General features: G+C 70.7%; 45 protein-coding genes (2 of these 45 running past the window's edge). 19 read left to right on the top strand and 26 right to left on the bottom strand.

Translation table 11 applies throughout. From position 1 onward, the window contains the following. A protein-coding gene (locus ABIA35_RS07705) for a hypothetical protein (protein ID WP_370357460.1) crosses the window boundary here: on the bottom strand, nt 1-372 show its start. Its footprint begins 1344 nt before the window's first position; only the first 372 of its 1716 coding nucleotides appear in the window; the start codon lies at nt 370-372; the stop codon falls past the left edge of the window. 104 nt (nt 373-476) lie between these two features. Between ABIA35_RS07705 and ABIA35_RS07710 the strand changes: the two genes are divergently transcribed. Then, nucleotides 477-1367, top strand: a complete 891-nt coding sequence (locus tag ABIA35_RS07710) for a glycosyltransferase family 2 protein (RefSeq protein ID WP_370357461.1) — start codon at nt 477-479, stop codon at nt 1365-1367. Nucleotides 1368-1417: 50 nt separating this feature from the next. On the opposite strand, the gene ABIA35_RS07715 is transcribed toward ABIA35_RS07710, so the two are convergent. The 3 genes from ABIA35_RS07715 to ABIA35_RS07725 form a co-directional block, all read right to left on the bottom strand. Then, entirely contained in the window at nt 1418-3226 is a 1809-nt protein-coding gene (locus tag ABIA35_RS07715; RefSeq protein WP_370357462.1) for a DUF2142 domain-containing protein, read from the bottom strand. A 111-nt stretch (nt 3227-3337) separates the two neighbouring features. Then, a complete protein-coding gene (locus ABIA35_RS07720) occupies nt 3338-4936 on the bottom strand; it encodes a DUF2142 domain-containing protein (RefSeq protein ID WP_370357463.1) in 1599 nt (532 codons plus the stop codon). Between the two features lie 89 nt (nt 4937-5025). Further along, on the bottom strand, nt 5026-6516 hold the full coding sequence (locus ABIA35_RS07725) for a hypothetical protein (protein WP_370357464.1): 1491 nt from the start codon (nt 6514-6516) through the stop codon (nt 5026-5028). A 153-nt stretch (nt 6517-6669) separates the two neighbouring features. Here ABIA35_RS07725 and ABIA35_RS07730 point away from each other — a divergent pair, with 153 nt between their 5' ends. Next, nucleotides 6670-7569 (top strand): glycosyltransferase, encoded by a 900-nt coding sequence (locus ABIA35_RS07730; protein ID WP_370357465.1) that lies wholly within the window; start codon nt 6670-6672, stop codon nt 7567-7569. Between the two features lie 123 nt (nt 7570-7692). Here ABIA35_RS07730 and ABIA35_RS07735 read toward each other — a convergent pair whose 3' ends face one another. From ABIA35_RS07735 to ABIA35_RS07775, 9 genes are all read right to left on the bottom strand, one after another. After that, nucleotides 7693-9423, bottom strand: a complete 1731-nt coding sequence (locus ABIA35_RS07735; protein WP_370357466.1) for a hypothetical protein — start codon at nt 9421-9423, stop codon at nt 7693-7695. A gap of 122 nt (nt 9424-9545) precedes the next feature. Further along, the gene (locus ABIA35_RS07740) at nt 9546-10319 is read right to left on the bottom strand and encodes a polyprenol monophosphomannose synthase (protein ID WP_370336452.1); all 774 of its coding nucleotides are present in this window, start codon (nt 10317-10319) and stop codon (nt 9546-9548) included. A gap of 1912 nt (nt 10320-12231) precedes the next feature. After that, nucleotides 12232-13557, bottom strand: a complete 1326-nt coding sequence (locus tag ABIA35_RS07745) for an acyltransferase family protein (protein WP_370357467.1) — start codon at nt 13555-13557, stop codon at nt 12232-12234. After that, the gene (galE, locus tag ABIA35_RS07750; protein ID WP_370357468.1) at nt 13554-14513 is read right to left on the bottom strand and encodes a UDP-glucose 4-epimerase GalE; all 960 of its coding nucleotides are present in this window, start codon (nt 14511-14513) and stop codon (nt 13554-13556) included. Before galE ends, ABIA35_RS07745 begins: the two co-directional genes overlap by 4 nt. Then, entirely contained in the window at nt 14510-14935 is a 426-nt protein-coding gene (locus ABIA35_RS07755; protein WP_370357469.1) for a DUF2304 domain-containing protein, read from the bottom strand. The genes galE and ABIA35_RS07755 overlap by 4 nt, the downstream gene beginning before the upstream one ends. Before the next feature lie 5 nt (nt 14936-14940). Beyond that, on the bottom strand, nt 14941-15627 hold the full coding sequence (locus ABIA35_RS07760) for a glycosyltransferase family 2 protein (protein WP_370357470.1): 687 nt from the start codon (nt 15625-15627) through the stop codon (nt 14941-14943). A gap of 219 nt (nt 15628-15846) precedes the next feature. Further along, nucleotides 15847-16881, bottom strand: a complete 1035-nt coding sequence (locus ABIA35_RS07765) for an NAD-dependent epimerase/dehydratase family protein (protein ID WP_370335457.1) — start codon at nt 16879-16881, stop codon at nt 15847-15849. A gap of 19 nt (nt 16882-16900) precedes the next feature. Beyond that, a complete protein-coding gene (locus tag ABIA35_RS07770; RefSeq protein ID WP_370335455.1) occupies nt 16901-17656 on the bottom strand; it encodes a glycosyltransferase family 2 protein in 756 nt (251 codons plus the stop codon). Beyond that, nucleotides 17653-18864, bottom strand: coding sequence for a nucleotide sugar dehydrogenase (locus ABIA35_RS07775; protein WP_370335453.1), 1212 nt, complete (start codon nt 18862-18864; stop codon nt 17653-17655). Before ABIA35_RS07775 ends, ABIA35_RS07770 begins: the two co-directional genes overlap by 4 nt. 762 nt (nt 18865-19626) lie before the next feature. On the opposite strand from ABIA35_RS07775, the gene ABIA35_RS07780 reads away from it, so the two are divergent. The 3 genes from ABIA35_RS07780 (at nt 19627) to ABIA35_RS07790 (ending at nt 23865) form a co-directional block, all read left to right on the top strand. Beyond that, a complete protein-coding gene (locus ABIA35_RS07780) occupies nt 19627-21258 on the top strand; it encodes a DUF2079 domain-containing protein (protein ID WP_370335451.1) in 1632 nt (543 codons plus the stop codon). Between the two features lie 106 nt (nt 21259-21364). After that, complete coding sequence (locus tag ABIA35_RS07785; RefSeq protein WP_370357471.1) at nt 21365-23188, top strand: hypothetical protein; 1824 nt, start codon at nt 21365-21367, stop codon at nt 23186-23188. A gap of 206 nt (nt 23189-23394) precedes the next feature. Beyond that, nucleotides 23395-23865, top strand: a complete 471-nt coding sequence (locus ABIA35_RS07790) for a hypothetical protein (protein WP_370357472.1) — start codon at nt 23395-23397, stop codon at nt 23863-23865. Nucleotides 23866-23934: 69 nt separating this feature from the next. Here ABIA35_RS07790 and ABIA35_RS07795 read toward each other — a convergent pair whose 3' ends face one another. Beyond that, entirely contained in the window at nt 23935-26088 is a 2154-nt protein-coding gene (locus ABIA35_RS07795) for a hypothetical protein (RefSeq protein ID WP_370335447.1), read from the bottom strand. Between the two features lie 400 nt (nt 26089-26488). Between ABIA35_RS07795 and ABIA35_RS07800 the strand changes: the two genes are divergently transcribed. The 8 genes from ABIA35_RS07800 (at nt 26489) to ABIA35_RS07835 (ending at nt 37332) form a co-directional block, all read left to right on the top strand. After that, nucleotides 26489-27583 (top strand): ABC transporter ATP-binding protein, encoded by a 1095-nt coding sequence (locus ABIA35_RS07800; RefSeq protein ID WP_370335445.1) that lies wholly within the window; start codon nt 26489-26491, stop codon nt 27581-27583. A 154-nt stretch (nt 27584-27737) separates the two neighbouring features. Then, nucleotides 27738-29714, top strand: coding sequence for a hypothetical protein (locus tag ABIA35_RS07805; protein WP_370357473.1), 1977 nt, complete (start codon nt 27738-27740; stop codon nt 29712-29714). A 210-nt stretch (nt 29715-29924) separates the two neighbouring features. After that, on the top strand, nt 29925-32213 hold the full coding sequence (locus tag ABIA35_RS07810) for an alpha-N-acetylglucosaminidase (protein ID WP_370357474.1): 2289 nt from the start codon (nt 29925-29927) through the stop codon (nt 32211-32213). 125 nt (nt 32214-32338) lie between these two features. After that, a complete protein-coding gene (locus tag ABIA35_RS07815) occupies nt 32339-33493 on the top strand; it encodes an LLM class flavin-dependent oxidoreductase (protein WP_370357475.1) in 1155 nt (384 codons plus the stop codon). Nucleotides 33494-33520: 27 nt separating this feature from the next. Then, nucleotides 33521-34324: an SDR family NAD(P)-dependent oxidoreductase gene (locus ABIA35_RS07820; protein WP_370335438.1), complete on the top strand. Its 804-nt coding sequence runs from the start codon at nt 33521-33523 to the stop codon at nt 34322-34324. 9 nt (nt 34325-34333) lie between these two features. Further along, complete coding sequence (locus tag ABIA35_RS07825) at nt 34334-35410, top strand: GDSL-type esterase/lipase family protein (protein WP_370335436.1); 1077 nt, start codon at nt 34334-34336, stop codon at nt 35408-35410. 13 nt (nt 35411-35423) lie between these two features. Beyond that, nucleotides 35424-36320, top strand: a complete 897-nt coding sequence (locus tag ABIA35_RS07830; RefSeq protein ID WP_370357476.1) for an IclR family transcriptional regulator — start codon at nt 35424-35426, stop codon at nt 36318-36320. Between the two features lie 76 nt (nt 36321-36396). Continuing rightward, nucleotides 36397-37332: an FG-GAP repeat domain-containing protein gene (locus tag ABIA35_RS07835; RefSeq protein ID WP_370357477.1), complete on the top strand. Its 936-nt coding sequence runs from the start codon at nt 36397-36399 to the stop codon at nt 37330-37332. Here ABIA35_RS07835 and ABIA35_RS07840 read toward each other — a convergent pair whose 3' ends face one another. After that, a complete protein-coding gene (locus ABIA35_RS07840; protein ID WP_370357478.1) occupies nt 37333-38445 on the bottom strand; it encodes a hypothetical protein in 1113 nt (370 codons plus the stop codon). 242 nt (nt 38446-38687) lie between these two features. Between ABIA35_RS07840 and ABIA35_RS07845 the strand changes: the two genes are divergently transcribed. Then, on the top strand, nt 38688-39530 hold the full coding sequence (locus ABIA35_RS07845) for an alpha/beta fold hydrolase (RefSeq protein ID WP_370357479.1): 843 nt from the start codon (nt 38688-38690) through the stop codon (nt 39528-39530). 73 nt (nt 39531-39603) lie between these two features. Here the strand turns inward: ABIA35_RS07845 and ABIA35_RS07850 are convergent, their stop codons facing one another. The 6 genes from ABIA35_RS07850 to cysS form a co-directional block, all read right to left on the bottom strand. Beyond that, complete coding sequence (locus tag ABIA35_RS07850; protein WP_370335426.1) at nt 39604-41322, bottom strand: flavin monoamine oxidase family protein; 1719 nt, start codon at nt 41320-41322, stop codon at nt 39604-39606. 19 nt (nt 41323-41341) lie between these two features. Next, a complete protein-coding gene (locus tag ABIA35_RS07855) occupies nt 41342-42166 on the bottom strand; it encodes a carbon-nitrogen hydrolase family protein (RefSeq protein ID WP_370357480.1) in 825 nt (274 codons plus the stop codon). Between the two features lie 95 nt (nt 42167-42261). After that, on the bottom strand, nt 42262-43101 hold the full coding sequence (locus tag ABIA35_RS07860; protein ID WP_370335422.1) for a PHP domain-containing protein: 840 nt from the start codon (nt 43099-43101) through the stop codon (nt 42262-42264). A gap of 29 nt (nt 43102-43130) precedes the next feature. Then, nucleotides 43131-44150, bottom strand: coding sequence for an agmatinase (gene speB / locus ABIA35_RS07865; protein WP_370357481.1), 1020 nt, complete (start codon nt 44148-44150; stop codon nt 43131-43133). A gap of 59 nt (nt 44151-44209) precedes the next feature. Further along, nucleotides 44210-45229: a 23S rRNA (guanosine(2251)-2'-O)-methyltransferase RlmB gene (gene rlmB / locus ABIA35_RS07870; RefSeq protein ID WP_370335418.1), complete on the bottom strand. Its 1020-nt coding sequence runs from the start codon at nt 45227-45229 to the stop codon at nt 44210-44212. A 120-nt stretch (nt 45230-45349) separates the two neighbouring features. Beyond that, nucleotides 45350-46759 carry a cysteine--tRNA ligase gene (gene cysS / locus ABIA35_RS07875; RefSeq protein WP_370335416.1) on the bottom strand — a complete coding sequence of 470 codons (1410 nt, stop codon included), beginning with the start codon at nt 46757-46759 and terminating at the stop codon, nt 45350-45352. A 65-nt stretch (nt 46760-46824) separates the two neighbouring features. Here cysS and ABIA35_RS07880 point away from each other — a divergent pair, with 65 nt between their 5' ends. Next, entirely contained in the window at nt 46825-48066 is a 1242-nt protein-coding gene (locus ABIA35_RS07880) for a multidrug effflux MFS transporter (RefSeq protein ID WP_370357482.1), read from the top strand. Nucleotides 48067-48073: 7 nt separating this feature from the next. Here ABIA35_RS07880 and ABIA35_RS07885 read toward each other — a convergent pair whose 3' ends face one another. After that, a complete protein-coding gene (locus tag ABIA35_RS07885; protein ID WP_370357483.1) occupies nt 48074-49321 on the bottom strand; it encodes a hypothetical protein in 1248 nt (415 codons plus the stop codon). 173 nt (nt 49322-49494) lie between these two features. Between ABIA35_RS07885 and ABIA35_RS07890 the strand changes: the two genes are divergently transcribed. Then, the gene (locus tag ABIA35_RS07890; RefSeq protein WP_370335411.1) at nt 49495-51102 is read left to right on the top strand and encodes a phytoene desaturase family protein; all 1608 of its coding nucleotides are present in this window, start codon (nt 49495-49497) and stop codon (nt 51100-51102) included. A gap of 113 nt (nt 51103-51215) precedes the next feature. Here the strand turns inward: ABIA35_RS07890 and ispF are convergent, their stop codons facing one another. From ispF to ABIA35_RS07905, 3 genes are all read right to left on the bottom strand, one after another. Continuing rightward, entirely contained in the window at nt 51216-51701 is a 486-nt protein-coding gene (ispF, locus tag ABIA35_RS07895; protein WP_370335409.1) for a 2-C-methyl-D-erythritol 2,4-cyclodiphosphate synthase, read from the bottom strand. Continuing rightward, the gene (gene ispD / locus ABIA35_RS07900; RefSeq protein WP_370335407.1) at nt 51698-52462 is read right to left on the bottom strand and encodes a 2-C-methyl-D-erythritol 4-phosphate cytidylyltransferase; all 765 of its coding nucleotides are present in this window, start codon (nt 52460-52462) and stop codon (nt 51698-51700) included. Before ispD ends, ispF begins: the two co-directional genes overlap by 4 nt. A 157-nt stretch (nt 52463-52619) precedes the next feature. After that, nucleotides 52620-53102: a CarD family transcriptional regulator gene (locus tag ABIA35_RS07905; protein ID WP_015796693.1), complete on the bottom strand. Its 483-nt coding sequence runs from the start codon at nt 53100-53102 to the stop codon at nt 52620-52622. A 333-nt stretch (nt 53103-53435) separates the two neighbouring features. Here ABIA35_RS07905 and ABIA35_RS07910 point away from each other — a divergent pair, with 333 nt between their 5' ends. Then, nucleotides 53436-53693, top strand: a complete 258-nt coding sequence (locus tag ABIA35_RS07910; RefSeq protein ID WP_370335405.1) for a hypothetical protein — start codon at nt 53436-53438, stop codon at nt 53691-53693. A 296-nt stretch (nt 53694-53989) separates the two neighbouring features. Further along, a complete protein-coding gene (locus ABIA35_RS07915) occupies nt 53990-54472 on the top strand; it encodes a hypothetical protein (protein ID WP_370335403.1) in 483 nt (160 codons plus the stop codon). 66 nt (nt 54473-54538) lie between these two features. Here the strand turns inward: ABIA35_RS07915 and ABIA35_RS07920 are convergent, their stop codons facing one another. Beyond that, nucleotides 54539-55267: an A24 family peptidase gene (locus tag ABIA35_RS07920; protein WP_370335402.1), complete on the bottom strand. Its 729-nt coding sequence runs from the start codon at nt 55265-55267 to the stop codon at nt 54539-54541. Between the two features lie 131 nt (nt 55268-55398). Between ABIA35_RS07920 and ABIA35_RS07925 the strand changes: the two genes are divergently transcribed. After that, a protein-coding gene (locus ABIA35_RS07925; protein WP_370357484.1) for an FtsK/SpoIIIE domain-containing protein crosses the window boundary here: on the top strand, nt 55399-57671 show its 5' portion. The gene runs 2116 nt beyond the window's last position; the window shows 2273 of its 4389 coding nt (coding positions 1-2273); the start codon lies at nt 55399-55401; its stop codon lies beyond the right edge, outside the window.

The following is a 57671-nucleotide window of genomic DNA, read 5'->3' on the forward strand; positions in this document are numbered from 1 at the left end:
CAGTACGTCGTAGCAGGCGAGCAGGCCGGCCACCGCCAGGACGGCGATGAACACCGACTGCGCGGCCAGCGAGGCCCCGACCGGCCAGGCCACGACCACCAGGCCGGCCAGGCCCATCATGTTCCAGTTGTACATCCGGACGTGTCCGGTGTGGACGAAGTCCTCCGCCGACCGCCCGAAGGCCCAGGTGTCGTTGTGCGGGATGCCCAGGTTGCCGCTGAGGGCCGCGTACACGAGGGGGATGAAGACGCCGAGCAGCAGGGCCGCGCCGAGCGGGACCATCCAGGGCAGGGAGCGCCGCGCGGAGCCGGTACCGCCGTGGTCCTCGGAGGGGGCCGGTGCGCGCGTCTCGTGCGCGACTCCTGTCGCCAAGGCCGCTGCCCCCGTTTCTCACCCTGCCGTAGATCGACGTGTATAGAAGTCCGAGGCTACCTCAGCGACCGTGGGCGATGCCGCGTGTCCACTACGATGAAACGATGCCGACGATCGCCGCGGTCGCCACCGCCTTCCATCCCGACGAGCGCCTCACGGCCGTCGTGGAGGCGGCGCTGAAGAGCTGCGAGCGGGTCGTCGTGGTGGACAACACCCCCGGCGACGGACCGTTCCTGACCGACGCGCTGCGTGACCGCGCCGGGGTGACCGTGCTGCGCGACGGCCGGAACCGCGGCCTGGCCGGGGCGCTCAACAGCGGCGTGGACACCCTGCTCGCCGTGGACGACGGCGAGCAGCCCGACCTGCTGCTGTTCCTCGACCAGGACTCGGTCCTGGGCGAGGACCTGGTGCTCGGCCTGGCCGAGCACCTGACCGATCCGGCAGTCGGCATCGCGGCCCCGGCGGCCTGGGACGAGCGGCAGGGGCGCTACTACGAGCCGGGCGCGGACAAGGGCCCGGACGTCGCCGACCGGGACACGGTCATCACCTCCGGCATGCTGGTCCGGCGCGACGTGCTCACCGAGGTGGGCCGGTTCCGCACCGAGTTCTTCGTGGACCACGTCGACAACGACTTCTGCCTGCGCGTACGCGCCGCCGGCTACCGCGTGCTGCGTGACAAGCGCCAGAAGCTGGCGCACAGCCTGGGGCAGCGCAACCAGCACAAGCTCCCCGGGGTATCGGTGTCCTCCTCGCGGCACCCCACCTGGCGCCTGTACTGGATCGCCCGCAACGGCACGGTCCTGATGCGCGAGCACCGCAAGGACGCGCCGGTGTGGACCCGCGGCACCGCGGCGTACCTGGTGTGGTGGTTCGGGCTGCGCACGGCGATCGAGGCCCCGCGCGGGCCGCGCGCCATGGCGATGCTGCGGGGGTTCCGGGACGGGTTCCGGGGAAAGACGTCCCGGCGCTATCTGCCGCCCGGAGCGGCGCTGTAGGAGCTGTTTGCGGCGCTGCCCGCCGCCCGGAGGCGAGCTGGAGAAGCCGCTCAGGAAGCTGAGGTGACCGCCGGGCCGCGGTCCTCCGCCGAGTCCGAGTCCGAGTCTGTGTCCGGGTTCGAGTCAGAGGCCGCGGTCCGGGCCGACGCGATGCTCTTGCGCGATCCGTTCGCCGAGCGCTGCCTGGCCTTGCCGTTGGTCCCGTTCGTGCTGTTCGCACCGTTCGTGCTGTGGCCGGTCCCGTTGACCCCCGCCGGAACGGGCACGGTGACGACGGTCCTGTCCGCCGCCGGGACACCCCCGCCGGAACCCGCGCTCACCTCGGCCGGGTACGGCGCCCGGCTCTTGAGCACCACCAGCGCGGCCAGACCGGCGCCCACCAGGTACAGCAGCACCACGCCGGCGATCGTGCCCGGCGGGCTCCATCCCGGGTGCAGCGGAAGCAGTGTGCCGGTCGCGCCGACGGCGTAGCGGCGCAGCGTCGTATAGAACATCAGGAAGCCGAGGACCAGCGTCGAGGCCGTCACCGCCAGCGGCAGCCGGGCCACGGCGCCGCGCACCCGCGCCCACCGGGGCTCGCGCTTGGCCAGTATCGCCGCGGCCAGCAGCGGCAGGCCGACGGCCACCGCCAGCAGGTAGCGGCCCTGCCAGATGTAGTCCAGGCTGGCCGCCTGGCGGCCCTGGGCCAGCACCGGGATGAAGATCACCGAGCCGGCCAGCACCGCCAGCGCCGCGATCTCGCGCAGCCGCCCCGAGGCCACCGCGCCCGCGATCAGCGCCAGGACCGGGAGGAACCACAGCTCGGCCAGGTTGTACGGCGCGCGCACGTCCAGCCAGCCGAAGAAGCCGACCATCTGCCGCAGGTACTCCACGCTCAGCCCGAAGGTGTGCTCGGCCGCGACCCGGAAGGTCAGCTCCGGGTGGGCCGCCGCGGTGCCGGTGCCCAGGACGTTGAACTTGGCGGTCCAGGCGATCGAGCCCAGGCCCACCACCCCGACCACGGCCGTCCACAGCCACACCGCGGGCCGCCGCAGCACGGCGCGCAGCGCGCCGCGGTGGCCGGCCAGCGCCGCGCAGACGATGATCACCAGGGCCCACGCCGGACCCAGTTGCCGGACCGACACCAGCGCGATGGTCGCCAGGCCGGCCCGGGTGAGCAGCCGGGGCACCAGCTCGGGCCGGGGGTCCGTCAGCAGGCTGAGGACGGCGGTCCACAGCAGCAGGGCCGAGCTGGCCTCCAGCGAGTTCGGGTTCACCGAACCGTTGAGGAACAGCACCATCGGGGTCGCGGCGGCCAGCACCGCGGCCATCGGGTAGCGCCGGCGCCGGCTCCACCCGAAGGCGGTGACCACCGCGCTGGCCAGCATCGCCGAGCTCAGCGCGGCCGAGACCAGGCGCATGCCGTACATCCCCAGCGGGCCCCCGGACAGCAGGCTCGGCCAGCCGACCGCGAGGTAGTACAGGGGGTTGTTGGACCCGGCGGTGGTGCCGGCCAGGGCGGTGCCGGGCAGCGCGCCCAGATGCCGGGAGCAGGCGGCGGTGACATGGGGGTTGTTGAAGTAGCACTCGTGCAGGTTCGTCAGGAACGAGTACGCGGTCGGCAGGCGGTAGCCGGTCATCGGGACTTCGTTGGTGACGCGGCCGTTGTGCGTGGTGACCGTGATCGGCGTGCCGTGCAGCTGGCCGCGGACCGTGGCGGCCGCCTTGACCATGTGCCAGGGCTCGTCGGGGACGGAGGTCAGCGGGGAGGCCAGGGCCCAGGCGGCGGCCAGGGCGAGGAAGGCGAGGAACGCGGTGATCCAGACGCGGCGCGGGGTCCAGGTGTCGGGGGCGATGCCCGCGACCAACCGATGCCGCATCCGTCGTACTCCTTCGTCCGAGTCCCGCCCCGCAACGAAACCGGCCGCTCCCCCGCTGGCCCTGGGCGTCCATCCATGCTAGCTACCTGTCCACGAAACGGACGTCGGCGCTTAGGAAATCCTTATATACCGTTCACGGATTGTGACCGTTTCGACGTCCGATATCGGCCCGGAGCGGGCCGCCCGCAGTACGAGGGTGAGCAAGGCCACGATTCCGGCCACCCCGAGCAGCACCGCCGGGACCCCGGAGCCCGGCGGCGTCCACGCCCCGGAGAACGGGTTCACCGACGAGGTCTGGTCGAACAGGAAGAACAGGTTCGGGTGCCGGCCGTGGAAGGCGTGCTGGAACCGGATCATGGTGATCCACAGCGCGACGCCCTGCGTCGGGATGAGGATCCACGCCGCCCAGCGCATCTGCGCGGCCTGGCGCGGGACCGCCACCAGACCCCGGTCGGCGAGCACGAAGGCGGCCAGGATCGGCGCGCCGACCAGCATCGGCAGCGCGTAGCGGCCCTGCGAGAACCACCAGCCGCCAGCCGCGGCCTGCAGGTCGGCGGCGACCAGGAACAGGTAGCCGCCGGCCACGATCGCGGCCAGTTGCAGCAGCGCCCGCCAGCCGGCCCGGCGTGCGGCCGCGATGAGCAGCGCGCCGACGGCGGCGAACCAGATCAGTATCAGCGGCAGCGGGACCGCGACGTCCCCGAAGGAGGTCAGCCCGACCAGGCCGCTGGTGTACATCGGGACCCGGTGGGTCAGCTCCTTCACGATCAGGCTCATGCCATGGGGGATCGCGTTGGTCGACTGGCCGCTGGCCGGGATGCCGGCCTGGGTGGACAGCATTATCCAGCCCGCGCCGACCACCGCGGCGATCACCACGGCCGCCGACCAGAGCTGGACCGGTCGTCGGCGGGCCAGTTCCCGCAGCCGGTCCTTGCCGGCCCCGAACGCCGTCACCACCAGGGCCGCCAGCAGCCAGCCGATGCCCAGCTCGCGCAGGACGGCCAGGACGCCGGCCGAGACGCCGAACAGGGCGAGCGTCCACTTGGAATCGTCGCGGGCCATCAGGATCGCGATCAGCGAGGTCCACACCGCGACCGCGGCCGCGATCTCCGGTCCGGCCGGGTTCACCGCGCCGGTGAGGTTCACCGCGACCGGGGTCACCGCCAGCAGGACGCCGCCGAGCACCAGCGGCCCGCGGCCGCGGGCCAGCCGGGCCGCGACCGCCACCGCGCCGCCGAGCAGCGCGCTGGTCAGCAGGCAGGTCAGGAGCCGGGCGGCGATCACGCCGTGGTAATCCGGGAAGAGCTTGATCGGCCAGCCGGTGACGGCGTAGTAGATCGGGTTGTAGTTCGCCGCGCCGCTGGTGGTGTCCACCATGCGGTGCTCGTCGCCGGGCGCGGGGGAGGCCACGCAGGCCGCGGTGACGTCGAGCTTCCAGCGCATGCAGGACTGCGGGTCCGGGTCGGCGACGCCGTCGGGCACCAGGCTCTTGGGCACGGTGATGTGCGAGTCGTGGACGTTGATCTGGCCGTCCAGCACGCCGTAGGCCCGCACGACGTGACGGAACTCGTCCGCCGAGCCGTCGTAGGGCATCGCCAGGGACCAGGCCGCGCCCAGCAGGAAGAAGCCGACGAACGCCAGCAGGAACGCCTTCGTCCCCGTCGAGCGCGGTTTCAGGCGCAGGGCGGTGCGGGACGGGGCGGCAGGCATCCCGTCAGTTTAGGGCCGTTCATCGTACGGATCGACCCACCTGGATGTGAAGACGGTGAAGATCGGCGTTTCCCTGGCGGTGACCGGGGTCACACCCGGCTGGCCGCCGGGGCCGCTGCTCCCGCCGGATCGGCCGGATCGGTTGGGCCGGCTTGGTCGGCCGGTGCCGCCGGATCGGCGTCCTCGGCCCCGGTGAAGCGGGCGTCTCGCAGACCCCTGAGGCTGAACGCCATCGCCACGACCACGCCGGCCGGGCCGACCAGCGAGGCCGTGACCGCCGCCGAGACCGGGTCGCCGGGCCACACCACGGCCACGCCCATGGCGACCGCGCCGGCGACCCAGGCGATCGGCACCTGGCGCTGGCGGCCCAGGCCGATCAGCGTCGGCTGCAGGACGCCGACCGTCATCAGGCCCGCGGTGCCGATCGCCATCAGCACCAGGGACAGGGCGGAGATCCCGCTGGCGTGGAAGAAGGTCTTGAGCACCCACGGGCCCATCACCCCGAGCCCGGCCCCGGCCACGGAGCCCAGGCCCAGCATGGCGATCGAGCCGTTGCGGACCGTGGTGCGCACCGCGCGCATGTCGCCGACGGCGCCGGCGGCCGTCAGGCGCGGCAGCAGCAGCGCCGTCACCGGACCGACGAGCAGCAGGGGGATGCGGGCCAGGGTGGCGGCCTGGACGAAGGCGGTGGCCGTGGCCGGGTGCGCGCCGAGGCGGGAGCTGGCGCCGAGCGCCGGGAGGTTCGCGACCAGCTGGGTCAGCAGCGCCGCGCCGACGAGGAACAGCAGGCCGGCGGAGAACCAGGCGCGCAGGCCCGACGCGGGGGAGTCGGTGGTGGGGTCGGTGAGGGAGTCGGCGGCCAGGCCGGCGGCGGTCGGCCCGGTGCCGGTGCCGGTGCCGGTGCCGGTGCCTGTGCTGGCGGCGGCGTTCGCGGTGCCGGCCGCCTCAGCATGCTGTCGCGCCAAACGGGGCCGCAACCAGAAGTACCAGCCGATCCCGGCGGAGAAGAAGAGGCCGCAGGAGTACACGGCGCAGTAGACGAGCGCGGATCCGGCGCCGATGGCCACGATCGCCAGGCACGGCACGATGCGCGACATGCCCTCGGCGACGAGCGTCGCGGAGTAGCCGCCGAACAGCTGCTGCCCGCCGAGCAGGCCGCGTACGAGGTATGACAGCGCGTAACTGACCGTGCCGACCACCACGGTGGGGATCAGGACCCACTGCTTGTGCAGCGGCCCGGCCACCAGCAGCGGCGAGGCGGCCACCACGAACACGCAGCACACCGCCAGCAGCGCGGCCGTGTGCCGGACGGCGCGGCGCATGACCGGCCCGGTGTCCTCCCCGACGGCCACCGCCCGGCTCAGGGACCGGCTGGTCTCCTGCTCCAGGCCCGCGAAGACGCCCTGGCCGATGAGGTTCACCAGGACGTACATCGAGGCCATGGCGGCGGCCTCGTTCTTGTCGGTCAGTCCGCCGGCCAGCATCAGGAACAGATAGCCACCGCCGGCGACCAGGAGAACCGAAGCCGTCATCATCGCCGAGGGGGTTTTGGCGAGGCGGCGTATAGCGGTCAGCGTCATCGAGGAATCACCGAGGGTAAGGGTGGTGCGGGCGGCGAGGGGGACGTGTCGATAGTGCCAGATCCGCGGGGAGGCGTGAGCGTGTCCCGGCCCTGTCTACGTTTTCTGTAGCATGTTGGCTCGTTCCACAGGATGTCGAGAGGGGTGGGCGCCATGTCCGGCAGCGGCGCTGCGGTGATCGAGTTCCTCATCCCCTACTACGGGAGTCCGGAGTACCTGCACCAGACGATCGCCAGCATCAGGGCCCTGGAGGACACCGACTGGCGGCTGACGGTGGTCGAGGACGCCTACCCGGACGGCCTGGAGGTCGAGCGCACGGTCCGCGCCCTGGAGGACGACCGCATCCGGTACGTCCGCAACGAGAAGAACCTCGGCAACAACGCGAACACGTACCGCTGCATCGAACTCGCCGAGGGTGACTGGTTCGCCATGCCCGGCGCCGACGACCTCGTGAACCCGAACTACGGCCGCGCGGTCGCCGACCTGATCCGCCGCCACCCGGACGCCGCGATGGTCCAGCCCGCCGTGGAGGTCATCGACGAGGACGGCGCTCCGCACTTCCCACTCCCGGACAAGATCAAGCGCCTGACCCGCCCCGGCACCGGCGAGGTGGTCCTCCAGGGCGACGCGGGCGCGGCGAGCCTGCTGCGCAGCAACTGGCTGTACACCCCGGCCTCCTGCTACCGCCGCGAGCACCTGCAGAAGGTGTCCTACCGCGAGGGCATCGACGCCGCGCACGACCTGGCCTTCATCGTGGACGTCATCATGGCCGGCGGCGAGGTCGTGGCCGGCACCGAGGTGGCCTTCCGCTACCGCCGCCACGGCTCCAGCCACTCCAGCTCCTTCGCCCGCAGCGGCCGCCGCTTCGACCAGGAGCGCAAGTACTTCGAGGACATCCAGGCCGAGCTCATCGCGCTGAACTGGAAGTCGGCCGAGCGCGCCGCCAAGCGCCGCCTGCTGTCGCGCCTGAACGCGCTGAGCCAGCTGCCGGGCGCTGCCATCGCCCGGGACGGCGACGCCGCGAAGGCGATGCTGCGGCACGGGGTGCGGTAGCAGCTGCGCGCGGTCGCCCGCCCATCCGCCCACCTTTTCTCAGCCAACGAAATCGCGAAACCCGAAGGGCCCGACCCCAGCAGCCTCCGCCGCTGGAACCGGGCCCTTCCGCCGTTTTACTGCCTACTTGCCGTTGACCTTGGTGACCCCCTGCACCAGGTTCGCCGGGGAGTCGAAGTGCGCGTGCCAGGCCAGCTGGCCCTCGGAGCCGTCGTTCTTCGGCATGATCTTGTCGGTGGCCGCCGAGGCGGACATGCCGGTGAACAGCGTGAGCGCGAACGCCAGGCCGACCATGCCGGTCTGGAACGGCGCCGCCACACGCCCGCCGGTGCGCCGCCCCCGCTGCGCGGGCACGCGGGCCTCGGCCTCGGTGCCGGTGTCGGTCTCGGCGTCAGACTCCTGCGCTGCGGCCTCGGTCTCGGGCTTGGCCTTCGCAGCCGCCGCCTGCTCCCGCACGCTCGCCGTGAGCTGCTGGTGCTCGGCCAGGAACTCCTGGGCGCGCTCGCCGATCAGCTTGACGGCGAACACCGCGAGGATCAGGAAGCAGTACAGCGAGAACGTCGTGGTGCGCGGCCAGTAGCGGACCAGCTGGTCGCGGTACTCGTGCGAGGCCAGGTAGAAGCGCATCAGCCAGCCGCCGGTGAGCAGGCCGGCGGTGAGCAGGACCGGGGTGCGGCGCATGCCGAGCCAGATCGCCACGCCGGTCAGGACCAGGACGATGACGCCGAAGACGCCCACGCCGCCGAGCTCGCCGGTGGGCGGCCAGGTGCCGTTTCGGATGGCGTTGCCGGGCTGGTCGGTGAGGTACACGAAGGTGTACGCGGGGTCCACGCTGGTGCCGAAGAAGAAGTACGGGTCCGGCGCCTCGTGCAGCAGGCCGTCGATCAGGTGGTACGAGGGGATCAGGAAGCCGACCACTGTCGCGCCCAGCAGGGTCGCGCCGTGGCGCCATCCGGTGCGCCACGGGAACATCACCGCGGCGCCCAGGCAGACGCCGAACGCGGCCCAGTAGAAGGGGCCGGCGAACAGGATGAAGATCTCGCCGACCAGCAGACCCCAGGCCAGCCCGGCGATCGCCAGGTGCACCAGGCCCTTGGCGGGGCTGGTCTGCAGGTAGCGCAGGAAGGCGATGACGATCGGGATGATGACGGCCAGCACCAGCGGCTCGTAGGCCTTGTACGGCTCGGCCAGCGTCGGCACGAACACCAGGGCCAGCACGCACGCCCACGGCCGGGAGACGACGAAGCGCCACGCCAGGTACGTCAGCGGGCCCAGGACCGCGGTGGTCAGGATCTCGGTGTGCTTCAGGCCGAGGAAGACGTTGTCGTGGCTGAACTTCGCGACGAACCAGACGATGCGCGGGTACAGCGGCGGGTAGCCGGGGTGCGTCATCTGGCCGTGCTGGAGCATGATCGCCCAGCGCTCCATGTCGCCGGCGTCGCCCGCGGTGCCGTTCAGCGGCAGGTTCGCGCCGCGCAGCGCCAGCGACACGCCGGCCGCCAGGAAGCCCGAGGTGAAGCCGGGCAGCGCCGCGAAGGCGGTCCGTGAGGCCAGCAGCCGGTACTTCTCCGACCGGCGGGCCAGCAGCAGGAACACCACCAGGGCCAGGGCCGGGACGAGGAACCGGAACTGCAGCGCCGCCAGACCGCTGACCTGGCTCACCCGGTCCAGCGGGGCGAAGACCTTGATGGTCTTGGTGGAGACGAGCATCCACGCGGCGGCCGCGAAGGCCACGGCGGCCTCGTACAGCGGCCAGCGCCCGGCGGTCAGGGCCCGGGACCAGAGCTCGTTGGACGCTCGGATCCGGCCTGCGCTTCGCGGGCCGGCCTCAGGCTCCGCGGCGATAGTGGTCACGGTGTGTTCCTTACGAATCGCGGTCTGGGTTCGATCTCGCCGGCCCGGGCCCGGGGCGGGGCGCCCGAGCCCGGCGTGTCATCGCGCCATCGTGCCGTCGGGCCTGCGGGCCGGCTTCGCTCCTACTTCTTGCCGACCAGGCGGCTCAGCCGGTACTTGGTGCCCCACACGGTGGTGCGCCACAGCGCCTCGGCGACTATGTTCCCGCTCATCTTCGACGCCCCGAGCTCCCGCTCGACGAAGGTGATCGGCACCTCGACGACCTTCAGGCCGGCGCGCACCGTGCGCCAGGCCAGGTCGACCTGGAAGGTGTAGCCGGCGCTGGCGACGGAGGCCAGGTCTATCTTCTCCAGCGTCTCGCGCCGGAACAGGCGGTAGCCGCCGGTGGCGTCGGCCAGCTTCATGCCGGTGACCAGGCGGACCCAGGTGTTGCCGCCCTTGGACAGGACCTCCCGCCGCTTGGGCCAGCCGACCGTCTTGCCGCCGGGGACGTAGCGCGAACCAAGGACCAGGTCGGCGTTCTGCGCCACCAGTGCCTTCAGCAGCGCCGGGAAGTCCTCGGGGCGGTGCGAGCCGTCGGCGTCCATCTCGCAGATGACGTCGTAGCCGTGCTCGATGCCCCAGGCGAACCCGGCCAGGTAGGCCTTGCCCAGGCCCTCCTTGCCGGCCCGGTGCAGGACCTTGACCCGCTCGTCCGCGCCGGCCAGCTTGTCGGCGAGCTTGCCGGTGCCGTCCGGGGAGTTGTCGTCGGCGACCAGGACGTGCACGTCCGGATTCGCCGCGTGCACCCGGGTGACGATCTTCTCCAGGTTCTCCGACTCGTTGTACGTCGGGATGATCACCAGGACGCTCAAGGCCTCGGCCTCGGACTCCACGTCGGTTTCGCTCCTTTGAATCTGGTCGGGGGCGGTCCCGACGACGCCCACGGCGCCCACGCCGGCCGCTTCGGGGCGCAGGCGGGCGGTGGCCACAGCGGTCACCACGGCTAGCACCGAGGCGAAGATCGAGAGGTTGAGGTGCTTGGAGGTGTCGATCCCGTCGAAGTAGGCCCCCGCGCCGAACTGCAACAGGGCGATGGCCGACAGGAGCAACGTCATCCACGCGAAGGCCTTGCGCTCACCGGTGACCCGGTCGCGCCGGCGGGCCAGGCGCCGGACGGCGACCCAGATCGGGATGGCCCACAGCAGCAGCAGCGGGATCAGGCCCAGGCCGCGGAACAGGCCCAGGAAGCTGGTCACCGGGGTGAACCGCTTGTCGACGGCGTTGGCGCCGTGCGGCGCGGGGTAGTTGGCCAGCGGGTTGGCCTGGGCACTGTGCGTCCCACCGCACAGCCCGGTGTAGGTGGGACGCACATAGAAGAAGGCGTTCGCGGCGTCGTTGGCGACGCGGACCATGCGGTCCGGGTGCGTCAGCATGAACTTCCACGTGTTGCCGGTCTTCATGGCCGCCTGCAGCGCGGGGTCGTTCGAATGGTCGCGCGCCACGTACTTGTCGCCCTTGGTGGACGGGTCGTATATCCCGGTGTCCATCACGCTCGGCGAGTACGGCGGGCACCAGGCGGGCTTGCCGACCTGTGAGCTGTAGTAGAACGGCACGCCCATGGCCGCCATGTCGGCCTTCGGGGTCGGGCTCACGTACAGCAGTTCGTTGAACAGGAAGTCGGCCTTGGTCTGCAGCGTGAAGTGCGGGTCCTGCTTGGGGGTCAGCGCGTGGCCGGCCAAGCCCACCACCAAGGCCAGCATCGCCGGGATCACCCGGCTGCCGACCCGGCCCTTGAGCGGGCCCACGGTGACTGGGAAGGCCAGGAGCAGCACGACCAGGCCCACCATCGGCGCGTCCTGGGCCTTGGAGGTAACCAGGAAAAGCAGGGCGCCGCAGCCCAGAGCCAACCCCGCCCAGCGCGATCGGCCGGGGCGGAACAGCAACAGGATGGCCGGCAGCAGGAAGAGCACGCCGATGACGGCCGAGATCTCGCTGAGCGGGGACGCGGCGAAATCGATGAAGCTGGCGTCGGCGACGATGAGCAGCACGGCCCCGCACACCAGATAGCGGGACAGCCGCGAGGCGCGCATGACGGCGAACAGCAAGCCGATCGCGATCCCGATGAAGACGCAGCCCACGGCACCGAGTACCCGCAGGTCCAGGGCGGTCGGTCCGATCTTGTTATGCAGTCCCAGCGCTTTGGTCAGGTAGTGCGCGATGTTCATCAGGACCAGCTGGCTGGAGTTGTACGCCGGCTGTGGCAGGTCGATGTTCGTGGCGCCCTTGGTGCCGATGCCGTACGGGGTCTTCGTGCAGGTCCACCCCTGCTTGATCACGTATGTGAAGTTGACCCAGGCGCGCATCTGGCCGGAGTTGCCCGTGGTGTACAGGCCCAGATGGCACAGCAGCCGGCTGCCGTCGTAGTTGTCCGCCACGCCGACCGGCGTGGGAAACATCAGCCGGGCGAACAACAGCACGGCCGCGCTGAACCCTACCGAGAATGGTTCCAAAATACGCCGTATGGCGTAGCCCGCTATTCGGTGGGGAGCGGGGGACGGAGTGGCGACCTCCGCCGCACCGTCCTTCTCCTGACTCGTTGTGGACAAAGGAACCTCTTTGTGGCCTGCGCTGAAACGAAGCTGACTGGTGCCTTGGCTGTGCCGCGCCATGGTTCGTGACCTGCCGAGCGCGACAGTAGAGATTACCCGGTGGATACCGGGGCTGGTCTTCTGGTCTGGAGAAGCTGTGACACAATCAAGGCCTTGGTGCCCTGGGTGACGTGAAGGATGCGCAGGGTGACCGGACCGCGCAGCCCGTGACGGCTTCTCATGGAGCTGGTTCGGACTGCGACGGCGACGGCGACGAAGCCGCGGTCTGGTGCGGAATCAGGAATGTGCGACTTCTCGAGCCCCGGCCCGCGGACGGGGTGCCCTCGTCGCCGCGGCGCATGGCCGCCAGGGAGTTCTTGATGCCGTTCTTCAGCAGCCGCTGCACCGTCGGTTCGACGAACCGCTGGACCAGGTAGCACAGCGCCAGGATGCCGACCGAGGCCACGCCGAGGGTGGGCCAGAACGACAGGTGCCGGTGCAGGTAGGCGATCATCGTGAAGCCGATGTCCTGGTGGAGCAGGTACAGCGGGTAGGTCAGGGCGCCGAGGGTGGCCAGCGGCTTCCAGCGGACCCAGTCGAGCTTGTGCAGCGCGACCAGGGCCATCAGGGTGAAGAACAGCACCAGGCACAGCAGCATCGGCCAGCGCGGGTAGGCCCAGCCGATCTCGGGGAACGAGGCCGGGTCCGGGGTGGTCTGCGACTGTGCGGTCAGGAACGACACCCCGACCAGCGCCCAGAGCAGCATGGTCGGCCCGAAGCGCCACATCAGGAAGAACGCGACGCCGGCGATGAAGTACGGGGCGTAGGCCGGCTGCAGGATCTGGTTCAGCGTGCCGTTGCCGGTGACCTGCGTGAACATCGCGGCGAACACCCACAGCCAGCAGAAGTACATGACGCGGCGGTAGGTGACGCCGAACGCCACGACGATCGCGAACAGCAGGTAGAAGCGCAGTTCAGCGGCAAGGGTCCAGTACACCGGGTCGATGTCGTGGACGCCGTAGAAGCTCTGCGTCATGGTCAGGTTCATCAGAACGTCGTGGAACGTCCCGGGCCACCGGTGCACGCCCAGACGGGGGAGGGCCAGCAGCACCGCGATCGAGGCGAGCACCGAGAACCAGTAGGCGGGGTAGAGCCGCGAGACGCGCGAGGTGCCGAACTGGCCGAGCGTGCGGCCCCAGCTGCTCATGCAGATCACGAATCCGCTGATCAGGAAGAAGAGCTGGACGCCGAGGTCTCCGTAGGTCGCGACAGCGACGAGGGGGAAGGGCGCTATGTGCTTGGGCTGCGCGATGCCCCAGGCGTAGACCCAGTGGTTGCCCACGTAGACCGCGCCGATCGCCACCCAGTGGCGCAGCACCACCACCGCCGCGGCGATGAAGCGTATGAGGTCCAGCGCGTAGAGCCGGGGAGGGCGGGCCGGGGGCGCGGCCGCTTCGCCGGCGGGCGGTCCGGGCTGGGCAGCGCTGCCGGCCTCAGTCTCGGCCTCGGCGTCGGTCTCAGTGCCCGCCGCCGTCACTCCGGCTGTCCCCACTCCTTCAGTCACCGGCGCCACCCCGCCCACGCCGACTCCACCATCTCGCGCACGTCCCGCCGCGCCGTCCACCCCAGTTCCTCGCGGATCCGGTCGGCGGAGGCCACCGAGCGGGCCGGGTCGCCGGGCCGGCGTGCCTCCACGGCCCCGGTGAGGCCGGGCTCGCCGATCACGGAGCCGACGGTCTGGATGATCTCGCGCACCGACACGCCCACGCCGCGGCCGGCGTTGACGGTGAGCGCGGTCTGCGGGTCGGCGATCAGCCGGCGCGCCGCCGCGGTGTGCGCCTCGGCGAGGTCTGCGACGTGGATGTAGTCCCGGATCCCGGTGCCGTCCGGGGTCGGATAGTCGTCGCCGAAGATGCGCGGGGGCAGTCCGGCGTCGACGCGTTCGAAGATCAGCGGGATCAGGTTGGCCGCGCCCCGGTCGGCGAGCTCGGGGCTCGCGCTGCCGGCGACGTTGAAGTAGCGGATGTTCACGTAGTTCAGCGGCTGGGCGACCGCCGCGGCGGCGATCATCTGTTCGCCGACCAGCTTGGTCAGCCCGTAGGGGCTCAGCGGCGCGCAGGGGGTGTCCTCGGTGACGAACTCCACGTCGGGCATCCCGTAGGCGGCGGCGCTGGAGGAGAACACCAGGGAGCGCACGCCGTGCCCGCCCATGGCCGCCAGCAGGACCCGCAGGCCCTCGACGTTCTCGTGGAAGTAGTAGAGGGGTTCGGCGACCGACTCGCCGACCTTCTTCTTGCCGGCCAGGTGCACGACGCCGGAGACCTCGTGGTCCCCGAGGGCGCGCGCCAGCGCGGCCGGGTCCAGGACCGTGCCCATGATCAGCGGCACACCGTCGGGCACCCGCTCCTTGAAGCCGGTGGACAGGTCGTCCAGCACGGCCACCTCGTGGCCGTCGGCGATCAGGGCCCGCACGACATGGGCGCCGATGTACCCGGCGCCGCCGGTCACCAGCCAGGTCATCGAGCCGGTCCTCCAGACAGCGTGGGCTCCGGCTCGGGCTCCTCCTTCTCGGCCGCCCGGGCCGGCACCCGCGCCGGCGGCGCCGTCACCACGGCCGGGGCCTGGGCGTCGCGCAGCGCGATGGACCTGGCCAGGTCGGTGAAGCGGCGCTCCAGGTTGCGGAACCGCAGGAAGGTGTTCACCGCGAAGAACGCGAAGGCCGCGACCAGCATGTACAGCAGCAGGTCCGCGCCACGGCCGACCCCGACCTTGTGGGCCAGCCAGGTGGTGTCGTTCGGCCGCAGCACGGCGTCCAGGCTCAGGCCCAGGAAGACGACGAACCCGATGCGCTTGAACGCCTGGGTCTTGACCGAGTGCGAGCTGCGGATGAAGAAGACGAACAGCACGATCGCGGTCGCGATCAGGATGAACTGGATCCACATGAGTTCTACGCCCCTCGCTGCCGGACCGACAGGTCGAACAGTATGTTGACGCCGTTGATCAACGACTGGCCCTTGGACCGCGAGTAGTCGGTGTACAAGATGGTGACCGGGACCTCCCGGACCTTCAGCCCCGAGCTCGCCAGGAAGCCGACGATCTCCGAGGCGTGCGCCATGCCGTTCATGGTGATCCGCAGGCCGGAGGCGGCCTCGCGGGTCATCACCCGCAGCCCGTTGTGCGCGTCGGACAGCTTGAGCTTGCGCGCGGTGGGGCTCAGCGCCACCACGGTGCGCAGCACGATCCGCTTCAGCAGCGGGATCTGCTCGTTCTGCTCCAGGAAGCGCGATCCCAGGACCACGTCGGCGCCCTCGGTGCGGGCCACGGCGAGCATCGTCTCGGCGTCCTCCACCCGGTGCTGGCCGTCGGCGTCGAAGGTGACCAGGTGGCGCATGCCCGGCTGGGCCAGGGCGTAGGCGATGCCGGTCTGCAGGGCCGCGCCCTGTCCGAGGTTGACCGGGTGCCGCACCAGGTGCGCGCCGGTCTCGGCGATCCGCGCGGCCGAATCGTCGCGGCTGCCGTCGTCGACGCAGACGATGTTCGGGAACGTCGCGCGTGTGTTCTCCACGACGTCGCCGATGACGGCGCCCTCGTTGTAGACCGGGATCACGATCCACACGTCGCTGTAGTCCGTCATCGTCGCGCACCTCCTCCTAGGTTTCTGACGCCGGCCGGGGTGGATCCGGTTGCCCGCCAGAAGCGGAAAGCGGAAACGCGGGAACGCCGGGAGCTGCCCGCGGCCCGGACAAGGCGGCGACGGCTCATGGTACTTAACAATGCGCGGCCCCAGGCGCCGGTCCGCCGAATGGGGGACCGGCGCTAATGCACCTAGCGGACCCGGAATATCCGCAAAGCGTCAGATCGTGCCGTTCTCGACCGCGGCGACGATCCACGGGACGACCTCGTCGAGCATCTGCTCCAGCGAGGTGTCGGCGGTGAAGCCCAGGACCCGCTCGGCCTTCTCGGTGGCGGGCACGCGGCGCTGCACGTCGTACTCGAACGGGTCGTCGGAGACCAGGGTCAGCGGGACGTCCGGGCCCTTGATCTTGGCCCAGATCGCCTCGGCCAGCTGCTTCACCGAGTGCCCGGCCGGGGTGGACAGGTTGAAGTCGTCGTTCAGCGCCGCCGGGTGCGCCATCGCGGTCACGATGCCGCGGGCCAGGTCGCCGCCGTAGGTGTAGTGGCGCACCTGCTCGCCGGTGCCCAGGATGTGCAGCGGGTCCTGGCCCTTGACGATCTTCTGCACCAGGTCCGGCACCACGTGGCTCATCGCCAGCTTGACGTTGCCGGACAGGATCTCCTCGTCGCCCAGCGCGCGGGACTCGCCGATGCCGACGCAGTTGAACGGCCGCACGATCGTGTAGGGCAGCTTGTACTGGTCCCACGCCGCGCGCGCGAAGTACTCCACGGCCAGCTTCTGGAAGCCGTAGGACGACAGCGGCGGCGGCACCTTGCGCTCGGAGCCCTCCACGGAGGGCCACTCCTCGGTGGACTCGAAGACCATCGAGGAGGACATGTACGTGACCTTCTTCAGCCGGCCGTTGCCGCTGTTGTGCGCCTTGATGGCGGCGTCGCACGAGGAGGCGATGATGCGCTCGTTGGTCGCCAGCAGGTCGTAGGCGTAGGTGTGGAAGTAGGAGATGCCGCCGATCAGCGCCGCGCCGGCGATGAAGTGGTCGCAAGTCCCCAGCAGCTCGGTCATCAGCGCGGTGTCGCGGACGTCGCCCTCGTGGAACTGGTAGTCCGGGTGGTCGTCGTACGACTTCACGATCTTGCCGTACTTCGAGTAGTTGTCGATGCCGACCACGGTGTAGCCGCGGGAGAGCAGCTCCTCCACGACGTAGCCGCCGATGAAGCCGGCCGAGCCGGAGACGAGGACTTTCTCAGACATGGATATCGCTTCCTGGATTTCAGTTCTCGGTCTTGGTACGGAGCTGCTCGACGGTCAACGGCGGCCCGAAGGCGAACCGGTACCAGCGCAGGTACTTGGGCAGCCACTTGCGCAGCTGGAAGTTGGAGCCGCCCTGGGTGCGGTCCAGCCAGATGGTCGGGATCTCGGCGACCGGACGGCGCAGCCGGCGGGCCTTGGCGGCCAGCTCGATGCCGATCTCGAAGCCGTCGCGGGAGTCGATGCCGACCTCGCGGACGAACTCGGTGGAGTAGGCCTTGAAGGAGTTGGTCGCATCGCGCGTGCCCACGCGCGCGAACCAGGCCAGCGAGCGGCCCGCGGCCTGCGACATCAGGCCCTTGAGCAGCGGCCCGCCGACCTGCTGGCCGCCGGCCATGTAGCGGGAGGCCGCGGCCACCGCCACGCCGCGCTCCACGAGCCGGGCCAGGTCGTCGATCTGCCGCGGGTCGTCGCAGCCGTCGGCCATGGTCACCACCACCGCCGGGCTCAGAGCCGCGTCGATGCCGAACCGGATGGCGTTGGCCGGGCCCCGGCCGTAGGTGTTGACCAGCGCCTTGAGCCGGGGCTCGGCGGCCGCGTACTTCTCTATCACCGGCATCGTGGTGTCCTCGGGGGTGTCCACCACGACCAGCACCTCGCACGGCAGCTGGACGGACTCGAAGAGCCGGTCCAGCACCGGGAGCACCGTGTCGCCCTCGTTGTAGGCCGGGATGATGACCGAGACCTTCGGCCGGTTCGGGTCCGCCGCCGGTGTCATACGCGGACCCCGTCGCCGAAGACGTTCCAGATGTCGGCCACCGGCACCGTGGCCTTCAGGCCGCGGTACTCCGGGTGCGGGGCGCCGACGATGAGCAGGTCCGCCTTCTCCAGGACCTCCTCCAGGCCGACCAGCGAGGGGTCGGTGGTGACCAGCGGGTCGGTGCACAGCACCTCGGCGGCCTTGAACTTCAGGATCCGCTTGAGCTTGTAGGACAGCGAGGAGCGGGTGTCGTCCGAGCCGCCCTTGAACGCCATGCCCAGGATGCCGACCGTCATGTTCTTCAGGTCGTACTGGGAGTCCAGCCGGTCCACGACGTACAGCGGCAGGCCCTCGTTCGTGGTCATCGCCGCGTAGCCGAGGGTGAAGTTGTTGTTGTGGAACGCCGCCAGCTGCATGGCGTCCTTGAACAGGCAGGGGCCCGCGGTGAACCCGGCGCCGGGCATGTCCTCCGCGCGCGGATAGTCCTGCGTCAGCCCGGCCCGGATGCGTTCGAAGTCCAGGCCCCGGTCGTTGGCCATCATGTAGAACTGGTTCACCGCGGCGAACTTGATGTAGCGCCAGGTGTTGGTGAACAGCTTGGCCAGCTCGGCCTCTTCCGGGCTCAGGTGCACGATCTTGTCGGTGAGCCGGCGGAACAGCGCCTCCGCACGCTGCTGGGCCTGCTCGGTCCGCCCGGAGACGATCTGCGGCAGCTCGTAGAGCTCGGTCATGGCCTTGCCCTCGGCGATGCGCTCGGGACAGAAGGCCACGTCGACGGCCACGCCCAGGCGCGCGATCATCCGCTCGACCAGCTCGGTGACCCCGGGGTACACCGTGGATCGCAGTATCAGCAGCTGGCCGTCCCGGAAGTGCGGCGCACAGGTCTCCAGCGCCCGCGGGATCGCGGTCTGGTCGGGGTTCAGGTGCTCGTCCACCGGGGTCCCGATGACCACGATCACGTGCTCGCAGTCGGCCACCACCGCGGGGTCCGTGGAGGCCGACAGCGTCCCGGCGGCCACCACGCGCTCGATCACCGGGGCGGCCCCGGGCTCGTCGAACGGCAGCCGGGCGGAGTTCACCGCCTCGACGGCCTCCGCGCTGACGTCGTAGACGACCACCGAGGCGCCGCGGTCGGCGAGCGCGATAGCCAGCGGCAGGCCGACATGCCCGCCCCCGCCGATGACCACGACTTCGTGAGCGAAGCCGTTTTGTGCGGTTTCGGGCATGGATTCCCCTGTTGCGGTGGCGTTCGGTGAGAAGTCAGTCGGCCCACAATATGACATCGGCGTGGGCCGCCGGGGCGGTTGACGACATGCTGTGACCCATCCGGCACAGAGCCCGGACACCTTTGCGCTCCGCCGTTGAGGTGCGCCGGGCGGATCAGGCGGTGGACTCGGTCGGGTGTTCGGAGCGTCGGGGGCGGCGGGCCGCCATCGGCGGCCGGGGCTCGCGGCTCGGTGCCAGGGGCTCACGGCTCGGGGCTCGCGGCTCGGGCACGGAGTCGGCGGCGCGCGGGTGAACTCGCCAATGAACTCGTGGATGAACTCTCGGTGGCGGATCCCCCGGGACGGTGCCGATGGGTATCCCCAGTATCTGTACTATGAGCAGCTCATGCGACAAGCGATCGCGTCTCCCGCGGAAGACACGCTTTTGGGAACGCGCGCATTCTTCAGGAGAATCCGACCATGAGCGTCGAAGCCTCGCTTCAGCCAGCGCGAACGCGCACAGCTGTGGGCGTCGCCGGGCCGGTCAGCCCTTCGATCGGGCGCCGCTGCGCTGTCGGGTTCCCCTCAAAGCCCGCATCCGGATGTCGCGGGGACCGGTGATGTGTTCGAATACTCGGATGCCGTCACGGGGGGCCCGGCGATGAGCGTGCGGCTCCGGCGACCCGCTTCAGATCGACCCGACTTTCCAGCCAGGGGGATTCCACTCATGACGTACCTCGACCGAGGCGTCCCCGCGCCCACGGACGAAACGGCGGCACGGTCGTGACCCAGGATCTCGTCGACACGGCCGACGAGGCCACGCCGGTCGCCCCGACCCCGTGGCCGAACCGGGCCCGCGCCGCGGTGCTGCGGCGTCTGGACCCCCGCAACCTCCCCGACCCCCGGAACCTGCCCCAGTGGTGGCGCGGCAAACAGGGGCAGCGGATCCACATCGTGGCGGTCGGGCTGCTGACCCTGGTCACGACCGTGATCTACGCCGTCTATATGCTGATGCGCTATTACAACGGCAACACCGGGCTGCTCGACCTCGGGATCTACGACCAGGCGATCCGCAGCTACTCGCACTTCACCGGCCCGCACTCGCCGGTCGTCGGGCTGGTGAACGCGCACGACCTGGGCAACCTGCAGCTGTCGGACCACTTCACGCCGCTGCTGATGGTCTTCGTGCCCTTCTACTGGATCCACGACTCGCCGACGACGCTGCTGGTCGGCACCGCGGTGCTGTGCGCCGCCGCGATCCCGCCGATCTGGATGTTCACGCGCCGGATGATCGGGACCACGGCCGCCTACCTGGTCGCCGTCGTCTACGCGGTGGCCTGGGAGACCCAGGCTCAGCTGTGGTTCGCCTTCCACGAGGTCGCCTTCACCGCCCCGATCATCGCCTGGATGCTGGAGCGGGCCCAGGCCGGCAAGCGCCGGCAGGCCGCCGCGATCAGCCTGATCCTGCTGCTGGTCAAGGACGACATGGGCTTCCTGGTCGCGGCGTTCGCGATCTACCTGCTGTTCTCCAAGGGCTTCCGCCGCCCGCAGTGGACCCGGCGCGAGCGCCTGCTCGGCGCCGTCGGCCTGGTCGTCATCGGCTTCGCCATGGTGCTGCTGGTCAACAAGGTGCTGATCCCGTACTTCGGCGGCAGCCCGCAGCGCAACTGGACCTACCAGCAGTACGGCAACACGCCGGGGCAGATGATCAAGTACATGCTGGAGCACCCGCTGCGGGTCTTCCACAACTCGATCACCCCCGCGGAGAAGACCGAAACGCTCCTGTGGCTGTTCCTGCCGGTGCTGTTCCTGTCCCTGCTGTCCCCCATCACGTTGCTCGGGCTCCCGCTCCTTGCTGAGCGCTACCTCTCGAACAACACGATGTACTGGGGGATGGACCTGCACTACAACTCGTTCCTCACCGTCATCCTGCTGCTCGGGGCGGTCGACGGTGCCGCGCGGCTGTCCCGCTGGGTCGGCAAGGTGCCCAAGGTCGGGGCGAAACGGGCCGGGCTGATCGGGCTGGCCTGGGCGATCGCGGCCACGTTCGTGTCCCTGGACTCGCTGCCGCGATGGCAGATGTGGGAGATGACCACCTCCGCGTTCTGGCACAGCACGCGGCAGCCGGAGGTGGTCGCCGAGCGCAAGGCGGCGGCGAAGGTTCCGGACGGGGTGCTGGTCGCCTCGGTCGGCAACGCCGGCATCTACCTGCTCGACCGCACGAAGGTGTTCATGTGGTCCTATCCCGGGGACCGCACGACCGTGATCCCGCCGTGGGTCGTCGCGAACGTCAAGCACGCGATCTACCCGTTCCGGACGGTTCAGGACCAGATCAAGCAGGTGAACGAGCTGAAGGCCGCCGGCTATGTGACGGTCTACCAGCGCGACGGTTACGTCGTTCTGCACCACCCGTAAGCCGGGCGGCAGCCGCCGCCCGGCGCAGGAAGACCCGCCGGGCCCCGTCCGGCGGCTGGAGGGGAGATCCGCCGGGCCCTCCCGGCGGCCGGAGGGGAGCGGGGACATGTCTATAGAGATCCTGGAGGGCGATCGCGCTCCTGCCGCGGACGACGCGGGACCGGCGGCCGAGCGCGGCCGCTGGTCCGCGGCCCTCGGCAACGCCACGGTCGCGCTGCCGCCGGCCGTCTGGCTCCTCCTGGGCTGGCACCGCCGCTGGATCACCGACGACGGGCTGATCGCGGCCCGGACCGTCCGGCAGATCCTCGCGGGGCACGGACCGGTCTTCAACCCCGGCGAGCGCGTCGAGGCGAACACCTCGGCGCTGTGGACCTGGCTGCTCGCGGCGGTCTCGTGGGTCACCCAGGCCAACGTCTACACGGTGATCGAGTGGACCGGTCTGGTGCTGGCCCCGACCGGCCTGCTGTTCGCGCTTTTGGGCGCGCGCAACGTGCAGCGCCGGATCGGCGCGTCCGGGCCGCTGATCCCGCTCGGCGCCGCTGTGCTGCTGGCGCTGCCGCCGTTCTGGGACTTCGTCACCTCCGGGCTGGAGACCTCCCTCATCTTCTGCTGGCTCGGGCTGTGCTGGTGGCTCCTGAGCCGGGTGACCGAGGGCGGGCAGGGCCGGGTGTACGCCGCCGGCGCCGTGGTCGGCCTGGGCTGGGTGGTCCGGCCCGACATGATGCTGATGACGCTCGCCTTCGGGGTCGCGCTGGTCCTGATCGTCCGGCCCGGCCGGCTGGCGTCCGTCAAGCTCGCCGCCGCCACCTTCGCGGTGCCGGGACTGTACGAGGTCTTCCGGATGGGCTACTACGGCCTGCTGGTCCCCAACACAGCGCTGGTCAAGGAAGCCTCGTCATCGGACCCGGGCCAGGGCCTGACCTACCTGGGCAACTTCGTCTCGCCCTACCTGCTGTGGCTGCCGGTCCTGCTGATCGCCGCGTCCGTCCCCGTGCTGCTGCCCTGGGGCCGCATCGTCCGCCACGACCGCTTCGTGATCCTCGCCGCGGCCGCCGGCGGCGCCCTGTCGGCGCTGTACGTCGTCTGGATCGGCGGCGACTTCATGCACGCCCGCATGCTGCTGCCCTCCACGTTCACCCTCCTCATGCCGGTGATGGCCGTCCCGCTCCCGGCGCTGGCAGGCATGCGGGCGAAGCTGGCGGTCGGGGCCATGGCCGTCGTCGCGGTCTGGGCCGGCGTCTGCCTGGTGGGCTTCCGCCTGCACCAGACCATCGTCATCGCCGACAGCGGGATCACCAACGAGCGCGCGTTCTGGGTCCTGCGCACCGGCGACGCGCACCCGGTGGACGCGGCGCCCTACATGAAGATGGTCGTCGGCACCGGCGACGAGACGCTCGCGCTGCAGCGGATCACCGGCAGCCAGAACCCGTTCAACCACCGGTCGCTGTTCTACCAGGACGCCAAGGGCCAGATGGTCACGCTCCCGCTGCGGACCTCCTACGGCACCATCGCGCTGCCCGGCGACATCCTCGGCACGCTCGGCGCCATCGTGCCCCTGGACGGCTTGGCCATCGACACGCACGGGCTCTCCTACGCGGTGGGCTCGCACATGCTGACCAACGGACACCGCATCGGCCACGAGAAGACGACCGGGATGTCCTGGATCATCGCCGACTACACGGTCCCCGGGAGCACACCGGTGCTCGTGGCGCCGAACGCACCCGCCGGCCCGCCGCCGGCCGCCGAGCCTGGCGTCGACGCGGCCCACCGGGCCCTGGGCTGCGGCGATATGAAGACGCTGAGCCAGGCGACGCGGTCGCCGATGACGTTCCACCTGTTCCTGCGGAACATCGTCGACTCCGTGGACCGCACAGAGTTCCGGGTGCAGAACGACCCCACAGCCGCCGTCGGCGAGCTCTGCGGGCACTGAGTCGCCCTGAGGCGCGCTGAGTCGTACCGGGCGGTACCGAGCCGTACCGAGCGCACTGAGACGTACCGCGCCGTTCTCAGACGCACTGAGCCCGGTCTGCCCCTATGAGGAGGGGCGGGCCGGGCTCTTCTTACTGACCTTCAAAGGGCGATGGCGCGAACGTGGTTCGGGCCTCAGCGCACCCGTTGATCGTGTAGGAATGCGGCATGGACCTGGCGGTGCTGGAACGGGCGCTCGATGAGATCTTCGATCACGGCGTGGTGTACCACGGCTTCACCGACTACATGCGCGACTACGAAGTCATCGTCCACGTCTCAGCGGACCCGCGAACTGGGATCGCCCCCGCTCACCTACGCTACGTGTTCCGGTACTGCGTCGAGGCGGACTGTCGGACCACGGTATCGCCCGAGACTTGGCGGCGGTCCCTGGACGATCGGTTGCTGGAGCCCGACGCCGAGCAAGACGGATACGTGTGGGGTGTCCGCTGGCACTGCCTGTATCCCGGCGGGCAGGTGGTCACCGATTCTGCTCGCGCCCGGACCTGGTCGCAGACACTCGGCATCGACTTCCACGAGGTGTGCCTGACGACCAACGCCCATGAGCTCACACTGGTGTTCTCCGACCTCCAGGTCAGCGAGCTGGAGTCTGGGTACAGCCCTTGGCGGCTGACCGCATGAAAGAAGCGACGGCCGCGGGCCTCACGCCCGCGGTCGCCGCTTCTTGTGCTTCTGCGCTCCGGCGTCCGCCTACCGCCAGGCCGCCGAGAGGAAGGTCGAGTACCCGAACCGGCCCAGGCTGCCCTGCATCCCGTAGCTCTGGAAGTACAGCTGCCGGCTGCCGGTGCCGTGGCTGGTCAGGGTGAAGCGGACCTGGCCCTGCTTGTCGGTGAAGCCGCAGGCGGTCTGGTCGCCGCGGGGTGAGGCGGAGATGCTGGCGGTGTCGAAGTTCGTCGCCGCGTTGGAGAACTTGGTCTGGTCCAGGCACACGCGGACGCCCGCGCGGTGGAGCACGTTGCCGAACTGGGACTCCACGCGCGCGGTCAGGACGATGGAGCCGCCCGGCGGGAGGAGGGGCATCACCGGGGTGTCGGCGACCAGGACGGTGGTGTAGGGCTGCGGGGAGACCGAGCCGGAGTAGCTGACCGTCGCCGGGGTGTCGGTGACCGCCTGGAGCTTCAGGGAGTCGGTTATCGGCGGCATGGCGCTCGTGCTCGGTGCGGTCACCACGTACTGGGCCCAGGCGTGGGCCTTGATGGTCTTGGGCCCCGAGACGATGTCCCAGCTCGCGCTCACCATGCCGTTGCCGTGGACCGCCATGAAGTGCGGTGTGAGGGCGTGGTCGGAGTGGTTGGTCGCGGTGACGGTGACGGTCTGGACCGAGTTGAGCTGGGCCGAGGTCAGGTAGCTGTCGATCTTCAGGGTCAGCGGTGCCGGCGAGGCCACGGCCACGCCGAAGACGGCGACCGCCGGCACGAAGGCGGCGACCGTGATGGCCGCGTAGCGGCTCAGCCACGGCAGGCGCGAGGTCAGCGGTGCCCGGTCGGCCGCGGACCGCTTCTCGATCTCGGCCTCGGTCTCCTCCGCCGTCTCCGGCTCGTTGGTCAGCAGGCCCACGATCCACGCCGCGGCGTAGGCGATGAAGTACGTCCAGTAGGAGCGCGTCGGGAACAGCAGGCCGATCATCGGCAGCGCGAAGCAGGCCGAGGCCAGCCGGTCGAAGTGCCGCCAGTACGCGACCAGCAGGCCCAGCATCACCAGGGCGCCGGCGTAGGTGTACAGGCTCAGGTTGCCCGAGCCGGTGGACAGCGACTGCACCAGGTTGATCAGGCCCTCGCCCTCGGGGACCGCGTGCTGGGTGAGCGGCGCGAGCGCCCCGCGGAACCAGCCGCCGGGGCCCCAGATGATGAAGGGGATGTTGATGACCAGGAAGGTCGCGGCGGCCACGCCGATGTAGAGGCCGGTGACGCGGGCCGCGCCGCGGCGGCCGAGCTCGGTGCGCCGGGCCAGGAAGATCCCGAGCAGCAGGAAGGGGATCGGGAACCACGCGACCTGGGTGGTCGAGATCGCGGCGCCGATCGCGACGGCCTTGGCCAGGTCCAGCTTGGACAGCCGGCCGCCGGCCCCGGTCTGCTTCCAGCGGTACGCGGCGAACGCCAGGAACGGCACCACGAGGGCGAACAGCAGACCGCCGACGGCGCCCTGGGCCAGCACCGGTATCCCGGCGACCAGCAGCGCGCTCAGCGAGCGCAGGCCGCGCGGCAGCAGGACGTACAGCACGAAGATGGTGAGGACCAGGAACAGCGTGCACAGCAGCCCGACGGTGTGGAACGTCCCGACCATCATGGTCAGGACCGCCGTGAGCATCGTGGGCAGCGCCGGGTAGTCCAGGTGGTGCGTGATGCTGCCGTCCAGGAGCTTGGTCGGGAACGGTGAGGGGTACTGCGCGTACGCCGGGGTCAGGTCCGCGGTGTACGGGTTGTGGCCGTGCCGCAGCAGATCGGCCGAGTACTGGACGAAGATCTCCTCGTCGCTCCGGTACCCGTTGTAGCTCAGGATCATCGAGAGCATCCACAGCGAGATGCCGACCACGGCCAGCAGCGCCAGGAGCAGTTCGGCGCGGCCGAACCAGAGCATCGTGCGCGCCGTGAAGCCCATGACCGCCACGGCGACCAGCGCGCACATGGAGAAGAAGAGCAGGATGCCGACGGCGGGCCAGCGGACGGTCGGGCCGAAGACCCCCATCAGCGTGGAGAACATGGAGAAGGCGGTGATGACCAGCAGGACGCGGTGGATCACGTTCGGCCGCGCACCGGGGTCGGCGGCGGTCGCCCGCAGCATTCGAAGGACGCCGTCACCGGTGGGTTGCGCCTGGGTAGGCGGGCGCTCGGCCTCAACGCTCATGCGGGACTCTCCAGAAGAAAAGGGGACCACTGGTGCGGCAGACGCAGGCGTGAGCATCCCATGGTCAAGCGACCGGTACATCGTACAGACGGCGTGTGCCGGTTCGTATGATCGTGCGAGGCCCGCTAAGGACGCCGTCTATTGTCAGACGGCGAATCAGGGGCGAACGGTTGTGTCCCCGCAGCCACTTTTCCCGCGCCGCCGTCGAAGCCGCAGGCTGGCGGGAGTCCGGATCCGGCGCCGACATGGCTGATCACACACCGTCGCGGCTCCCCAGGACCGGTGACAACGCGGCCCCCGCCGAGGTACCGTCGCCTCTACGGCCCGGGCGAAAACGCCCCGGGCACCTTTCCAACTCGGATCGTCCGGCACGTTCCTGCCGGTTGAAAGGGAGTGCATCATGGCTGGTGTCGTCTATCAGGACTCGTCCTGCGTCTACCCGGGCGCCGAGCGCCCCGCCGTCGACAAGCTGAACCTGGAGATCGCCGACGGCGAGTTCCTGGTCCTGGTCGGCCCTTCCGGTTGTGGCAAGTCCACGTCGCTGCGCATGCTCGCCGGGCTGGAGGAAGTGTCCTCCGGCGGCATCTTCATCGGCGATCGGGACGTCACGCACCTGCCGCCGAAGGACCGGGACATCGCGATGGTGTTCCAGAACTACGCTCTGTACCCGCACATGACGGTCGCGGAGAACATGGGCTTCGCGCTGAAGATCGCCAAGGTCGACAAGGCCACGATCACCAAGCGCGTCGAGGAGGCGGCCAAGCTCCTGGAGCTGACCGAGTACCTGGGCCGCAAGCCCAAGGCCCTGTCCGGTGGCCAGCGCCAGCGTGTCGCGATGGGCCGCGCGATCGTGCGCGAGCCGAAGGTCTTCCTCATGGACGAGCCGCTGTCCAACCTGGACGCCAAGCTGCGTGTGCAGACCCGCACCCAGATCGCCTCGCTGCAGCGCCGCCTGGGCATCACGACGGTGTACGTCACCCACGACCAGGTCGAGGCCATGACCATGGGCGACCGCGTGGCGGTGCTGAAGGACGGCCTGCTCCAGCAGTGCGACACCCCGCGCGCGATGTACGAGAAGCCGGCGAACGTGTTCGTGGCCGGCTTCATCGGCTCCCCGGCGATGAACCTCGTCGAGGTGCCGATCGTCGAGGAGGGCGTGAGGTTCAACGGCCTGACCATCCCGGTCTCCCGCGACGCCCTGGGCGTGGCCTCCGGCGGCGGTGCCAAGACCCTGACCGTCGGCGTGCGGCCGGAGTCCTTCGACTTCGTCGGCGACGCCGCCGGCGCGATCGCGGTCACGGTGCACCTGGTCGAGGAGCTCGGCGCGGACGCGTTCGCGTACTGCGCGGCCCAGGTCGACGACCGCGACGTGGACCTGATCGTGCGCGTCGACGCCCGCGCGGTGCCGATGAAGGGCGACACGCTGTACGTGAAGCCGCGTGCGAACGAGACCCACCTGTTCTCGGCGAGCTCCGGCGAGCGCATCGACGCCTAAAGCGCACGAAACACCGGGCGGTGTCCCGGGTGGCGCTCTTGCGCGGATACCATGCCTTGGAACCGAGGCGAGGTATCCGCGCATCCCTTTATAAGGGGATGTCGCACAAACGCTGTGGGCCGCGCCGGCAGCCCGAAGAGCAGGAGTGGACTGGATGAGTTCGGACACCGTCGTCGCCGACACGAACAGGTCGGTGTCAGGCCGAGGCCGGGGCGGCGGCCGCTGGCCCCGCCCGAGCCGACCGGTGTCCGACCTGGTCTCCGATTTCCTGAGCCGCGACGTACTCGGTGTGCGCGTCGGGGTGCTGGTGCTGATCCTCCCGGTCATCCTGGCCGGAATCGGCATGAACCTGGTCTCCCGCCAGGGCTGGAACCACCCGCCGGACAGCCGCTACTACCTGCCGATGATGTCCCGCGACATGGGGCACTCGTGGGCCGACGCGGTCCGCACCGAGCGGGGCATCTCGCCGAGCTGGAACCTGTCGCCCTGGTACTTCGCGGACAACGACCCGACCTGGCAGCAGGTGCGCCTGCGCTTCCTGTACCCGGTGCTCTCGATCCCGTTCATCTGGCTGTGGGGCCTGTCCGGCGGCTCGATGGCGATCCCGGTCATCGGCACGGTGTTGTTCATCTGGGCGATCGCCCGGGTGCTCCAGCGGCTGTACGGCCCGGGGGTCGCGGTGATCGTCACCGGCGCCTTCAGCCTCACGGTCCCGGTGAACGTCTACACGTGGGCGGGAACGGACACCCTGGCCTTGGGGCTGGCAGCGGTCCTCGTCCTGAACCTGCCGATCGAGCGCCGCATCGGCAAGGCCAACCTGGCGTGGCTGGGCATCGTGTCGGTGTTCATCGCCCTGACCCGCCAGGTCGGCGTGCTGGCCCCGGCGATGGCCGGCGCCGGCTGGCTGTGGGTGCTGGTGCGCGAGCGCAGCTGGCGCAACCGCTGGCTGGGCTCGCTGATCGTGACGGCCGGGACCACCTTCGTCATGACGGTGATCTCGATGACGGCGGTCAACGCCAACACCTCCGGCGTCGTCGGCCGCGGCCAGACCACCTACTTCGGCATCCTCCGCCAGTTCGTCCACTACCTGAAGATCGTCACCGAGCAGGCGACGACCTACATGTGGCACACCGACCGCCTCCTGTACGCGCTGCTCATCGCGGCCGGCATCTCGGTCCTGGCGCGCTTCGCCTCCGACGCCACGGCCGTCTTCGTCGGCGCGGTCGCCTCCACCTACGTCATCACCGCGGGCGTCGGCTTCTCCGACCACATGCGCTACGAGATGCTCATGTTCCCGGCCGCGGCGGTCGCCGCCGGCGGCCTGGTCAGCCTGGCCATCGGCGCCTACCTGCCGAAGCCGGTGAAGGAGACCGCCACCGAGCCGGCGAGCGAGGCGGCGGGCGTACGGGCGAACGGACCAGCGCCCGAGCCGGCGACCGAGCCGGCCCTGGCCCCGGCCCGCTCGCCCCGCTTCTCGCTGGGCGTCGTCACCGCCCTGGGGCGCACCGCCCCGGGCCGCTCCCTGGGCCTGCACCTCCCGCGCGGCGACCGCTGGAAGCCGCACGTGATCCTCAGCTCGGCCGTCCTGGTCGTCGTGGTCTGGATCTCCCTGGCCGGCTCCTGGGGCTCCACCATCGCCGCACCGGCGTCCCCCTCCCTCGCCGCGGCCCAGGGCAGCGCCGACTACGCGGTCAAGCCGCTGGCCAAGCCCCCGGCGGAGCAGACCCTGCGCATCCTGTTCGACCAGGCGACCGCCATGGCCCACGACAACATCAACCTCCAGGGCGCCCTGGACTGGGCGCACGTGATGCGCTACCAGCCGATCGCCCCGGACGAGCCGGGCTGGAGCACCCGCGCCAAGGACGGCACGGCCCTGGTCAACCCCAACTCCATGGGCCAGGACCAGGCCATGGCCGAGGCCTACGGTCGCGGCCTGTCCCTGGACTCGACGATCAAGTCGGACACCGTCAAGATCCTGAGCCGCCAGGTCAGCGCCTACGGCGAGGACGTGGTCTTCACGGTCCAGGACAAGTCCGGCAAGGTGCACCAGGGCACCGCGACGACGATGTACCCGGTCTGGAGCTCGAGGGACTCGGCGACGGTGACGTCGCTGGTGTTCGACACGCCCTGACCGGTGCGGCACGTCCTGACCGGTACAGACATTCCGACCACCGCACCCGGCCCGCTTCGGCGCGCCGGGTGCGGCCGTGTTCGCAGCCTGCCTTCGGTCTCGAAAACGTCTCGGCGACAACCCCGCGCAACCCCGTATCCCTTCTGTCTATGACAGCGCATTGCAGGGACGTCCCCCTCGCGGGACGAACGGGAAGCAGGGTGCCGGCGCATGATCGCACGTCGTCGAGTAGTGGCTTACTGGATCGCGACCGGCCTGTTCGGCGTCGTCGGCGTCGGCGACGCGCTGGTGTCGCGGTCGCTGGCACGCGGAGCCCGTCCCGCCGCTGAAGGGCCCGCGCCCCGCGTTCCCGACGCACCTCACGCACCTCACGCACCTCCGGTCCAGGCCTTCGACCCGACACCCGCGCGTGGCGTCCTGGAACGGTTGCTGGGCACCGCCTACGCCGACCAGATCGAGCTCCTGGCGGCTCCTGCTCAGGACGATGTCGACCGGTACCGCATCCGTGCCTCGACCGGTTCGAGACCCTTGGCCGTGACGGTCGAGGGCACGAGCACCTCCGCGCTGCTGGCCGGCGTCGGCTGGTACCTCAAATACGTGGCCGGTGTCACAGTCTCCCTCCCCGGCGACAGCCTCGCGGCCCTCCCGGCCACCCTGCCCGCCCCGCGCACCCATCTCAGCGGCGCCGCCGCGGTGAAGCACCGCTTCGCCCTGAACGACACCGAGAACGGCTACGCCGGCGCCTACCGCACCTGGGCCGACTGGGAGCGCACCCTCGACGTCCTGGCGCTCCACGGCTTCACCGAAGTCCTCATCGCGGCCGGCCAGGACGAGGTCTACCGCCGCGTCTTCACAGAGTTCGGATACCAAGCCGACGAACTCGACGCGTGGATACCCGCCGCGGCGCACCAACCCTGGTGGCTGCTGGGGAACCTCCAGGGCGCTGTCGGCGCGCCGGGCGGTCGGATCGGTACGGACCCGTCAGCCCGCCAGGCCGGTGTCGCGCTGGTCCAGCAGGCCGCCGCCAGGCTGCGCGAGCTCGGTCTGACCCCGGTGCTCCCCGGCTACCTCGGCCAGGTCCCCCAGGGCTTCGCGGCGCGCAACCCCGGCGCCCGGGTCCTGCCTCAGGGACGCTGGAACAACTACCAGCGTCCTGACTGGCTCGACCCCCGCGATCCCCGCTTCACGCGCATAGCGGAGTCGTTCTATCGCCATCAAGGTGAGCTCTACGGCCGCAGCACCGCCTACAAGATGGACCTCCTGCACGAAGGCGGCAGCAGCGACGGCGTCCCCATGGGCGACGAGGCCGTGTCCGTGATGACCGCCCTGCAGGCCGCTCGCCCCGGCGCCACCTGGGTGATGCTCGGCTGGCAGGCCAACCCCCGCCGGGACGTCCTCGACGCGCTGCGCACGTGTGCGCCGTCCGTCTGCGCGCACGGCAGTGTCCTGATCGTCGACGGCTGCTCCGACAAGTTCGCGGGCTTCGACCGGGAGGCCGACTGGGGCGGCACCGCCTACGCCTTCGGCACCATCACCAACTTCGGCGGCCGGTCGCTGCTCGGCGCCAACGCCGCGACGTGGACCGACCGCTTCCCGAAGGCGTGGGCCGCGAAGGGATCGGCGCTGACCGGCACCGCCTGGATGCCCGAGGCCTCCGGCCACGATCCGGCGGCCTTCGAGCTGTTCGCCGAGCTCGCCTGGCGCCCCGACCCCTTCGACCTGACCGCCTGGTTCGGCCAGTACGCCGCGCGCCGCTACGGGAAGGTGGACGCGGCGGCGACGCAGGCGTGGCAGGCGCTCGCGCAGACCGCGTACTCGCTCGCGCCGGGCACCTACAGCCAGGCCCAGGACAGTCTGTTCAGCGCCTGGCCGGACCTGTCCGCGGTCTCGGCGTCGCCGGACGGCCCCGCCATGCGCTACGACGGCGCCGCCTTCCAGCAGGCCGTGCTGCTGCTCCTGCAGGCCGATCCGTCGCTGCGCGCCGTCGACGCCTACCGCTACGACGTCGTCGACCTCGCGCGCCAGGCCCTGGCCAACCACGCCCGCGTCCTGCTGCCGAAGATCAAGGCCGCGTACGTCGCCCGCGACGCCGCCGGCTGGCGCGCCCTCACCGGCCGCTGGCTGGACGCGATGGCGCTGCTGGACCGGCTGCTGGCCACCGACGAACGTTTCCTGCTCGGCACCTGGCTGCGCTCCGGCGGGTACGACGCGCGATCACTCATCACCACCTGGGGCGGCCGAGACCAGGCCACGCTGCTGCGGAACTACGCCGGCCGCGAACTGGCGGGGCTGGTCGCCGACGTCTACCTCCCGCGCTGGCGCAAGCATTTCGCGGCGCTGGAGCCCGTCGTCACGGGTGCGGCCAAGCAGGGGGCGCAGACCGACTGGTTCGCGCTCGACGACGCGTGGGCGCGCGGCGGCAAGGCGTATCCGACCACCCCCACCGGTGATCCGTTCGCCGTCGCAAACGTCGCCGCCGCCCTCCTGGCCACCCCCTGACCTGCGCATACCGGCCCTGAACAGGGCCGCAGATGACTATTGACGACCCATCAGATTCGGCATACGGTCCGTTCGGACCAGCGGACCGTGCGTTTGTTCCGGCAAACGCTGCCGAACGTGGAGGCATGAGGATGAAGCTCGACCTGCTCTACGAGATCGACGTGCCCAAGCCCTGGGCCAAGCCCCATCCCTACGGCCAGCGCGAGGCAGAGCAGCGTGCGTACCGCGAGGCCATCGAGCAGATCAAGCTCGGCGACAAGCTCGGCTTCCACACCACCTGGCACGTCGAGCACCACTTCCGGGAGGGCCGCTCGCACTCGCCGGCGCCCGAGGTGATCATCGGCGCGCTGTCGCAGTGCACCGAGCAGATCCGGCTGGGCTTCGGGGTGACGCTGATGCCGCACGCCTTCACCCCGCCGATGCGCGTGGCCGAGAAGGTCGCCACCGCCGACATCCTGTCGGGGGGCCGGGTCGAGTGGGGCACCGGACGCTCCACGCCGATGGAGCAGACCGCGTTCGGTGTGGACCGGGACGCCTCCCGGGCGCAGTGGGAGGAGGCGATCGGGGCGGTCGTCGGGATGTGGGAGGACGAGTACTTCGAGTTCCACGGCAAGTACCTGGACTTCCCGCGGCGCATGGTGACGCCCAAGCCCGTGCAGGACCCGCATCCGCCGTGCTGGATGGCCGCGACGTCCGAGGGGTCCTCGGCGGTGGCCGGGGAGAAGGGATTGGGGCTGCTGTCGTTCTCGATCCTGCAGCCGATCCACAAGATGGCCGAGCACATCCGCCTCTACCGGGCCGCGGCCGCCTCGCCGAAGCCGATCACCCGCGTCACGACCAACCGGGTCGCCGCCTACACCCTCGTGCACTGCGAGGAGTCGATGGCCAAGTGCGAGGAGTCCGGGATCTGGGACTCGGTCTGGTGGTGGTACAAGAACATCGCCGAGTTCACCGCCGAGTGGGAGCTGCCGCACCTGTCGCAGGAGGAGCGGGACAAGGTCTTCCCCTACCTGATGCAGCAGGCCGACGGGAACTTCGACCCCAAGTCGTTCAACGACCACGACATGATCGTCGTCGGCGACCCCGAGCAGTGCTACACCAAGATGCTCAAGTACGCCGAGCTGGGCGTCGACCAGCTGATCTGCTACGTGCAGTTCGGCTACCTGCCGCACGAGTCGGTCATGAAGACCATCGAGCTGCTCGGCAAGGAGGTGCTGCCGGCGCTGGCCAAGGAGGGCGTCGACGCCACCATCAAGCCGGCTCCGGCCCCGGCATCCTGACCTTCGCGGACGAGAGGGCTGATCCCCATGACCCGCACCGACGACACCGAGGTCCCGGACTACCGGTCGCTGCTGAGCCTGGACGGCAAGAACTTCATCGTGCTCGGCGCCGGGCAGGGCATCGGCCGGCAGGCGGCGCACGCGCTGGCCGCCGTCGGCGCCCGGGTGTTCTGCGTCGACCTGGACGCCGGGCTCGCCGACGACATCGCCAAGGAGGTCGGCGGCGTCCCCTGGGCCGGCGACGCCATCGAGCAGGACTCCGCCGAGCGCCTGTATCAGGACGCGGAGGCCGCCCTGGGCCGCATCGACGGCATCGTGGACATCATCGGCATGGCCAAGTACGCCGGGCTGCTGGACACCGACCACGACAGCTGGGCCTGGCACCACGGGATCGTGCTCCAGCACGCCGTCAACGCGATCCGGTTCGGCGCGCCGCGCATGATCGCCACCGGGGGCGGCGTCCTCACCGTCGTCGCCTCTGTTTCCGGGATGCAGTCCGCGCCTTCACACGGCGCGTACGGCGCCTACAAGGCCGCGCTGATGTCGTTGGTGCGAACGGCGGCGGTCGAGCTGGGGCCCAAGGGGTTGCGGGTGAACGCCGTGGCCCCGGGCCTGGTCATGACGCCGCGGGTGGCCGGATACCTCTCGGAGGCGGAGAAGGAACGGGGCGCGCGCAACGCTCCGCTGCGGCGATCCGCGTTTCCGAAGGACATCGCCGAAGTCATCTTGTTCTTGTGCACAGGCTTGTCGTCGTATATCACTGGGCAAACGATCGTCGTTGACGGCGGAGTCTCGGCCAAGTTCGGGTACTCGTTGCCTGGAGAGGACTGATACGGATCGATGACGGCTCACAGCGGCGTGGGTGACAGCGCGCACACCGAAATGTCCAACGCCGATCGGAACCAGCGTGCCGGTGCTTCCCGGCACGCCTCCGTGGAGCCGTATCTCGCCGGTTGTGCCTGGCCGTCGGGCCAGGGGGCGGTCTACCCGCGCGCGGACCCGAAGGACTTCTCCCGGCTGCCGATCGACACCTGGGGGACCGCGACGGTCCCGGTGGGCGTGCGGCTGGAGTTCTCCGGGGCGGCGCGGGCGGTGCAGATCGCCTACCGGACCAAGACCGCCGACCTGGGGTACCGGGGCGACGGAGCGGGCACGTTCTTCGCTGCCTACCAGGGCGAGAAGTTCATCTCCTATGCCGACGCGATGCTCGGCGACGGGATGGCGGTGCTCGATCTGGCCGGCGCCGACGAGGCGCTGCCGGTCACGGTGTACCTGCCCGAGGGCATGAAGCCGGAGATCGTGTCGCTGCGGGCCACCCAGGGCGAGCTGGTCCCGGCGCCGAAGCAGCCGCGCTGGATCTGCTACGGCGACTCCATCGCCGAGGGCTGGTCCGCCTCCGAGCCCGCGCTGTCCTGGCCGGCCATCGCCGGCCGGCTGCACGGCCTGGACGTGGTCAACCTCGGCTACGCCGGCGCGGCCCGCGGCGAGATCGTCTCGGCGGAGCAGATCGCGGCGCTGGACTCCCCGGCGGTCATCTCCGTCAACCACGGCACGAACTGCTGGACCCGGATCCCGCACAGCGCGACGATGATGATGGCCGGGATGGACGCGTTCCTGCGGGTGGTGCGCGAGGGGCATCCGGGCGTGCCGATCGTGGTGTGCTCGCCGGTGCTGCGGCCGGACGCCGAGGAGACGCGGAACAAGCTGGGCGCGACGCTGGAGGACCTGCGCGAGGCGATCGAGGACGTGGTCGTCAGCCGGCGCGAGCGCGGTGACCGGGACCTGCACCTGGTCCGCGGCGTCGGCGTCTTGCGCGCGGAGCACCTGGCCGATGGCATCCACCCGGGCGACGAAGGGCACCGCATCATGGCGACGGCCTTCGGAGACCCCATCGCCGAGAGAGCCACGAGAGAGTAAGAGGGATAGGACCATGGCGCGTCCGGCCCCGGCGGTGGACCGCACGGTGGCGGTGCTGAACCTGCTCGCCGCGCACCCCGACACGGCCTTCTCGCTGTCGGAGATGTGCCGCCGCCTCGACATCAACAAGGCCACCGCGCACGCGATGCTCACGGCCCTGGCCGAATCGGGGTTCCTGCTGCGCAACCCCCGCGACAAGTCGTACACGCTGGGCCCGGCGCTGATCGCCCTGGGCTCCGCGGCCGCCGCCCGGCGCCTGGAACTCGTGGAGTTCGCCCGGGCGCCGATGCAGGCGCTGGCCGCCGACACCGGCCTGCAGTGCGTGGTGTCCTCGGCGATGGGGGAGGAGATCGTCTTCCTGGCGGTGGCCGGCGAGGTGGTCCCCTTCGGCCCGCATGTCCGCGTCGGCCAACGGATCCCGCTGGCTCCACCGATCGGCACGGTGTTCATGGCCTGGTCGATGCCCGACGACGTGGACATCTGGCTCAACCGCAGCACGGTCGGCAAGCCCTTGGCCGATGCGGAGCTGGAGCGCTTCCGCAACGGCGTGCGCGCGGTCCGGCGGCGCGGCTACTCGGTCGGGTTGGAGCCGGACGTCCTGGGCGTGCGCCTGGGGCAGTCGCTGGACGACCACGAGGCCGTGCCGCCGCTGCTCGCCGAACTGTCGCACACCTCTTATCTGATGGACGACTTCGGCGGCAGCACGCACCGCATCGGCCACCTGGCCGCGCCGGTCTTCGGCCCTGATGAGCGGGTTGCGATGGTGCTGACGCTCTATGGCTTCCAGAAGCAGCTGAGCGGTGCGGACATCGACGCCCTCGCGTCACGTTTGACGGCCACCACACGGGAGATCACCTTTGCGGTGCGGGGGCGGCATCCGGATCTCCGGGTGAGCGGATTGTTGGACTAGGAAGTCAGTACCCTGGTTCGGTGTGCCCTCTTCGCGCTAAACGGTGTACCACGCATCATTGCGAAGGGGTGGGGTTTTGCGTACTCACAACGGGAACCACGGGGGACACGCACGGCGGCTGGCGATGGCGGGGGCCGCGGCGCTGGCCGCACTGTCCTGCGCCGTGCTGAGCGGGGGAGCGGCGGCGGCTTCGGTGCTGCCGGCGCCGTACGGGGATCTGAACGCGGACGGGAACATCGACCTGATGTCGGTGTCGTCCACCGGCACGCTCCAGACCTGGGAGGGGAACGGCACCGGCGGTGTCGGGGCGCCCATCGACAACCCGAACCAGGCGCAGCCTGATTTCAGCGACGCCCTGATCGACGGCGCCGGCAACTTCAACCGGGGCGCGTACCAGTCGCTGCCCATCTACCGCAGCACCAACAGTTGGGTCTATGTCGAGGTCGGGGACGGGACGGGCACCTTCTCCTCAGGACACGAGGTCTCCGTGGAGCCTCCGAACCTCGCCACGTCGTGGCCGGCGATCACCCAGCTCGTCTCGCCCGGCGACATCACCGGCCACAACCGGGCCGACCTGGTGGGCAGGGTCGGCGACCAGTTGGAGGTGTTCGCGAACACCGCGCTCTACCACTACAACACCCCGGTCGCCGTGGCCGGTTCCGGCTGGAGCGGCCGGACCGTCATCGGCGTCATCGACGTGACCGGCGACGGAGTGAAGGACCTCATCGCCCGCGACGACGCCACCGGCGTCATCTGGCTCTACCCGGGTGTCGCCGGCGGGACGTTCGGCGACGAGAGCACCCGCGTGCAGATCGGCTCCGGTCTGGACGCGGCCGACTATCCCTTCGTCATCACCAAGGGCGACGTCACCGGTGACGGACACGCCGACATCTACGCGGTGGGCGCTTCCGGCGGCCTGTACCTGTTGTCCGGCAACGCTTCCGGCGGCTTCGGCGCGCCGGCGCTGGTGAGCAGCGACCCGGCGTGGACCGGGATCAAGGCGCTGGGCTGATCACGGGACGCCGTACGCGATCGGCAGATACCAGGCGAACCAGGCCGACATCGCCGCCACGGCGATGAAGGAGGCTGCGAGTCCTCGGTAACGCGCGCGGGAAAGCCTGCGCGCCACGGGGATCAGCAGAGGGAACGCGGGCATCAGCTCGCGCGGCGTCGTGGTGATCGAGCGGTGGCTGCCCAGCGCCAGGGCGGCCACCGCGGCGCTGTACACGACCAGTTCCCAGGGCAGACGGTCGCGCACCATGAGGGCCAGGAGGAAGGGCACAGCGACCATGCTCACGATGGCGATCACCTCCAGCACGGATGGGTTGTCCAAGCGGCCGTCGATCACCTTCGAGAACTCGCCGAACGTCGTGGCCCCGCTGTCGAACCAGTTCTTCCAGAGCGAGCGCTGGAAGGTGAAGTAGGCGTCGTACCGGCCGAACCGGTGCCCGACGGCGAGGATGTAGGCCGCCATGCCCGACGGCGCGATCGCCGCGCAGGCCCACGGCCGCCATCCGTCCTCGCGGCGGATCGCCGCCACGAGCGCGGCCAGACCCACGGCGCCTATCAATGCGGCCGCGGACGGACGGGTGAGTCCGCCGAGAAGGGCCAGCACGCCAGCGGTCAGCCAGGAGCGCCGGAGCAGCGCGTACAGCGTCCAGGCCGCGAAGGCCGTGAAAAGCCCGTCGGCATAGGGCGCGGCCTGGACCATGGCGGTCGGGAGCACCGCCCACAACGCCACGAGGACCAGCCCGGCGCGGGCGCCGGCCACCCGCTCGCCGACCGCGCGCAGGCCCACGGCCGCGATCGTGCCGGCGATGACGGAGGTCAGCACGCCGGCCTGCAGGTAGCTCAGGCCGGTGACGGCCTCGACCGCGCGTAGCAGGGCCGCGTACAGCGGGAGGAAGGCGTAGTCGAATCCCTCGTGGTAGCCGTGGCTGGCTATGTCTATGTACAGAGCCGCATCCCACATATGGGGCGGGGTGTGGATGAAAGCTGTGAACGACTGACGGCGAACGTGGAGGATCCACAGCAGCGAGAGCACCGAGATCAGGTGCAGGCCGAGGTAGACCCCTGCGGCCGTCGCCGTGGCGCGGTTCAGGACGGCGCGGCGGAACGGGACCACGGTGCGGTCGGGTGGTGGCGAGGCTGGTGAAGATCCAGAATCCTGATGGATCGCTTCCACGACAGTCGCCACGACACCCCCAGCAGTCACGCATATGACAAAGTCAGTTACTCAAACAGCCTTGTGGCGAGGCTGTTATGCATATTCGATCTTTACCGTAGCTCGCCGAGGGCAGCCGAGGACAATCGCCTCCGCCCCACCCCGGTCTGCGTGCGGGATCTTGTTCTGGGAGGCTGCTGCTCATGGCGACCTTCTCCTCCTACGACGGCACCGAGCTGTCCTACCGTGAAGCCGGCATCGGCGATCCGCTGGTCTGTCTGCCCGGCGGCCCGCTGCTGGCGTCGTCGTACTTCGGCGATCTGGGCGGCCTGGCCGCGACGCGCCGTCTGATCCTGCTGGACCACCGGGGTACCGGCGATTCGGCAGCGCCTGAGGATCCTGAGACGTACCGCATCGACCGCATGGTCGCCGACGTCGAGGCGCTGCGGGTGCACCTCGGCCTGGAGCGGCTGGACATCCTCGCGCACTCGGCCGGCGCCAACCTGGCGATGCTCTACACGATCGCGCATCCCGACCGTGTCAGCCGTCTGACGCTGATCACCCCGGGCACGCGGGCGGTCGGCTTCCCGCTGTCCATGGAGCCGATCCGCGCCCAGCTCCTCACCCGCAGCGAGGAGCCCTGGTTCCCGGCTGCCTGGGAGGCCTTCCAGCGCGCCGAAGAAGGCGACGAGTCCGAGGAGACCTGGACGGCGATCATGCCCGTCTACTACGGCGCCTGGACTCCTGCGGCCCAAGCCCACGCGGCGGCGCTCCCGGCCGACGAGGAGAAGCAAGAGATCCACTTCGCCGAGGGCGTCTTCACGCCCGAGGCCACGATCGCCGCGCTGGCGGCCGTCGAGCTTCCGATCCTGATCCTCGCCGGGGGCCGCGACCCGGGCCCCACACCCGAGCGGGCGAAGGAACTGGCGGACTTGTTCCCCAAGGCGCGTGTGCGTTTCGAGGTGCAGCCCGGCGCCGGGCACTTCCCGTGGGTGGACGACCCGGCGGCCTTCGGCGCACTCGTCGCGGAGTGGCTGGCCGGCTGAACGCGGCCTGCAGGCTGAAAACGCCGGGTCGGGCCGGGATCGAAGACCGCTTCGGACCCGGCCTCCGGGTGTCCTACCCCTCCTCCAGCATCGGCGGCGCGATCTCGTCGAACACGTCGCCGGGGCCCGGGTTCTCAGGGCTCGTCGATCCTCCGAAGTGCTTCATCACGCCCCACACCGCGTTCAGCGCCGTTGTCACCGCGCCCTCGGCCCAGCCGGCGGTCCAGGAGATGTCGTCGCCGGCCAGGAACAGGCCGCGCTGGTGCTCGGGGAGCTCCTCCTGCATGAAGTGCGTGTACAGGCGGCGCTGGTAGCGGTACTGGCCCGGCAGGTTCGCCTTGAAGGCGCCCATGAAATAGGGCTCGGTCTCCCACGAGACGGTCAGCGGGGTGCCGATGATGTGCGAGCGGATGTCGACGTGCGGGTAGATCTCCGCCAGCGAGGCCAGGATCACTTCCAGGCGCTCCTCGCGGGAGAGCGGGACGAACTTCATCGAGTCGTCGACCCAGGTGTAGGACAGGCACATCACGCCGGGCTTGTCCGGGCCGTCGTCCAGCAGGTACACGCCGCGCGGCATGCGGTCGGTCAGGGTCATCGACATCGTGTCGCGCGCGGGGTCGGCCGGGGACGGGTCGCGCCAGAAGGGCCGGTCCACCACGACGAACAGCTTCGAGGCGCCCATGTAGTGCGTGCGCTCGACCGCGGTCCAGACGTCCGCGGGCAGCAGCGCCTCGTCGACCTTGATCTTCGAGAGCATCATCCAGCTCTGCGCGGTGAACACCGCGGCCGGGTACGTGCGTATCTCGTTCGCGGCGTCGGCGACGGTGATGCCGCGCCCGGTGCGGTACATGCGCGTCACGGCGGGACGCGGGTGGCCGTTCTCGTGCAGCGACCGAACCGAGGTGCCGGCCGGCCAGTGCGCGAGCGTGTCGGGGGCCTGCGACCACAGCGCCAGCGGCAGCTGCTGGCAGCCGCCCACCACGCGCCGGTGGTGGTCGTCGGCGCCGGTGTAGACGACGCGCAGGATCTCCAGCATCGAGTTCGGGAAGTCCGTGTCCCAGCCGCCGGTGCCGAAGCCGACCTGGCCGAAGACCTCGCGGTGCCGGAAGGACTTGAAGGCCGGGTTCGCGGCCAGGAAGCCGTAGAACGAGGTGTCGTCCAGCCGGTGCACCAGCCGGCTCCAGATCTCGCGCACCGTGGCGACGTCCCGCTCGCGGATCGCCTGCTGCATCGCGGAGAACTCCGCGCCATGCGCCGGGTCGTCCAGCGCGTCGGCCCAGGCGTCGGCGACCTCGTGGTAGATCGCCGGCAGGTCGTCGAGCTTGGTGGCGTAGTGGCTGACGCCCTTGAGATCGATGACGGTGGAGGGCGTCGCGGCGTCCAGCGGGTTCGGGAACGGCTCGGTGCGCAGCCCCGCGCGCTCGAGGTAGTCGAACAGCGTCGTCGAGGACGGCGGGAAGCGCATCGCGCCCATCTCGGCCATCACGCCCGGCACGCCGGGGAACGGCGTGGAGCGCATCCGGCCGCCGAGCTCGTCGGCCTCGTACACGACCGGCTTCAGGCCCAGCTTCAGCAGCTCGTACGCGGCCACCAGTCCGGACAGGCCGCCGCCGATCACCGCGACCTCGGTCCCGTGCGCGGTCTCCGGCACCGACCCCAGGCCCGCCGGGTGTGCCGCGTAGTCGTCGTAGGCGAAGGGGAAGTCGGGGCCGAACATGGTGATCGGCTTGTGCGAGTCGCAGTGCACGTGGTCGGTGACCTCGTGCACGGTGGCCGGAACAGCGGAGGTCACGACTGGTTTTCCCTGATCATTACAGTGCTCCGTACAGGTCGGTTCGTCGGTCTTGCAGATACGTGTTCAGGTCGCGGGAGGCCGCCAGGTCCGCCAGGTCCACGTCGGCCAGCAGCAGTTGCTCCTGGTCGCTGCCGACCGCCAGCTCCCGGCCGTCCGGGGCCACCACGCGCGTCTCGCCGGCGTAGACGAAGTCCCGCTCCACCCCGACCCGGTTCACGTACGCCACGAACAGCTGCGATTCGATCGCCCGCGCGGCCACGATCTGCCGCGGCACGAATTCGTACGGCCGCATCAGGGCGGTGGGCACCAGCAGCAGCTGCGTCCCGGCGTCGGCATGCGCCCGCACCGGCTCGGGGAACTCGACGTCGTAGCAGATCAGGAAGCCGACCCGGATGCCCTCCAGATCGGCCTGCACCACCAGCTCCGCCCCCGGCGCGAACGCCTCGCGGTCCACGTCGCCGAACAGGTGCGTCTTGCGGTAGTTCGCCTGGGAGACGCCGTCGCCGCCGATGAGCTGGACCGCGTTGTAGACGACGCCGTCGCCGTCGCGCTCGGGGTAGCCGTAGAGGATCGCGATCCCGTGCTTGGCGGCGATCGCGGAGACCGCCTGCTGCGAGGGTCCGAAGCGCTCCTCGGCCAGCCCGGCGATCACCTCGGCGCCGAGGTTGTAGCCGGTGAGGTACATCTCGGGGGTGATGAGCAGGCGCGCGCCGCCCTCGGCGGCCCCGGCCGCGGCGTCCGCGAGCGCGGCCAGGTTGGCGCGGCGGTCGGCGACGGGGTCCGGGGCGCCGTCGGGATGATCGGTAGCCGGGGCTTGAAGGCAGGCCAGCCGCAGGTTCATGCTCTCCAGCGTAGGACCGGCAGGCCAGAACGCATCTCGCCGCGATGGCGAGAGTGGTGGCTCTGGTTCGACAAGTGGGTGTGCGGGAGCTCCGGTCAGTCCCGCACCCAGAAGTCGAACAGATCTGCGCCCGGCTTGAACCCCGCGGCCCGCGCCACCTCGGCCGCCTCCTTGAAGCCCTTGCCGACCGCCTCCGGCTTGTGCGCGTCGGACGCGAACGACACGCCCTTCCCGCCCTCCTGCCGCCACCAGGCGACCACCCGCGGGTCCAGCGGGATCCGGGTGTTGAACTCCATGATCTTGTCGGCGCGCGCCAGGGTCCGCAGCACCAGCCGGATGTCGTCCTCGAATTCCTTCAGATCGAAGGAATCGTCGGGCCAGTACCGCACCGGGTAGTCGATGTGCGTCAGCACCTCGAACCCGTCGTACTCCTCGATCAGCCGCACGGCTTCGGCCAGGTACCGGTGGTACTCCGCCTCGGCGTCGCCGCGCTTGATGCTCACGGAGATGTCGGCGTAGTCCTCATCGCGCGCCGACGAGGTGTGCAGCGAGGCCAGGATCCGCTGGAATCCGCCGCGCTTCAGCAGATCCGCGGTCTCTTCCGGGAACCAGTGTGCCTCGCTGAGCTCCACGCCGGACAGGATGCGCAGCGTCGGGAAGCGGTCGCGGCAGCGCTCCAGCGTCTCCAGGTAGCCGGTGAGATCGATCCGCGGCGGGGTCAGGATGTCGCGGCCGTCCACCGGCTCGACGTAGCGCTGCCACGCCTCCGGGAAGTAGCTCTCCGCCGTCATCTCCGAGACGCTGAAGTCCGCGTGCTCGGTGAAGGCGACGGAGGGCAGCCCGATCTCGACCGCGCGCTCGCAGGTCCCCTCCATGGAACCGGCGAGCGCGTCCCACGAGTACTCGCTGTGGACGTGGTTGTCGGGTGGCAGCACCGGAAGTCCCCCTTTTCAGGGGCGGCGCCTCACCGCCCCTGCATGGCCAGCAACGTCACAAGATCGTAGGCCACGTGCGCGGCGGCGATCGAGGTGATCTCGGCGTGGTCGTAGGGCGGGGCCACCTCGACCACGTCGGCGCCGACGAGGTTCAGGCCGTCCAGGCCGCGCAGGATCTCCAGCAGTTCGCGGCTGGTCATGCCGCCGGCCTCCGGGGTGCCGGTGCCGGGGGCGTGCGCGGGGTCCAGGACGTCGATGTCGATCGAGACGTACAGCGGCCGGTCGCCGATCCGCTCGCGCAGCGCCTGCACGGCCGCGTCCACGCCCTGGCGCATCACGTCCGCGGACGTCACGATGCCGAAGCCCATGCGCTGGTCGTCGGTGAGGTCCTGCTTGCTGTACAGCGGGCCGCGGGTGCCGACGTGCGCCACCGCCGAGGAGTCGAGGATGCCCTCCTCGAAGGCGCGGCGGAACGGGGTGCCGTGGGTGTACGGCGCGCCGAAGTACGTGTCCCAGGTGTCCAGGTGCGCGTCGAAGTGCAGCAGCGCGACCGGTCCGTGCTTGCGCGCCATCGTGCGCAGCAGCGGCAGCGCGATGGTGTGGTCGCCGCCGATGGTGACCAGCTTGGACCCGGCCCCGACCAGCTCGCCGGAGTGCTCCTCGATCTGCTCCAGCGCCTGGTCCAGCAGGAAGGGGTTGATGGCGATGTCGCCGGCGTCGGCGACCTGGACCGCCTCGAACGGCGAGAAGTCCAGGCCCGGGTGATAGGGCCGCAGCAGCCGCGAGGCCTCGCGCACCGCCGCCGGGGCGAAGCGCGCCCCGGGGCGGTAGGAGACGCCGGCGTCGAAGGGCGCGCCCAGGACCGCCACGTCGGCCGTCTCCCCGGCCGGGAGCTGGTCCAGGCGGGGCAGCCGCGCGAAGGTCGCGAAGCCCGCGAAGCGCGGGGTCTTCGAGGAGTCGACCGGGCCGATCGGGGCCGGGCGCGCGGTGCTGCCGGTTGTGCTGCCGTCTGTGCTGCCGTCTGTTATGCCGACTTCGGTGCTCGCCATTGAGCTGTCTCTCCTAGCTAGGTGGTGCGGTGGTGCCGTGAAGCAGTGGTGCCTCGGGGTCAGCCGCGCGCTTCGGTGCGCCGGCGGTTGACCTCGTACAGCGCGATCCCGGCCGCGACGCCGGCGTTCAGCGACTCGGTCGTGGAGGCGATCGGGATCGAGACCGTGACGTCGCAGAGCTCGGACACCAGGCGCGACATGCCCTTGCCCTCGGAGCCGACGACCAGGCACAGCGGCTCGGTGGCGATCTCCAGCTCGTGCAGCGGCACCGCGCCGTCGGCGGCCAGCCCGGCGATCATCACGCCCTGCTTCTTGTACGCCTCCAGCGCGCGCGTCAGGTTCCCGGCGCGGGCCACCGGCAGCCGGGCCCCGGCGCCGGCCGCGGCCTTGAACGCGCCGGCCGTCATGCCCGCGGCGCGGCGCTCCGGCACGATCACGCCGTGCCCGCCGAAGGCCGCCACGGACCGCATCACGGCCCCGAGGTTGCGCGGGTCGGTGACGCCGTCCAGGGCCGCGAACAGCGGGATGTCGCCGTTGGCGAACACCGCCTCCAGGAGGTCGTCCGGGTGCGCGTACTCGTACGGCGGCATGACCAGCATCACGCCCTGGTGCAGGGTGCCGTTGGTCATCCGGTCCAGCTCGTGGCGCGGGGCCTCCAGCAGCGGCACGCCCTGCTCCATCGCGAGCTTCATGGACTCGCGGACCCGGTCGTCGGTGTCGATGTACTGCGCGACGTACAGGGCCTTGGCCGGCACCTGCGCCCGCAGCGCCTCGACCACGGAGTTGCGGCCCGCCACCTGCTCGGCGTCGCCCTTTCCGGGGGTGCGCCGGACCGGGCGGGACGTGCCGCGCGTGCCGGCGCCGGAGCGCGGGTTCGAGGCCGCGGCGGCGCGTTTGGCCGACGACGCCGCGCGCCGCTTGGCCGGATGCCCGGTGCGGTCCTCGGCCTTGGGTGTCGGGCCGCGGCCCTCCAGGCCCTGGCGGCGCTGGCCGCCGGAGCCCTTCTGCGCGCCCTTCCGGGAGCTCGACGCGCCCGGCTTGTTCGCCCGGCCGCCGGTGCCGCCGCCTTTGCTCGCCATGATGTTTCTTTCCTTCGTGAATTCTGCTCAGAGGCCGTGCCCCCGCTCCACGCTACCTGCGGCGCGGCGGGGGCACGGTGGGGAGGGCCCGGTCGGGCGATGAGCCCGTGGTGCCGATTGCTAGCCGACGGTCCAGCGCGGACCGCTCGGGGTGTCCTCGACGGTGATGCCGGCCCGGGCCAGCTGGTCGCGGATGGCGTCGGAGGCGGCGTAGTCCTTGCGTTCGCGCGCGGCCTGCCGCTGCTCCAGCGCCACCTTGACCAGACTGTCGACGGCCGGCCGCAGGTCGGTGGCCGAGCCGGGGGCGCCCGCGGCCCCGGCCCACTGCTCGTCCAGCGGGTTCAGGCCGAGGATGTCCAGCATCTTCAGCACCGAGGCCAGGTGCGAGGCCACGCCCTCCTTGTCGCCGGACGCCAGGGCGGTGTTGCCCTCGCGGACGGTGTTGTAGAGGACGGCCACCGCGCCCGGGACGCCGAAGTCGTCGTCCATGGACTCCGCGAACGCCGTCGGAACCTGCTCGGCGGCCCCGGTCGGGCCGACCGCCTCCAGGGCGCGGGTGACGAAGCCCTCGATGCGCGAGTACGCGGTGTCGGCCTCGCGCAGCGAGTCCTCCGTGTACTCGATCATCGAGCGGTAGTGCGGGGTGCCGAGGTAGTAGCGCAGGACCACCGGCCGGTACTGCTTGGCCAGTTCGGTGACCAGCACCGAGTTGCCCAGCGACTTGGACATCTTCTCGTTCTTGAGGGTGACCCAGCCGTTGTGCATCCAGTAGTTGGTGAACTTGTCGCCGAACGCGTGCGACTGCGCCTGCTCGTTCTCGTGGTGCGGGAAGATCAGGTCGACGCCGCCGCCGTGGATGTCGAAGTTCGTGCCCAGATAGCGGTGCGCCATCGCGGAGCACTCCAGGTGCCAGCCCGGACGCCCCGGGCCCCACGGCGTGTCCCAGAACGGCTCGCCCGGCTTCGACGCCTTCCAGAGCGTGAAGTCGTGCGGGTCCTCCTTGTGCGTGGTCGGGGCCACGTCGTCGAGCGGCTGCTCCTCCAGGTCGTCCACGCTGAAGTGGGCCAGCGCGCCGTACTCGGGGAAGGAGCGCACGCGGAAGTAGACGTCGCCGCCGGCCGCGTAGGCGTGGCCGGCGTCGATGAGCTTGCGCATCATCGCGATCATCTCCGGGATGTGCCCGGTGGCGCGCGGCTCGACGGAGGGGTCCTCGCAGCCCAGGAGCCGGTAGGCGTTCTGGAACGCGTACTCGTTGGCCTGCGCGACCCGCCAGGTCTCCACACCCTGCTCGGCGGCCTTGCGGATGATCTTGTCGTCGATGTCGGTGACGTTGCGCACGAAGGTGACGTCGTACCCGCGGTACTCGAACCAGCGGCGGACGATGTCGAAGGAGAGCTGCGAGCGGACGTGGCCGATGTGCGGCGGGGCCTGGACGGTGGCGCCACACAGATAGATCGAGACCTTGCCTGGTGTGACGGGTACGAACTCGCGCGTGGCTCGCGCGGCGGTGTCATACAGGCGGAGAGTCATTCCCCAAGGATACCGGGGGGTGGAAGGCGAAATTGTCTTCAGTTGCGCTGTGTTTCCATAGGGTGGTGACACGTTCGAACTCGAACCGGGCCCCGCTGAAGTTGCTCCTGATATTGGGGGGTCTTTCCATGTTCGGGCCGTTGTCGCTCGACATGTATCTGCCCGCGCTGCCGGATCTGGCGCATTCCTTCCGGACGCCCGAGGCGAACGTCCAGCTGACGCTGACCGCGTGCATGATCGGGTTGGCGGTCGGGCAGCTGGTGGCCGGTCCGATGTCGGACGCTTGGGGGCGTAAGAAGCCGCTGGCGATCGGGCTGATCGCTTATGCGGCGACGTCGCTGTTCTGCGCGTTGGCTCCCGACGTGTACTCGCTCACTGCCGCGCGGTTGTTGCAGGGACTCGCGGGGGCGGCGGGGCTGGTGATCTCGCGGGCGATGGTGCGGGATCTGTATGAGGGCGACGCCCTCACGAAGTTCTTCGCGACGCTGATGCTGGTGAACGGGCTGGCGCCGATCCTGGCCCCGGTCATCGGCGGGCAGCTGACCCGCTTCATGAGCTGGCGCGGGGTGTTCGTGGTGCTGGCGGCGATCGGCGTGGCGCTGCTCGCCGCCGCGGTGCTCGGGCTGAAGGAGACGCTGCCGGCGGGGGCGCGCGGGAATTCAGGTGGCGGCCTGCCGGCGACGCTGCGGACGTTCCGGGTCCTGATGCGCGACCGGCGCTTCATGGGCTACATCCTGACCGGCGGCTTCGCGTTCGCGGCGATGTTCGCCTACATCTCGGGCTCGCCGTTCGTGCTGGAGAACATTCATGGGCTGAGCAAGCAGGAGTTCAGCTTCGCGTTCGGGAGCAATGCGCTCGGGATCATGATCGCCGGACAGATCAGCGGGCGGTTGGTGGGGCGCGTCGCGGCGAGCCGGCTGCTCGGGGCGGGGCTGGTGATGTCGTTCGGCGGGAGCACGATTCTGCTGGCGGCCACGGCGTGGTTCGGAGGCGATCTGGCCGGGACGCTGGTGGGGTTGTTCCTGATGGTCTCGTCGATCGGCGTGATCATGCCGCAGGTGACGGCGCTGGCGCTGTCCGGCTACGAGCCCGCGGTGGCCGGCGCGGCATCGGCGCTGATCGGGACCGGGCAGTTCCTGTTCGGGGCGATCTTCGCGCCGCTGACCGGGCTGGGGAGCAAGACGAGCGGGATGCCGATGGCGCTGGTCATCTTCGGGTTGAGCGCCGCGGCGGTGGTGATGCGCGTGGTGTTGGTGCGGGCGCCGCGGGCCGTCGGCGAATTGGCTGCGGAGCCCGCGGTGGCCTGAGGTCTGGCTACTCCGCCGTCCGAGCCGCCGTGCCGGCCCGGCGCACCGGATTCAGCTCCGGCGCCTTCCGGTGCAGCGTCAGCCGGCCCACCAGGTGGCTGATCAGGCCGACCATCAGTGTCGAGCCGCCCTGGACGTGTCCGAGAGAGCTTCCGGTGATCATGAAGACGTGGGCGGCGATCGTCATCACCAGCGCCACTCGGGTCTTCGTGTCCTGCCACAGGTACTCGACCAGATAGCGCCAGAGGTCGCGGCCGGCTTTGCGAGCCGGGCCGAGGAGACAGGCGGCGAGGACGAGAAGGACCGCCAGGGGGATCAGGAATCTGATGTCGAAGCCCGGGATGGCCACGCCGCCGAAGGCGACCAGCCAGCCGGCCGCCGCGCTGAACTCCATGGAGCGCAGGACCAGGTTGCCCACGTGGGCCAGGCTGTCGTCGTCGGGGCCAGGGCGGGAGGCCAGGACCGCTTCGAGGTCGGCGAGCAGGGCCACCGGTTCGGGGACCTGGTCCTCGTGTTCGTGTTCCTCGGAGGCCTTGGCGACGGCCTCCTCGATCTCCTTCGCCTCCGAGGCTGATTCCGGGCCGAGTTCCGCGGCCATCTGGGATGCCCGGCGGGCCTCGGCCGCGGCCTGGGAGAGGTCGCCGCTGGCTTCGAGGGCGGCGGCCAGGCTGGCGCGGCTCTGCCAGACCTGGGGGCCGAGGCGGACCGCTTGTTCGGCGGCGGCGACGGCTTCGTCGAGGCGGGACAGGAGGCGCAGGGCCGAGGCTCGGAGCCGGTGGCCCCATTCGTCGTCGGGGGCGAAGGTGACGACCCAGTCGGCTGCGCGCAGTGCCTTCTCGCCGTCGCCGGTCTCCAGGTAGACCGCGGCCAGGGCCCGCCAGACGCGGACGTCCTGGGCGCCGGCCACGATCAGTTCATTGAGGACGTCCAGAGCCTGCTGGCGGCGTCCTAGCTCGGCCAGGGCCTCGGCGCGGGCGATGGTGCGGGCTATGAGCTCCGGGTTCAGGGCCGGTGGTTCCGAAGTCATCACAGGGACTGGTGGGGCGGGTTCCGGTGGAGCCGGAAGGGGAACGTACTTCACGACCATGGTTTGTTCGAGATCGCCCGTCCCGGCCGGGTCGTGCTCGCCCGTGCCGGCGATGGCCTCCCCGGCCGCGCTGACGGCTGCCCGGACCTCGGCTTTGATGGCGGCGTCCATCGTCGCCGCCGGGTGCCAGACCTGCTTCTCGGCCGCGTCGTTCGACTCGACGGACATCCCCCCACCCCCTCCACCGGGCGCGCCGCCCGGCAACAGAGGCCTGGTATACCCCACCGGCGCGCCGGGATGCCAGACCCACGCCGGGTATGCGGGCCCGACGTGGGATGATCGGGACCAGACAGGGAAGGACGCCCGAGGTGACAGTGGCACTGCCTGAACGAGCCGAGCGTATGCCTCGCCCCGGCGCCTCGCGCCACGACGTCGTCGTGGTCGGGGGCGGTCACAACGCGCTGGTGGCCGCGGCCTACCTGGCGCGCGCCGGACTGCACGTCACCTTGCTGGAGCGGCTGGACGCCGTCGGCGGTGCCGCGGTCAGCGCCTCGCCGTTCGCCGGGGTCGACGCCCGTTTGTCGCGCTACTCCTACCTGGTGTCGTTGCTGCCCTACACGATCGTGCGGAACCTGGAGCTGGTCATCGAGCTGCGCAGCCGGCCGGTCTCCTCCTACACGCCGGTGCGCCGGTCCGGGAGTGACACCGGGCTGCTGGTCGAGCGGCGTGCCGGGGCCGCCACCGAGGAGAGCTTCCGGCGTCTGACCGGGGGCGATGCCGAGTTCCGGGCCTGGACCAAGTTCTACGAGCAGCTCGGCCGGCTGGCGCGGGCACTGGCTCCGACGCTGCTGAACCCGCTGCTGGGCCGCGGGCAGATGGAGGCGCTGGTCCGCGAGGAGGGCGCCGGGCAGGCCTGGGAGTGGGTGTTCGAGCAGCCGATCGGTGCGGCCGTGGAGCGCTTCTTCGGCGACGACCTGGTGCGCGGCGTGGTGCTCACCGACGCCCTGATCGGCACCGACAGCTGGGCCGGGGATGCCGGCCTGAAGCAGAACCGGTGCTTCCTGTACCACGTGATGGGCAACGGCAGCGGCGAGTGGCGGGTCCCGATCGGCGGCATGGGCAGCGTCACCGACGCGCTGCACCGGTCGGCCGTGGACGCCGGCGCGCGGATCCTCACCGGGGTTGAGGTCACGCACATCGACCCGGACGCCGGCGGCGGCCGCGCCGAGGTCACCTACCGGGACCGGGACGGCGCCGAGCAGGTCGTGCAGGCCGGGTACGTGCTGGCCGGGGTGGCGCCGGCGGTCCTGACCCGGCTGCTGGGCCGCGGCGGGGCCGGGACTCCGCAGCCCCAGGGCACCCAGCTGAAGATCAACATGCTGCTGGACCATCTGCCGCGGCTGAAGTCCGGGGCCGACCCGCACGTGGCCTTCGCCGGCACCTTCCACATCGACGAGGGCGCCGCGCACCTGCGCCAGGCCTATCAGGACTCCCACGCCGGCAAGCTGCCGAACCCGCTGCCCTCCGAGGTCTACTGCCACACCCTCACGGACCGCTCGATCCTGGGCAAGGAGCTGCTCAAGCGGCCGGACGTGCAGACGCTGACGCTGTTCTCGCTGCACACCCTGCCCGGCGGCGCGACGAAGGAGGAGATGGTGCGGGCGGCGGTGGCGGGCCTGGACGCCTACCTGGAGGAGCCGCTGGCCGACTGCCTGGCGCTGGACGCGCAGGGCCGGCCGTGCCTGGAGGCCAAGACGACCGAGGACCTGCAGGCGGAGCTGGCGATGCCCGGCGGCCACATCTTCCACCGGGACCTGTCCTGGCCCTACGCCGAGCGCGCGGACCAGGTGGGCAAGTGGGGCGTGGAGACCGGGATCGACAACGTCCTCATCTGCGGCGCTGGCGCGCGCCGCGGAGGCGGTGTGTCCGGAATCCCCGGCCACAACGCTGCACGTGCAGTTCTCGACCGCGTCGCCGACGCGGGTCGTAGGCGCAGCAGCGGGATATGAGGTTCACGTTTCCATTCCTAGCACACGGGGTTTCGGCGTTGTGCCGGGTCCGCGAATAAAGACCCACGTTCGTGGGATGATCATGCTTTTGTCAGCGGGCCGTGACCGCGGGATCACTGTCGATCGCGCGGGACCACGATGGCGGTCGCGATTCCCGCGAGCCCTTCGCCCCGGCCGGTGAATCCGAGCCCGTCGGTGGTCGCGGCGGCCAGCCGGACCGGGGCCCCGGCGGCCTGGCTGAGCACCTGTTCGGATTCCGCGCGCCGCTTGCCGATCCGCGGCCGCGTACCGACCAGCTGCACCGACACGTTCCCGATCTCGAACCCGGCCTCGCGCACCCGGCGCGCCGCCTCGCCGAGCAGCTTCAGTCCCGACGCGCCGGCCCATTCCGGGTCGCTGGTCCCGAACTGGGCCCCGAGGTCGCCGAGCCCGGCCGCCGAGAACAGCGCGTTACACGCGGCGTGCGCGACCACGTCGGCGTCCGAGTGTCCGGCCAGTCCGACCTCGCCGGGCCAGTGCAGGCCGCCGATCCAGAGTTCGCGCCCTTCCTCGAAGGCGTGGACGTCGACCCCGATGCCCACCAGGGGCAGCGCGGTCACCGCCGCCTCCTGAGCACGGCCTCGGCCAGGACCAGGTCGAACGGTGTGGTGATCTTGAAGGCCTCGGCGTGGCCGGGGACCGTGCGGACCGGCAGGCCGAGCGCCTCGACCAGCCCGGCGTCGTCGGTGGCCGGGGCCGCCGGGTCGGAGGCCGCGTGCGCCTTGGTCAGGACGCCGCGGGTGAAGCCCTGAGGGGTCTGGACGGCGCGCAGCGTGGAGCGGTCCACGGTCGCGGTGACCAGGTCGCCGTCCACGGCCTTGATGGTGTCGGCCACCGGCAGCACCGGGATCACCGCGCCGGCCCCGCCGCGCACCGCGGCCACCACGGCCTCGATGACGTCGACCGGGGTCAGCGCGCGGGCGGCGTCGTGGACCAGGACCACGGCGCAGTCCTCGGGCAGCGCCGCCAGCGCCAGCGCCACCGACTCCTGCCGGCTCGCCCCGCCGGCCACCACCCGGGTGTCGCCGGGCAGGTCGGCCACCAGGCGCTGCACCTCGGCCAGGCCCTGCGGGTCCGGCGGCGCGGCCACCACGACCAGGTCCACCGAGCGCGCGGCGGCCAGGGTGCGGACCGCGTGCACCAGCAGCGGGAAGCCGCCCAACTCGCGCAGGGCCTTCGGGGCGCCGGGGCCCAGCCGCTCGCCCTTGCCGGCGGCCGGGACGATCACGGCCACCCGGCCGGGTCCGGCTGCGGGTTCGGCTGCGGGGCCGGGTCCGGCCGCGGCCGTGGCCGCGGTCTCGGAGGCGGGATCAGTACTCATGCTCACGGCCCGGGACATTAGCGCACAACAAGCCGCCGGCCCCGGCGGCTGAAGCCGCGGGGCCGGATGGCGTGCTCATGCTGAAAAGAAACGATGGTACTCACACGATTCAGGACAAGCGGTGGAGCAGGCGAGTCTTCGCGGGAAGCGAGGACTCCTAGGAAGCCAGGACCTCGTCGAGGATGGCGTCAGCCTTGTCCTCGTTCGTGGCCTCGGCCAGCGCCAGCTCACTGACCAGGATCTGCCGCGCCTTGGCCAGCATGCGCTTCTCACCGGCCGACAGCCCGCGGTCGCGGTCGCGGCGCCACAGGTCGCGCACCACCTCGGCCACCTTGATGACGTCGCCGGACTGGATCTTCTCGATGTTCGCCTTGTAGCGGCGCGACCAGTTGGTCGGTTCCTCGGTGTGCGGCGCGCGCAGAACGTCGAACACGCGCTCCAGGCCGCCCTGGTCGACCACGTCGCGCACGCCGACGTACTCGGCCTTCTCAGAGGGCACGCGTACGGTCAGATCACCTTGCGCCACCTTCAGCACGAGGTATTCCTTCGGCTCGCCCTTGATCACGCGGATCTCGATATCCTCGATGAGCGCGGCCCCATGATGGGGATAGACCACGGTCTCGCCAACTTTGAACGTCATGTGATATGTGCCCCTTCCGTGGCTCTCCAGGATACCACGTAATACGCCCGTTCTGAAGACCGTTTGCGCAGGTCAGCGTACCCGTGGGGGCTTGACAAACCCCCCTGCGGCGTGCTCGTGCAGCTCAATCGCCATCGCAAAGCGCCCGACGATCACCCGCGGGCCGGACGGTCGATCTTGGTCGATCTCGATCCCCGCCCGATCGCGCACACGGGGAAAATCGGGGAATCCCAGCGGGATTACGAGCCCCATCTCTCTGGGCACAACGCTCTGCAAAGCGCACAATGACGCTACGGCTCCCGACGACAACGCGTGGGGTGGGTGCAGACACAGGTGAACAGTCCAGGCCGCGACAACGGCGATCACTCCTTCGGTTCCTTCGGCGATCCCGGCGGCGACAGCGGCTTCGAGGTCGTGATCGTCCCGGACGACATCTCCGCCCTCGATGCCGAGGTGCGGGCCTACCGGCGGGAGGTCGCGCGGGCCAAGGCCCGGGCGAGGACCTGGTCCGCGCTGACGTGGCCCTTCCGTGCCCTGGCCGGGCTGTCCCGGCGTGTCGGGCGCGCCCTGGGGTTCCTCGTCTTCTGGTGAGATCCGCCGCCGCGGCGGGCCCCAGGCGCGCCGCGGCACGGCTCTGACACACGGTCCAGGCGGTCCCGCCGTGCGGGCCTGCGGCGTGCCCGCGCGCCGGGCACGTAGCGAACATCACTCCGGCGGATCGGGCCCCGGGCCCGGAACGGATCTGAGGCCCTTTTACACTGGCTGCGAGCCGCCATTTCATCGGGTGGTCGGGAAGTCGCACGAATCCGCGACCGGGCCCGGCACCACCGCGATCGACAAGGGCGGCGGCCCGTGAGCCAGTTGGACCGTCTAGGAGCCGTTCCGCCGTGAAGAGCATGCGCATCGCCCTCGTCATCGCCGCAGTCGCCGGCACCGCAGCGGTCGCGACCGGCTGCGCCGCCGGCGGTGGCGCCGAGACCCTGCAGATCCAGCCCAACTTCGCCGCCGGCGCCAGCGGCGACCTCCAGGCCCTGGACATGGTCGTGGTCGTCGACCCGGCCACCGGCACCGCGCAGGTGACCGGCACCGTGGTCAACAACGGCGACCAGGCGGCCCAGCTGTCCGGCGTCACCGTCAACGGCAAGTCCGTGTCGGTCTCCGGCGGCAACCTGGACCTGGCCGCGCACTCGGCGCTGAACCTGGCCGCGCCGAACGGCCCCAAGATGGTGCTGAACAACTCCGGCTCGGTCCCCGGCCACAACTCGCCGGTGGCGCTGACCTTCGCAGGCGGCGCGGCCATCTCCGTGACCGCCTCGACCGAGTCGAACACCGGGGTCTACCAGCAGTTCCAGCCGTCCAGCGCGAGCTGACCGGCGCGCGCGGCGCGATCCGGCTGAGCGGGGCGTCCACTGCCGGTGGGCGCCCCGCTCAGCCGTTCAGTTCACGAGCACTGCGAAGACCGCCCCGAGTATCAGGAACGGCCCGTACGTCAGCGCCGACTTCCGGTCCATCCGGCCCATGCGCAGCATGACGAGGGCGAACAGCGCCGCGGAGAACGTCCCGGCGAACATGCCGAGCACCAGGTCCCGCCAGCCGAGGTAGCCCAGGAACAGGCCGAGCACGGCGGCCAGCTTGGCGTCGCCCAGCCCCATCCCCTCGCCGTCGGGGCGGATCCAGGCCAGCCCCAGGAAGAGCCCGCCGGCGAGCGCGGCCGCGATCAGTCCCCTGAGCAGCGGGGTCATGTCACGGCCCAGATACGACGCGGTGCCCAGGCCGACCATGCCGAGTACGGCCAGCGGCGCGGTCAGCTGGTCCGGCAGCCGGCGTACGGCCAGGTCGATGAAGGCGAGCAGGACGCAGCCCAGGGCGAGGACCAGGAATGCCGGGGTCGCGGGATCGCTGCCCAGCCGGTGCCCGACCGCGAATCCGCCGATCGCCGCCGCCACGGCCACCATCCACACCCGCGGCCCGAGCTGCTCCCGGCACGCGCCGCAGCGGCCCGGCCACAGCGCGAACCGGACCCGGCCGGCCGGCAGCCGCACGCCGCAGTGGCCGCAGCGCTGCCGCGCGGGCGTGCCGGCGTCGACCGACATCTGATACGCCCCGCGCGCCAGCGCCGGTGCGCACAGCACCCCGACCAGGGCTATCGCCGCGCCGACATCCATGGGAGCCTCCTGCCGGCCCGTCGTGAGCCGATCGTGGTCGCGCCGGGGCGAACGAGGGGTCCCGGTGGCCGATCCGCGCTTGTCAGGGCGGACCTTATCCCCTGACGCCGCTGGCCGTAGACTTCCGAGTCATGCGTATGACGTTGACGGTGGTGGATCCTGTCCAGGGCTCCTGGATGGACGCACTGCTGGACGCGGACGGGGAGTCATCGATCCCACAGGTCGCGGACCAGTTGGGTCGGATGCTGGGGACGCAGGGATCGAACCCGGGGTCGCCACCCCTCCTGTTCGTGGACGGCAATCTCGTGGACCAACGCCACTCTTTGGCCTCCTCGCCTCTGCGCGAGGGCTCAGTGGTCTCACTCCACAATCCTTCGGGCTGTCTGCCCGCCGAGCCGTACGGCACGGTCGAGGTCCGGGTCGCCGGCGGACCGGACGCCGGTGGCGTGCACCGAATAAACCCCGGTTACGCCGACATCGGACGGTCGCGGCGTAACCGTGTGAAGATCGACGACCCGGGCATATCAGACTTCGCGCTGCGGGTCAGCCTGGATGTCCGAGGTGTGATCCGCGTGGCCCCGTACGAGGGCGTGGCCGCGACCCTGGAGAAGCAGCCACTGGTCGGGGAGGCCGAGTGGAAGCCGGGGATGCAGGTCGTGATCGGCACGACGATCCTCGAGGTCGGCTACTACACGCCGCCGGACGCCGCGCTGACCCCCTCCGAGGACGGCGCGTTCCTGGACTACAACCGGCCGCCGCGCATCCTGCCGCCGGAGCGCCAGACCAAGTTCAAGCTGCCCAGCCCGGTCCGGGACGAGCACAAGCGGCCGTTCCCGATCGTGATGCTGGTCCTGCCGGTGATGGGCGCGGTCCTCATGGCCGTGATGATGGGGCGCCCGCAGTATCTGATGATGGCGGCGATGTCGCCGCTGATGATGATGGGCAACTACTGGCAGGAGAAGAAGACCGGCAAGACCACCTACGCCCAGCAGGTCGCCGACTACGAGGCGAAGAAGGCGCGCATCGAGCAGGACGCCCGCGACGCGCTGTCGCTGGAGCGCAACGCCCGGCGGCAGGAGAGCCCGGACCCGGCGACGCTGCTGGACATCGGCATCGGCCCGCGCCAGCGGCTGTGGGAGCGGCGCCGGCGCGACAACGACCACCTGCTGCTCCGGGTCGGCACCCTGGACCAGGACTCCGAGGTCGTGCTGGAGGACCCCGAGCAGGACGAGCACCGGCGCAACGTCGCCTGGACCGTCCCGGAGGCCCCGGTGGTCATCCCGTTCAAGGAGCGCGGCGTGATCGGCGTCGCCGGCCCGGCCGGCACCCCGCGCGCCCTGGCCCGCTGGCTGGTGGCCCAGACCGCGGCCCTGTCCAGCCCGGACGACGTGCAGTTCGTGCTGCTCACCGACTCCCACGCCCAGCAGGACTGGGAGTGGATGCGCTGGCTGCCGCACCTGCGGCCCGGCTCCGGCCAGAACGCCAGCGCCCTGATCGGCACCGACGCCGAGACCGTGGCGCAGCGCATCGCCGAGCTGTCCCAGCAGCTGAGCTTCCGCATGAAGGAGCACGCCGCCAGCGGCGGCGAGAACCTCACGTTCAAGGACCCCGACATCGTGGTGATCCTGGACGGCTCGCGCCGGCTGCGCTCCATGCCCGGCATGATCCAGGTCCTGCAGCAGGGCCCGATGGTCGGCATCCGCTCCATCTGCCTGGACGGCGAGGACCGCTTCCTGCCCGGCGAGTGCCAGGCCATCGTGGTCGTGGAGCCGCAGGGCCTGCGGGTGCAGCAGGTCGGCAGCGACATGCTGCGCGGCGTGCGCCCCGACGCGGTGTCCCCGGTGTGGTGCCAGCGCCTGGTGCGCGGCCTGGCCGCGGTGCGCGACGTCTCCGGCAACGAGGAGGCCAGCGGCATCCCGAACTCGGCGCGCCTGCTGGACGTGCTGGGCCTGGAGCCGCCGACCAGCCAGGCCATCGCCGCGCGCTGGACCATGGGCGGCGAGACCACGATGGCGATGCTGGGCGAGTCCTTCGACGGCCCGTTCGGCATCGACATCCGCCGCGACGGCCCGCACGGCCTGATCGCCGGTACCACCGGCGCCGGCAAGTCCGAGCTGCTGCAGACGATCGTGGCCTCGCTGGCGGTGGCCAACAAGCCGACCGCGATGACGTTCGTGCTGGTGGATTACAAGGGCGGTTCGGCGTTCAAGGACTGTGTCCAGCTGCCGCACACCGTCGGCATGGTCACCGACCTGGACAACCACCTGGTGGAGCGGGCCCTGGAGTCGTTGGGCGCGGAGCTGAAGCGGCGGGAGCACATCCTGGCCGAGGCCGGCGCCAAGGACATCGAGGACTACGGCGACATCAGGAAGAAGAACACGCACCTGTCGCCGATGCCGCGGCT

The organism is Catenulispora sp. MAP12-49, from assembly GCF_041262705.1.
GTDB lineage: Bacteria > Actinomycetota > Actinomycetes > Streptomycetales > Catenulisporaceae > Catenulispora.

Bases quoted from the DNA above. Each gene is read 5' to 3' on its own strand.
- ABIA35_RS07815 (WP_370357475.1), top strand. From the start codon at position 32,339: ATGAGGATGAAGCTCGACCTGCTCTACGAGATCGACGTGCCCAAGCCC.
- ABIA35_RS07720 (WP_370357463.1), bottom strand. From the start codon at position 4,936: ATGCCTGCCGCCCCGTCCCGCACCGCCCTGCGCCTGAAACCGCGCTCG.
- ABIA35_RS07770 (WP_370335455.1), bottom strand. From the start codon at position 17,656: ATGACACCGGCGGCGGACCCGAACCGGCCGAAGGTCTCGGTCATCATC.
- ABIA35_RS07810 (WP_370357474.1), top strand. From the start codon at position 29,925: ATGATCGCACGTCGTCGAGTAGTGGCTTACTGGATCGCGACCGGCCTG.
- ABIA35_RS07855 (WP_370357480.1), bottom strand. From the start codon at position 42,166: ATGAACCTGCGGCTGGCCTGCCTTCAAGCCCCGGCTACCGATCATCCC.
- ABIA35_RS07830 (WP_370357476.1), top strand. From the start codon at position 35,424: ATGGCGCGTCCGGCCCCGGCGGTGGACCGCACGGTGGCGGTGCTGAAC.
- cysS (WP_370335416.1), bottom strand. From the start codon at position 46,759: ATGACTCTCCGCCTGTATGACACCGCCGCGCGAGCCACGCGCGAGTTC.
- ABIA35_RS07805 (WP_370357473.1), top strand. From the start codon at position 27,738: ATGAGTTCGGACACCGTCGTCGCCGACACGAACAGGTCGGTGTCAGGC.
- ABIA35_RS07790 (WP_370357472.1), top strand. From the start codon at position 23,395: ATGGACCTGGCGGTGCTGGAACGGGCGCTCGATGAGATCTTCGATCAC.
- ABIA35_RS07760 (WP_370357470.1), bottom strand. From the start codon at position 15,627: ATGACGGACTACAGCGACGTGTGGATCGTGATCCCGGTCTACAACGAG.
- ABIA35_RS07920 (WP_370335402.1), bottom strand. From the start codon at position 55,267: ATGGATGTCGGCGCGGCGATAGCCCTGGTCGGGGTGCTGTGCGCACCG.
- ABIA35_RS07825 (WP_370335436.1), top strand. From the start codon at position 34,334: ATGACGGCTCACAGCGGCGTGGGTGACAGCGCGCACACCGAAATGTCC.
- speB (WP_370357481.1), bottom strand. From the start codon at position 44,150: ATGGCGAGCACCGAAGTCGGCATAACAGACGGCAGCACAGACGGCAGC.
- ABIA35_RS07795 (WP_370335447.1), bottom strand. From the start codon at position 26,088: ATGAGCGTTGAGGCCGAGCGCCCGCCTACCCAGGCGCAACCCACCGGT.
- ABIA35_RS07730 (WP_370357465.1), top strand. From the start codon at position 6,670: ATGTCCGGCAGCGGCGCTGCGGTGATCGAGTTCCTCATCCCCTACTAC.
- ABIA35_RS07785 (WP_370357471.1), top strand. From the start codon at position 21,365: ATGTCTATAGAGATCCTGGAGGGCGATCGCGCTCCTGCCGCGGACGAC.
- ispD (WP_370335407.1), bottom strand. From the start codon at position 52,462: ATGAGTACTGATCCCGCCTCCGAGACCGCGGCCACGGCCGCGGCCGGA.
- ABIA35_RS07775 (WP_370335453.1), bottom strand. From the start codon at position 18,864: ATGCCCGAAACCGCACAAAACGGCTTCGCTCACGAAGTCGTGGTCATC.
- ABIA35_RS07800 (WP_370335445.1), top strand. From the start codon at position 26,489: ATGGCTGGTGTCGTCTATCAGGACTCGTCCTGCGTCTACCCGGGCGCC.
- ABIA35_RS07820 (WP_370335438.1), top strand. From the start codon at position 33,521: ATGACCCGCACCGACGACACCGAGGTCCCGGACTACCGGTCGCTGCTG.
- ABIA35_RS07715 (WP_370357462.1), bottom strand. From the start codon at position 3,226: ATGCGGCATCGGTTGGTCGCGGGCATCGCCCCCGACACCTGGACCCCG.
- ABIA35_RS07905 (WP_015796693.1), bottom strand. From the start codon at position 53,102: ATGACGTTCAAAGTTGGCGAGACCGTGGTCTATCCCCATCATGGGGCC.
- ABIA35_RS07755 (WP_370357469.1), bottom strand. From the start codon at position 14,935: ATGTGGATCCAGTTCATCCTGATCGCGACCGCGATCGTGCTGTTCGTC.
- ABIA35_RS07885 (WP_370357483.1), bottom strand. From the start codon at position 49,321: ATGTCCGTCGAGTCGAACGACGCGGCCGAGAAGCAGGTCTGGCACCCG.
- ABIA35_RS07710 (WP_370357461.1), top strand. From the start codon at position 477: ATGCCGACGATCGCCGCGGTCGCCACCGCCTTCCATCCCGACGAGCGC.
- rlmB (WP_370335418.1), bottom strand. From the start codon at position 45,229: ATGGCGAGCAAAGGCGGCGGCACCGGCGGCCGGGCGAACAAGCCGGGC.
- ABIA35_RS07725 (WP_370357464.1), bottom strand. From the start codon at position 6,516: ATGACGCTGACCGCTATACGCCGCCTCGCCAAAACCCCCTCGGCGATG.
- galE (WP_370357468.1), bottom strand. From the start codon at position 14,513: ATGACCTGGCTGGTGACCGGCGGCGCCGGGTACATCGGCGCCCATGTC.
- ABIA35_RS07890 (WP_370335411.1), top strand. From the start codon at position 49,495: ATGCCTCGCCCCGGCGCCTCGCGCCACGACGTCGTCGTGGTCGGGGGC.
- ABIA35_RS07765 (WP_370335457.1), bottom strand. From the start codon at position 16,881: ATGTCTGAGAAAGTCCTCGTCTCCGGCTCGGCCGGCTTCATCGGCGGC.
- ABIA35_RS07845 (WP_370357479.1), top strand. From the start codon at position 38,688: ATGGCGACCTTCTCCTCCTACGACGGCACCGAGCTGTCCTACCGTGAA.